This window comes from Pseudomonas sp. GW821-FHT02H09, assembly GCF_059421425.1.
In genome coordinates, this window is record NZ_JBWKVA010000016.1 from 1 (window position 1) to 57671 (window position 57671).

Sequence of the window (57671 nt, forward strand, 5' to 3'; positions counted from 1 at the left end):
GCTGTGTGATCCCCCGCCGGCCAATGCAGAGATTTTGCCGCAGGCCAGACAGGGGAGCTACTTTTTCAACAGAATCGACCCATTGCAGCCTCTCAGGCTCCGCAAAGGTCGGCCAAAAGCGGCCCATAACCAGGGTTCGCTTTGGGCCGATACGCAAGCGGTAGGTACGGGTCGAGCCATGGCCCTGGTCGCATATATTTGAAATGTACGGCGTTGCTCGACAGAATCGCGCCCCGATCCGGCCATAGGTGCCGGACGTTCGTGGTGAAAAGGGGCTGCAGTTGAACGAACAGACATTGTCCATGCGCCTGGAGCGCGTGGCGGGGCATGTGCCAGCAGGTGCGCGCCTGGCCGATATCGGCTCGGATCACGGCTACCTGCCGGTGGCGTTGATGCGCCGTGGTGCCATCGCGGCGGCGGTGGCCGGCGAGGTGGCATTGACGCCGTTCCGCTCGGCCGAACGCACCGTGCGCGAGAGCGGCCAAGACCTGCGGATCACTGTGCGCCTGGCCAATGGCCTGGCGGCGATCGAGCCTGGAGACGGGATCACGGCGATCAGCATCTGCGGCATGGGCGGCGAGACGATCCGCGACATCCTCGACAGCGGCAAGGCGCGCCTGAACGGACAGGAGCGCCTGATTTTGCAGCCCAACGGCGGCGAGCAGCCACTGCGCCAATGGCTGATGGAAAATGGTTACCGCATCCTCTGCGAGGAAGTGCTGCGGGAAAACCGCTTCGACTACGAAATCATCGTCGCCGAGCGCGCCGGGCCGGTGATGTACACCGCCGAGGAGTTGTACTTCGGCCCGCTGCAGATGCAGGCACGCAGCCCGGCGTTCCTGGTCAAGTGGCAGCGGATGCTGAGCCAGAAACAGCAGACCCTGGCAAACTTCGCCCGGGCGCGGCAGGCCGTGCCCGAGGAGAAGGTTCAGGACGTCGCTCGGCAGGCCCGATGGATCACCGAGCTGCTGGCTTGAGCCCGGTCCAGGGTTTGTATGAAAAGTCGCCGAGCGGCGATCAGGCAAGGCGAAGACAGGCGAGGAACGGCCGGGGTCGCGCTCGACTTTACTGGTTGTAAATGAGCATTCCGATCGGACTCGCGCACGAGCCTGTTTTCAACGCAGCATGATCGCTCGAATAAGTGTGCTGGTGGTCGAAGACAGGCACGAAGTTCGGGCATCAACCATGCTGTTCAGTCTATGAACGTCGTTTCTGACATCTAAACGTCATCTACTCATCGCGGGAATGCCATGTTTCCTGAGTACTGTTCTCGCAAATGAGATCGATCTCAAGCGAGTGACAATGACTGATTTGAAAGAGGTTGCGCGGCTGGCAGGTGTTTCGCGGGCGACCGCCGCGCGCACCTTTGCCTCCCCCGAAGTGGTGCGTCCGGCCACCCGAGAGCAAGTATTCGCCGCTGCGCGTCAGCTGGGTTTTCGGCCTAATCGCCTCGGCCGCCAACTACGCTTGCAAACCACCAACCTGATCGGTGTGGTGGTGCCCAATCTGCTCAACCCGGTGTTCGCCGAGCAATTTCAGGCGATGGAGCAGGCTGCACGCTTACACGGTTACAACCTGTTGCTGGCAACTACCGACTACAGCAGCGAGCGCGAAAGCGCGGTGGTTGAGGAGTTGTTGCGGCAGAGGGTCGATGGTCTGGTCCTCACCGTGACCGACGCCGAGAGCAGCCGCGTGCTGCAAAGCCTTGCCAGCGAAGACACGCCTTTTGTGCTGGCCTATCACCAGCCCGACAATCCTGACTACAGCGCCGTATCGGTGGATAACCGCGCAGGCATGGCGCTCGCCACCCGTTATCTGCTGGAAACAGGACACTTGCAGATCGGCATGGTCGCCGGTCCAGCCTTGCAGTCCGACCGCTCTCGCCTGCGTTACGCCGGTTATTGCGACGCTATGCGTGAGGCCGGCCTCGACAGCCTGCCGGTGATCGAAATGCCCGCCCATACCCAGGCTGACTTCGCCGCCATCGAGCCGTTACTGCACGGCCCGCAGGCACCCAGTGCGCTGGTCTGCTCCAACGACTTGCTGGCGATCAGTCTGATCGCGGAACTGCGGCGCAACGGCTGGAACGTGCCTGGGCAGCTCTCGGTCATTGGCTTTGACGGCATCGCCCTCGGCACTCAGATGCACCCGACGCTGTGCAGCGTCGTTCAACCCATCGAGGCGCTGGCTTGCACCGTGATCGATCAATTACTGGCGCAGATCGCTGGCGCCGCACCGGTTTCCCATTGCCTGCCTTGCCTTATCCGGCCGGGCGAAAGTACTCAACCCTACGAGGAGACGCTTGATGATCCGCTTCAGTAAAACCCTGGCGGCGTTGTTGCTATACGGCGTGGCCAGCCTGGCCCAAGCCGCCGAAACGGCGATTTGCTACAACTGCCCTCCAGAATGGGCGGACTGGGGCGCACAGCTCAAGGCGATTGCCGACACCACCGGCGTGCAGGTCCCGCTGGACAATAAGAATTCCGGCCAGTCATTGGCGCAACTGGTAGCCGAACAAGCCGCACCGGTGGCTGACGTGGTGTATTACGGCGTGACGTTCGGTTTGCAGGCGCAAAAAGCCGGGGTGGTCGGCACTTATAAGCCAAAGGGTTGGGACCAGATTCCAGCGGGCTTGAAGGACCCTGAGGGGCACTGGTTTGCGATTCACTCCGGCACCCTGGGCATCATGGTCAACGTCGATGCGCTGGGTGGCCTGCCGGTTCCACAAAGCTGGGCCGACCTGCTCAAACCCCAATACAAAGGCATGGTTGGTTATCTTGATCCGTCCAGCGCCTTCGTGGGTTACGTCTCTGCCGTGGCCATCAACCAGGCCATGGGTGGCACCCTGGATAACTTCGCACCCGCCATTGATTACTTCCAAAAACTGGCGAAAAACTCGCCCATCGTGCCCAAGCAGACGGCTTATGCGCGGGTGCTGTCCGGCGAGTTGCCGATTCTGGTCGATTACGACTTCAACGCTTATCGCGCTCGCTACAAGGACAACGCCAACGTCGCGTTCGTGATTCCCAAGGAAGGCAGCATCAGCGTGCCGTACGTGATGAGCATGGTCGGCAACGCCCCGCATCGGGCCAACGCCGAGAGGGTGTTGGATTTTGTCTTGTCCGATCAAGGCCAGGCGCTGTGGGCCAAAGCGTACCTGCGACCAGTGCGGGCGATGAAGATGCCTGCCGACGTCGCCGCGCAGTTCCTGCCGGACAGCGACTATGCCCGGGCCGGCGTAGTCAATTACGAACACATGGCGGCGGTGCAGGAAGCCTTCTCCGCGCGTTATCTGAGTGAGGTCAAGTAAGTGACGGCTTCGCAAGTAAAAGCTCAGGAAGGCAGGTCGGGTCGGGCCATCGTGCCGCGCTTGCGGCCGACCGCTGCCTGGGCGCTGGCGCCGGCAGCAGCGGTGCTGTTCGCGTTCTGGTTATTGCCGCTGGCGCACCTGATCGTGCTGGGTGGACAAAGCCGCGACGGCAGCGACAGCGGTTATTGGCAGGTGCTGACCAGCGCGCAATATCTGGGCAGTCTGGCGCAGACCTGCATTCTTGCCCTCGTGGTGACCCTTGCGGCGCTGCTGGTGGGCGGCATCAGTGGTGTGTTTCTGGCTCGCCAGCGCTTCTTCGGCCGCTCGGCACTGGTCGCCTTGTTGACCTTCCCACTGGCGTTTCCCGGCGTGGTGGTCGGCTTTCTGGTGATTCTGCTGGCCGGTCGTCAGGGGTTGTTCGCCACGCTTGGCCTCGAGCTGGCGGGGGAGCGCTGGATTTTTGCCTACTCGTTGACAGGGTTGTTCATCGGCTATCTGTACTTCTCGATTCCGCGGGTGATCCTCACGGTGATGGCGGCTTGCGAAAGCCTGGATCGTAGCCTGGAAGAAGCAGCCCATTCACTGGGGGCGGGTCATTGGCGAGTGGTCTGCGATGTCATAGTGCCCGGCCTGGCGCCGGCATTGGTCTCATGTGGGGCTATCTGTTTCGCGACCTCCATGGGCGCATTCGGTACGGCCTTCACCTTGGGCACTCGGCTGAACGTGACCCCGGTGGCGATCTACAACGTGTTCACCAATTACGCCAACTTCGCCGTGGCCGCTGCACTGTCGGTGGTGTTGGGTGCGGTGACCTGGGCCGTACTGTTGCTGGCCCGGCGGCTGGTCAAACAATCGGGGACTGTCTTGTGAAACGCTCAACGCTGTTTGTCGGGCAACTGGCTTTTACCTTGCTGGTTTGCGCCTTCATGTTGGTGCCCGTGCTGATGTCGCTGCTGGCCGGGCTGACGCGCAATTATTTCGTGGGCCTGTCCAGCGGACTTACATTCGACTGGCTGATACAGGTTTGGCAGACCTACTCACCAACCGTCTGGCTATCTCTGCAACTGGCAGCGGCCTGCGCGCTATGTGTCTGCGTGATTGGTGTACCGGCGGCTTACGCGCTGGTGCGGATGAACAATCGCTTCAGCCGCGCGTTCGAAGAGCTGATGGTACTGCCCGTGGCGATGCCAGGTCTGGCCAGCGCTTTGGCGTTGCTGCTGACCTATGGTCAGTTCGGTGAGTTTCGTAGCAGCTGGGTGTTCATTCTCGTCGGCCATGTGCTGTTCACGCTGCCATTTCTGGTGCGCCCGGTGATGGCAGTGATGCAACGTCAGCACCTGCCAACGCTGGAGGAAGCGGCGGCCAGCCTTGGCGCCGGGCCGATCCGGCGTTTCTTCAGCGTGGTGGTGCCCAACTGCCGGGCGGGGATTCTCGCCGGGGCGTTGATGGTCGTCACCCTGTCGTTGGGCGAGTTCAACCTGACCTGGATGCTTCACACCCCGATGACCAAGACATTGCCGGTAGGCTTGGCCGACAGCTATGCCTCGGCCAGGCTGGAAGTCGCCAGCGCCTATACCCTCATATTCCTGTTGATGATCGTGCCGCTGCTTATTGCGTTGCAGGCCATCAGCGCCCGTCTTTCCCGTGGAGAGAGTCGATGACCGGAACCACCATTCGCCTGGAGGGTTGCCGCAAGGCGTTCTCTGACGGCACCGTTGCTGTGCATGATCTGAATCTGACCATCGAAGCCGGGGAAACCTTGGCGATTCTCGGCCCGTCCGGTTGCGGCAAAACCACCACCTTGCGCCTGATCGCCGGTCTGGAACGCCCGGACGCGGGTCATATATTTTTTGGCGACCGCGAGGTCACACGTCTGCCCATCGAGCGTCGCGACGTGGGCATGGTGTTCCAGAACTACGCGCTGTTTCCAAATCTGGATGTGGCCGACAACATCGTTTATGGCCTGAAAATTCGCGGCCTGTCGCCCGCTGAACGCAACAAGCGTTGCTCGGAGTTGCTCGAGCTGGTCGGCCTGCACGATCACGGCAAGCGCAGCATTCACGAGTTGTCCGGCGGCCAGCGCCAGCGTGTCGCACTGGCCCGCGCGCTGGCACCCCGGCCGCGGGTGTTGCTGCTCGACGAACCGCTGGCGGCGCTGGACGCACAGTTGCGTGAACGCTTGCGCAGCGAGCTGGATCAGTTGCTACGCGGTTTGGGAATCACCGCGGTGTTCGTCACCCACGACCAGGGAGAAGCCATGGCGCTGGGGAATCGCATCTTGGTCATGGAGCACGGCCGCATCGCGCAATTGGCCAGCCCGCGGGAAATCTATCAGCAGCCGGCCAACGCTTTCGTCGCCAGTTTCGTTGGCAACCTCAATGCTTTTTCGGTGATCGAGCGCACGCCCCATGGCTTGAAAGTCAGCGGCGGCGAACTCCCATGGCATGGCGCCAGTCTGCCCGCCACAGTGTATTGCCGCCCCGAACATTTGCGGGTGATGGACAGTCAAGGCCATCTGCGCGGGCGTCTGGTGGGTCAGTTTTTCCAGGGCGCCCAAAGCCGCCTGTTGGTGGACGTCGACGCCGCACAGCCGTTGTTGGTGGACAGCACCGACGACGTCATTCACGCGCCCGGCGCCCTGATTGCCCTGGCCATAGAGCCGCAAGCCCTGTTCACCCTGCATTCGTGATGCTGTTGTTTTCAGAGAACTTATTTTGAACTGTCCGTTTCTCATTGCGCAGATCAGCGATCTGCACCTTAAAGCCGGTCAAAGACTGACTTATGGCGTCGTCGATACCCTTGGCGCGTTGCGTCGTGCTGTCGATCATTTGAATGCCAGCCATCCGCGTCCCGACATCGTGGTGATCAGTGGCGACCTGGTGGACTTCGGTCGTCCTGCTGAATATGCCGTGCTGCATCCCGAACTGGCGCGCCTGCACATGCCTTGCTACCTCGTGCCCGGCAACCACGACAATCGCGAGCATTTGCTGGCGGCATTTGCCGATCATGCTTACTTGCCGATGTCGGCCAGCGCACCACTGGATTGGGTGGTTGAGGAGTATCCGGTGCGCCTGATCGGTCTGGACACGACGATCCCTGGCGCCCATGGCGGTCAGTTGCTGGACAGCCAGTTGCTCTGGCTCGATGAACAACTGGCATGTCGTCCCGATGTACCGACGCTATTGGTTCTGCATCACCCGCCGTTTATCAGCGGTATCGGCCATATGGACCGCGAGCCGTTCATCAATGCGTCGGCGCTGGAGCAGCTCATCGCCCGTCACCCGCAGGTGGAGCGCTTGCTGTGCGGGCATTTGCACCGGCCGATGCAACGGCGTTTCGGTGGCAGCCTGAGTTGTGTGTGCCCCGGTACCTCCCATCAAATCGTGCTGGATCTACAGCAAACCGCCCCGGCGCATTTCAATCTGGAACCGGCCGGGTATCTCTTGCATCGCTGGCATGCGCAACAGGGGTTGATCACCCATAACGCGGTGTTCGGTGAATATCCGGGGCCGTATCCGTTTTATGACGCTCATGGATTGATCGACTGATCACACAGGGACTTTCCAGGCGCTTTTCCAACGAGGCTCTTCGGAGGTTTTAACCGATATCACTCTCTGCGTAGGGTTGAAGTTTTTCTTGATGCTTAATTAATCCATTGGCCAATCGCCTGATTGGCTGAGTGCTTCCTCTTACCTTTTCAATGTGCCCGGAACATAGGTCCCGCGCTGGAGTTCGTCCCGATGAAAGCCACGTTTCAAGTATTAAGTTTTTTGACCGGCAGCCTAGGTATTGCCATGAGCCCGTTGGCCTCTGCTGATTTCATTAAAGACAGCAAAGCCCAGTTGGGCTTGCGCAACTTCTACTTCAACAACGATAACCGCGACGGTGCCGCCGCGCCTTCGAAGACCGAAGAGTGGGGGCAGGCCTTCATGCTCAATTATCAATCCGGGTTTACCGACGGCACCGTGGGGTTCGGCGTGGATGCTATTGGCCTGCTGGGATTGAAGCTCGACAGCGGCACGGGTCGTCATGTCGGCGGCTCGATGTTTCCCAGCGACGGCGACAAGGCCGTGGACCAATGGGGCCGTGTCGGTGCGACCGCCAAGATGCGTTTCTCGAAGACCGAACTGCGTTACGGCACCTTACAACCGAAATTGCCGATTCTGGTCTCCAACGATGGCCGTCTGTTGCCTCAAACCTTCGAGGGCGGGCAAGTCACCAGCAATGAAATCGATAACCTGACCTTCACCGCCGGCCAACTTGAACACGCCACCGGGCGTGCTTCCAGCGATAGTGCAGGTCTGGCCGTTGCGGGCGGCACGCAGGAAAGCAATAAATTTACCTTTGCCGGTGGCGATTACAAACTAACGAAGGATCTGACCGCTCAGTATTACTACGCCAATCTCGAAGACTATTACCAACAGCACTTCGCTGGTTTGCTGCATGTGTTGCCGCTCGGTGAATACGGTTCGCTGAAAACCGACCTGCGTTATTTCAAGACCACGTCCGATGGCAAAAACAGCAGTGCGGCCGGTCGTGCCAGTGGTTTTAAGTTCAGCGGTTTCACCAAAGACGGTACCGGTGAAATCGACAACGATACCTGGAGCGCGGCGTTCATTTATTCGTTGGGCGGCCATGCGATTACGGCGGGCTATCAGAGCGTTTCCGATAACAGCAACTTTGCGCAACTCAATCAGGGTGGCCTGGTCGATAAAGGAGAGGCAGGTGCCAGTCTTTATCTTTACACCGACCGCACCATTCAGACCTTCATCCAGGCGGGTGAGCGGACCGCGTTCGCGCAGTATGCCTACGACTTCGCTGCTCTGGGTGCTCCAGGCTTGAAGGCATCGGTGATGTACCTCAAGGGCGACAATATTCAGACTGCCAGCGGCAAGGACGCAAGCGAATGGGAGCGCGATATCTCTCTGGACTATGTGATCCAGAGCGGTGCGTTGAAGAACGTCGGTTTCGGCTGGCGGAACGCGATGTCCCGAAGTGATATCGCCCGCGACCAGGACCAGAATCGCCTGATCGTGAGCTATACAATTCCATTGATGTAAGGCGTAAAAGTTATTTACGAAACCCAGGAGCGCGAATTTATCTGACAGGCGTTGATTTGCCCTTAAAGCGAGCGACTGCTTTTGGGTCGATAGCTGCCTGTCGCGATGGGCTGCAACCGACCCATTGCGGACGATGGCAAAGGGCTGCGATAGACCCGGAGCAGTCCGCTAAGGCCGCACGGCTCGGCCTATGGGGGTTATCAAAGGCTAAAGTAATGCCGCCATGGGAATGGCGAAAAGCAGGTAAAACAAATACAGGCCACCTTCGGGTGGTCTTTTAGCATTAGCGGGTAATACTTCTCTGTATAGGCGGGCGTGTTGCTGGTGGCGCGAGCCGCTGGGAGGTGTGAGGTGAACAAGCTATCAATTGTGGGTGCCGGTATGGTGGGTGAGGCGGCGGCTCAGATCATCGCCCGGGAAGAGTTCTGTCGTGAGTTGATGTTGATTGATGTGCAGGGTGAGTTGGCACAGGGCAAGGCGCTGGACGTCTGGCAGGCGGCAGTTGAGTCAGGTTCTGATACCAGGGTTTACGGCGGGTCCAATGCCGAATTGCTGCAGGATTCTGACCTAGTGGTGATTACGGCGGGTGTGCCCCGCAAGCCTGGTCAGTCGCGTCAGGATGTATTGAGTATCAATCTGCCAATTCTCGATAGCATCATGCTGGATATTAATCGTCATGCTCCGGCGGCGACGGTGTTGGTGGTGTCGAACCCGGTCGACGTGCTGACCTATCGGGCTTGGTGTCTCAGTGGGCTGGGACGCAACAGGGTGTTCGGGCAGGCGGGGGTACTGGATACAGCGCGCATGAAGTGTTTCATTGCCGAGGAGACAGGGTTTTCTGCTCGGGATATCACGGCGCTGGTGCTGGGAGGGCATGGCGATAGCATGGTGCCGCTGATGCGATACTGTGCGGTCGGTTCGGTGCCGCTGTCTCACTTCCTGTCCAATCAGCAGATAGAGCAGATTGTGGAGCGCACACGTCAGGGCGGCGGCGAGATTTTGGGTTTGAAGAAGGTGGGGAGCGCCTGCGATGCGCCGGGCGTGGCAATTGCACAGATGGTGGATGCTATCGCCAATGGGCGAAACCGCATTTTGCCGACGGTCGCGATTCTCGAGGGCGAGTACGGGCGAACTGGTATTGCCATGGGTGTCCCCTGTGTGCTGGCGGAGGATGGGGTTGCGCGGGTGATCGAGTTGTCTCTGGATGCGCAGGAGCAGGCGATGTTCGACCGCTCTGCAGATCAGGTGGTGCGCGATATTGCTGAAATGAATGCTTTGTGAGCGGGGTTATATGAGGTGGGGCGCAACGGGGGAGTGGAGCGCCGGTCCCTGGCGCTCGGGGTCATGGTGTTACCTGGTGTAAGGCAGTGGCACTATGATCTTTTATGGGGCTGAACAGGCCGGATAGTTGCATTTCTTCAAACCGGTATACAGCTGGCGCGGACGACCGATGCATGTTTCGACTGTCCCCATACCCTATCAGGCCAATCCTGTTTGTGAATCGCCCCTGAATAAGTAGACATTCGATGGCCGCTTCTGGCCCAGAGTGTGTAAAAACACCTCCGCGAACCCTTGCTATGATTTCTGAGGATTTCATCGCAGGGATCGCCCATGAAGCGCTTCATCCAAGGTGAACATCGAGGCCAAGGCACCTTACTTCCCGAAAGCCTCGACGATTACGTCAGCGATACCAATCCGGTGCGCGTAGTCGACGTCTTTGTCGATGAACTCGACCTGGTCAATCTGGGTTTTGACGGTGCCATCCCAGCCGATACTGGCCGGCCTGCTTACCATCCCTCGGTCTTGTTGAAGATCTACATTTACGGTTATCTCAACCGCATCCAGTCGAGCCGACGTTTGGAGCGAGAAGCTCAACGCAACGTCGAACTGATGTGGTTGACCGGGCGTTTGATGCCGGACTTCAAGACCATCGCCAACTTCCGAAAAGACAACAGCAAGGCCATCCGAGGCGTCTGTCGCCAGTTCGTTGTGCTGTGTCAGCAGTTGGGACTGTTTGGAGAAAATCTGGTCGCCATCGATGGCAGTAAATTCAAAGCCGTCAACAACCGCGACCGCAATTTCACCAGCGCCAAACTGAAGCGGCGGATGGAAAAAATTGAATCGAGCATCAACCGTTACCTGACGGTACTCGATGCTGCCGATCGGCAAGAACCAACTGCTACCGAGCCCAACACCGTGCGGCTGGAAGAGAAAATCGCCATGCTCAAAACGCAAATGAAGGAGCTTCAGGCGATCGAAATCCAGCTCAATGAATCGCCGGATAAACAGGTCTCACTGACCGATCCAGACGCCCGCTCCATGATGACGCGTGGCACGGGAATCGTCGGCTACAACGTGCAAACAGCGGTCGATACTCAGCACCATTTGATCGTTGCGCATGAGGTGACCAACGTCGGTTCCGACCGAGATCAACTCAGCTCGATGGCCAAGCAGGCCCGCGAGGCGATGGCGTCAGATACGTTGTCGGTGGTGGCTGACCGAGGTTACTTCAAAAGTGAACAAATCCTCGCTTGTCACGATGCAGGCATCACCGCCTACGTGCCCAAGCCGATGACCTCTGGAGCCAAGGCTGACGGGCGTTTCAATAACGATGCCTTCATCTATGACGCGGCAAAAAACGAATACATTTGCCCGGCTGGAGAGGCGCTGATCTGGCACTATTCCTACGTTGAAAAAGGCCTGAAGTTGCATCGTTACTGGAGTTCGAATTGCCAGGGCTGCGCGTTGAAATCGCGATGCACACCGAGCACGGAGCGACGAATTCGACGCTGGGAACATGAAGCTGTATTGGAGGAAATGCAGCTTCGGTTGAGCAAAGTGCCGGAGATGATGCGAGTCCGAAAACGAACGGTTGAGCATCCCTTCGGGACGCTCAAACAATGGATGGATGCGACGCACTTCCTGACGCGAAAGCTGGCCGGGGTGGGTGCGGAGATGAGTTTAAATGTGCTCGCCTACAACAAGAGGGTGATTGCTACAGTCGCGTGACTCCCGCCTCTACCTTCAAGATCGCGATAAGCCTGATGGGCTTTGACGCGGCTTTTTTGCAAGACGAACATTTTCCGACTTTGCCATACCATCCCGGTGATCCGGATTGGGGAGGAGCTGCTTGGCTGGAGCCTACAGATGCAGTTCGATGGTTTCAGTATTCTGTGGTGTGGTTCTCTCAACGCGTCACTCATACGCTTGGAGAGGCCACGGTCAAGCGATATGCCGAGGCATTCGATTACGGGAATGCCGACTTGTCCGGTGACCCCAAAAAAAATAATGGCCTTGATCGTGCCTGGATCAGTTCCTCTTTGAAGATATCCCCCACACGAGCAAATTACTTTTTTGAAGAGGTTGGTGAATCGCCAATTGCCAGTGAGCCCACATGCCTTTGATATGAGGAGTCGGATTTCGCAAATCGCCCAACGGCCCGATGGTTGGGATGTTCACGGCAAAACAGGCACGGCCTTCCCTCGAATGGAGGACGGGAGCAGCGATGAAGCCCACGGATACGGCTGGTTTGTCGGCTGGGCGACAAAGGATGAGCACTCGCTGGTTTTCGCCCGTCTAGTTCAAGACGACCATGCGCAACCCGTACCCGCAGGACTACGAGTACGCGATGCATTGATGGAGCAATGGCCTCAGCTAGCGAACTCGCTGGTGAAATGAGATGACTGAAACGTGGCGGGGAGCAGCAATGTCCGATTTTGGCCGAACGCAGCCCGTAGAGAAGATCTCGCACATCACAGAAATTTGTCACATTACACTGTGGTCAACTTACTGAGCTTGCTCTGGTGAATGGCATGAAAGTTGGCGTTATTTCCGATACTCATGGATTGCTTCGCCCTGAAGCCCTTGCTGCCCTGGCGGGATGTGAGCAGATCATTCATGCCGGGGACATCGGTAGCCCCGAGATTCTTGGTCAACTGGCGTCTATAGCGTCATTACACGTCGTGCGTGGGAACAATGATCAAGAGGCTCCGTGGGCAGCCAATCTCCCTGATCTTCTGCGTTTCGACGTCAACGGATGGCCAGCGCTGTTGGTACATGACATTGCCGATCTCCCGATCGAACTGGATACAGGCATCAAGCTGGTGATCACCGGCCACTCCCACAAGCCACGGATAGAATGGCGTGGGGAACAGCTATTTCTCAATCCTGGTAGCGCGGGACGGCGACGCTTCAAGTTGCCAGTGACCCTGGCTCTGCTTGAGATAACTCCAACCTCAGTTGAGCCTCTACTGATCCACTTATTGGAGTGAAGAGCGAGGGGTTGCTATCGAACCCACGCGGACGTGATCTATTCCATGACCGGTGCGGGTTCTTCATTCGCCTGAATTTTTGGGGCTTTGATAATCAGCAGCAGCGGCATGACCGCCAGTGACAGCACCATCAGCAGCTTGAAGTCATCCACGTAAGCAATCCAACTGGCCTGCACTGTGACCATTGTGTCCAGTGTTGCGCGCCCGGAAGCGACCATCGGGTCCAGAAAGTGCTTGATCGGCCAGGCGTCGAAGGCCCGGTTGAAGGGCGTGACGTAGGCCCCTATTTCCGCGTGGTTGGCCTGGATGTTCTGCGTGAGCAGCACCGTCACGATGGAGATCCCGACGCTGGAGCCGACATTTCGCGACAGGCTGTAAAGCCCCGTGCCTTCTGCCCGCAAGGACGTTGGTAAGGTCGCGAAGGCAACCGTGGTCAAGGGCACAAACAGCATGCCCAGGCTGGTGCCTTGAATGAAGCCGACAACGATGATGGTTTGTATCGAGACATTGGGCGTCCAGCCCGTCATCAGCCACATCGACAGCGCTGACAAACCCAACCCCGTCAGCAGTAACAGGCGGGTATCGACTTTACCCAGCAGTTGGCCGGCGAGGAACATGGTCAGCATCGTGCCCAACCCGCGTGGGCCCATCACCATGCCGGCAGTCAGCACCGGATAGCCCATCAGGGTTTGCAGGTAAGGGGTCATCAGCGCCAGCGAGGCCAGGTAGGTAATGCCGACGATAAAAATGAAAATGACGCTGATCGAAAAATTACGGTCCTTGAACAGCTTCGGGCTGATGAAGGGCGAATCAGTGGTGAAGGTATGGACCAGAAACACGTACGCGGCGACAGCGGCCACCACCGCTTCGATCAGGATTTCACCGGAAGAGAACCAGCCCAGTTGTTCACCTCGGTCCAGAAACAGTTGCAGGGTCATGATCGCTACGCTCAACGAACCAAAGCCGAGCCAGTCCAGCCGTGACGAGGTGTCGGTCGACGTTTCGCTGACGTAATAGATGATCCCGGCCAGCGCCAGCAGACCAATGGGCAAATTGATGAAAAACACCCACCGCCAGCTGAAGTTCTCCGTCAGCCAGCCGCCGAGCATCGGGCCCAGCACTGGGCCGACCATGACCGACACACCAAACAGGGCCATGGCTGAACCGCGCTCTTTGAGGCTGTAGATATCCAGCAGAATGCCTTGGGACAACGGCACTAGCGCCGCACCCGCAAGCCCCTGCAGCAGACGGGCCAGGATGATTTCCTCCAGCGACTGCGCCAGGCCGCAAAGGATCGACGAGACGACGAAGCCGACAATCGCCCACAGCAGCACGCGTTTGCGCCCGAAGCGTCTGGCCAGGAAGGCAGAGGGCGGCGTCATGACGGCAGCGGCGACGATATAGGAGGTCAGCACCCAGTTGATCTGGTCCGAACTGGCCGAGATGCTGCCTTGCATGTAGGGCAGGGCGACGTTCGCAATGGTGGTGTCGAGCGCTTGCATGATCACGGCCAGCACAACGCAAGCGGTGATCATCCCGCGATGGGCCACCGGTTGCGTCGTTGCCGGATTACTCATGGGCGGGGGCCTTGCTCGCAAACAGCCCCGAGAACATGGACGGAAGGCCGCGCGCCGAACCTGTATCAATCTGCGCTTCCACACTCATGCCGGTGCGTAGTGGCGGTTTTTGTCCGGCATCATCGATGCTGATGCGCACGGGGATCCGTTGCACGACCTTGACCCAGTTGCCCGTGGTGTTTTGCGCAGGCAGCAACGAGAAGCTTGAACCCGACGCCGGGCTGATGCTTTCGACGGTGCCGTGCCACCGGACGCCGGGGTAACTGTCGACACTGATATCCACGGGTTGACCGGGCTTCATGTGGGTCAGTTCCGTTTCCTTGGGTGACGCGGCGACCCACAGGTGATCATCCGACACCAGGCTGATGCCTGATTGTGGTGGTTGTAGATAGGAACCGACTTGCAGCGAATCAACGTTGGTCACGACACCGTCGAACGACGCCCTGACGACTGAGTTGTTCAGGTTGCGCTGAGCTTCGTCGACGGCGGCCTGGGCCTGTAGAAACGTGGATTGTTGTTCGACGGGCGTCTCGATATGCCCACCCAATTGGGCCAGCACCATTTGTGCGGTGGCCTTGGCAACGGCGATTTTTTGCCGGGTGCTGTCCAGTGCGTGCTTGGCATCGTCGTAGTTGGTTTTGGACACCGCAGAAACGCTGACCAGGGTTTGCTGACGCTGGAAGCTGGCCTGGTAGTACGCGAGGTCGATTTGTGCCTGATCGATTTCGGCCAGCGCCTGGTTGTAGTTGGCCTTGAGGTTGAGGATCTGATTGCGCACGTTGTCCCGTTGCGCCTTGGCACTCGCCAACGCTATCTGAAACGGCTCCGGTTTCAGGGTGAACAGTATTTGACCTTTGACGACCCGCTGATTGTCTTTGACATCCACCGAGGCGACCAGGCCCGAGACATCCGTGGAAACGCCGACATGATCAGCCTGTATGTAGGCATTGTCGGTGGAAATGATCTGCCCGCCTGTCACATACAGGTAACCGGCGACCAGAAGCGCCACGGGCAACAATGTAAAGAGAGCTTTGCGTACAAGCTGCCGTTTTGGACGGGCAGGGGAAGCACTGCTCTGGCTGCCGTCGGTTTGCCCAAGGTCTGGTTTGCGCGCCTCGGTTGAAGCGGGGCCTTCCAGTCGTGAGGTCACGGGCAGCACAGGAGTCTGTGTAGGTGACTTCAGGCGTTGATCAGCCATGGCGGCGCGTCTCGTCGTCGATGGGAAGACTGCAGGCTTCGATCAGGTTGGACCTCATCCGCTTCATCATTTGCAGCAGCAGTTGTTCTTCCTCTTCAGAGAATCCGTTCGTGGCCTCCAGGCGTGTCGATCGGCCCATGTCACGCATGAGTTCCAGAAGCGGATGAGCCTGCTCCGTCAAAAAAAGCAGGGACAGGCGTCGGTCCGTAGGATGCCGGCGCCGTTCAAGCAGTCCGCGTTCCTCCATTTTGTCCAGCAGACGCACAAGGGTGATCGACTCCAGCTCCAGTAAATCCGCGAGGCCTTTTTGATGGATCCCCTCGTTCTTCGACAACATGGCCAGTACTTGCCACTGCGAGCGGGTGAGGCCGACATGCCGCGCCCGCTGCTCAAATCGCTTGCGCATCAACCGGGCGCTGTCATGCAGGGCAAAACCAAGTGTCAATGTGTCAGTCATGTCGAGGTCTGCGGCTAAGAAGTTACCTCATCATAGTTTAGCTTGTGATTAGCGTGCTATCTAAATGTGCGGATTGTTCGACAAGATCGGCCGAAATCAGTCATTCCGGCAGGTTGAGCCTCAGCAGTGCCAGCTGCCTGGCCCGTGCCTTTCGCCGATGGCAAAACAACCCCCCCGGGAATGATCGGCGGCAAATACTTGGCTGAAGGCTGAAACCGGGAATTGGGTTGCGCAATGGATGAGCAAGTGTCGGCGCAGATGTTCGTTTGGTGCCTGCTTCTGGTCGATAGTTGCCTTTCGCGAAGGGCTGCTATCGACCGATTCTGTTGAAAAAGTCGGCTTCAGTTTCCGCGACAGAAAAGTACGCGTCTGAGATTGAAATCCGAGTTTTGCGCAGAAGGTTCAGGACTCAGATTTTACGTAGCAGCGCGCTGAAAACGCGTTTTCACCGCTTAATACATGGGTAGCCAGGCCGGGTCGACTTTTTCAACACAATCGACCGATTGCTGTCTGTCGTGGAAGAGGTTCGGGGAGGAGTCCATACACGGACATTGAACTCACAGAGTTGCGTTTGGTGTTGTGCTACGCCTGTAAACGATCAGGCTGCTTGATGTAGCGATAATTAAGGTTTGGCCAGTATAGGAGAACCCGAAAGCTCTCAGCTCGATCTCGATCGCCAGTTTGTGAAAGGCGCTGGCCTGTTTATATCGGGCGCCATGCAGCCATGAACCCGGCTCGATCAGAAGTAAATGATGGCACGGCCAATTCAAGGGAACGTTCTCGATCACCCAACCGTCGAAAGCACCCACAGGCAGGCTGCCTCCATTGATACCGGCCATGGGGATAGTCCTGCCTGCCAGCGGCCCGATACCTTCAGCCTCCAGGTACTGGTTACTTTCGACATCCTCCGTATAGTCTCTTGCGATCTTCTGAGCGGTCAGGCAATCGATAACGCTACGTCCTGCGCTGGAGTTCACCAGTAACAGTTCGGAGTCGCGGTCGAAACCAACTTCAAGAAGTCCTCCCACGGCAAACTGAGCGGCGATTTCCCAAGGGGACGGTGGTGGGGAGATGGGAAGCTGACCGATAGTCTGACGCAGTGGATCAAGGTATGAAGTATTCATGTCGGTCGAACGAGCCTGAAAATTTCGTTGTACGTTAGCACAGGTGATGTGAGCGTCCGCTTTCGACCTAGGCTGTGTGAAAACGCATGCGCCGTTTTGAAGTCTGCGTTGCTACGTAAAATCTGCCAGCGTTTGGTTGATTAGCAGGCCAGAAATTTGCTTAGGAACGCGATTTTCGTTCCAGTCCTGACTGTCAAACCTGCTCTAAAACGTTTTCACACAGCCTGGACCCATAGCTGCCGGTGGTGACATGCAGAAAACGGCCAATAGCTGCCTGTCGACTTCGCAAAGAAATCACAGGCGTTCCACCAGTTGCGGCGCGTTGTTGTTTGGCTTGGACTTGTCTACAAAACCATAGGCTATTCAGTCTGCTACTGTTGTATCGGGAAGCCCTATTGAAAATTGGATGAACCAGTCATGCGACGATGCCGAAATCTCCTCAATAGATTCTTATCAGGAAATGCAGTTAATGCTACTGCTGGTTTTGGGGAGGGCGTTCCTGAGTCGTGGTCATCAGGTAGTGGGCCTGCAATAGGAGTTGGATTGGTCACTCCACAACCAGGTGTTAGTGACAGTTATTCCTTCCGGGAGGCTGGGAAGGTTGGATCAGGATGGTGAGAATGAAAAGCGTTGGGTTGTTAGTCTTTATTGTTGCGCTGTGCTCACTGGGAGTAATGTGCTTGTTTTTTTCTGAGAAAACGCAAGGCATTATAATTAAGTTAGTTGGCTGGGCATCCACATCAAAAAACCACCCACTAAAGAGTCTGTTTAGGTCAAGCAGTTACTTGAATATTCTTAGGGCAGTGGGTGCATTAGCTCTTCTGATGTCTTTTTTCTTAATATGGGGACTCGTAAAATCAAAAATATAATAATTGGATTGGGTATTTTCATACCGTGCGCGATTTCCTACTACGCAGGTGTATTCATAACGTCTTTCGACACAAACATGTGTTACTCCGAATTAATTGGCAATCTTTCCGATCAAGCGCAAGTCGTGGCCATTTCCAAGGACCCTGCCGCGATGGAGAAATATGCAAAAATAATTAAGGATTTGCCAATACAAGGATATGAGTCAAACTGTTCGGTTATTCGTTCTTATGTCCAAAAAACATCAATTTTTCTGCCTGCAAAATAGAGTGTTTTAATACGCCGCGAGTATCCCCGCCGGGGCGGTCTCGGTCCATGGTGACAGGCAGAAATCGGCCAGAAGCTGCCATCTAGCAATTTCTCAGATAACTGCCGTTCGAGTTCTTCCAAATGCAGATTTGTTGCTGATGATGCAATCTTCACATACACCGTCGCGACATGGACTGGCACCAAAGGTGTCCGTCTTTCTCGGATTTTTATGTTTCCTGTTAAATCGGCCGATCTCCCGCACGCTAAGCCCCAAGCGGCTTGTCATCCGATCAGCGTCCGTGCATGGTGGACAGGTCAAGCCTGTGAAATGTACAGTTAAATTTCAATATGCCGCTCTACACATACATCGTCGCTTTTAAAGGCTCAACGTATGCTGCGCAGGGCAGCTACAGCAATTTCAAAGGGTTTGTTTCGAGTTGGTCTGGAAATTTGCCGCCAAATGCCTTGTCAGGTCTTACTCCGGCATTAAAAAGTGAACTGTCACAGAAAGCATATCGAGGCGAGTTTTCAGAAGTGCCGAATCGAAAGCACGTGTGGAAAAAGACTATCGACTTGAGTGGAGAAGAATTCGTCGTCTATGCAGTTCAGACCCAAATTTAACTTGTCACTCGACGCCGTCACGCAAGCGTGCCGGTCAGCTCGGCGTTAGACCTCAGAAACGTACCATAGGCCGCATACATGTCAACCGAACACCATCACGCAACATCTGTGTCGCTTCCTCCAGAGTCGGCGATTGCTAAAGCCTACGCATCGATGAATCTCGCCGACGCTTACTCGATCGAGCTTCCCACCGGAGCATCAACCAATCCCGAATTGTTGGCGAGGTTCATCTTCGCTCACCAAGCGCCTTGGGTCAGCAACCTCCTGACGGTTCGAGACGCGCTCGTAGCCGGTTTCGGCCTCAAGACAGCTAAGCATCTCGCATCACTGGATGCGGAGAGCGGAGCGGGCCGACTCGGCATCTTTAAGATCTACAGCACAAGTCCAACTGAAGTTGTTCTTGGAGAAGACGACAAGCACCTGGACTTCAGGCTCTCTGTTCTGTGTTCCGGTCAGTCGTCGCTGGGAGCTAAACGTCACTTGATTCTGTCGACCGTTGTTCATTGCCACAATCGCTTAGGTCGTCTCTATATTTTTCTCATTGCCCCGTTTCATCGCTTAGTCGTTCAGTCCAATCTTCGTAGTGCGGCACGGATCGGCTGGCCGTCGGCGACGGAGGCGTAAGCCAAAGTCCAAATCATCATGCGCGGCCAACTGAGGTCTAACCCTTCCCTCAACCCGGACCGCAACCGAAGACTGCCGCTGCGCGGCATAGGTTGCGGCCTGTTAGCTCGGCGTTGAACGACAGCTTCCGGGAAGCATGACCGACGGCAAAGGGTCGTTTTTTGCCTGTCACGACTGACCGAAATCGACCCATAGCTGCCCATCGCATGAGGCAGAAAACGGCCGATGGTGTTGAAAAAGTCGACCCGGCCCGGCTACCCATTCATTGAGCAGTGAAAGCGCCTTTTTTACACGCCGCTACGTCAAATCTGAGTCCTGAACCTTCTGCGCAAAACACAGATTTCAATCTGCGAAGGCAGCAGCGCGCACCTTGAGGAACTGATCAATGAAGGGCGCGTAGACATGGCGCTGCTTCTACGCGAAGCCGATGTGTAACCTGGAAGAGTCGGTGCTGGTACACCCCCAAACTCATGCTGGTCGGTCGCGCCCAGGATCCGGATGTCACGCAGCCAACCGTCGAGTTATCCAGCCTGCAGGGGCTGCCCCTGGTGCTTCCATCGCGGCCACATCCATTACGCGCGCGGCTTGAAAAGCTCTCCAAGTCGCACGGCATTCAATTCGATTGTGCCGTGGAGGCAGACTCGATCCGGCTGCAATGGGAAATCGTCGCTGCCGGTGGCGGCTACGCAATCACTTCGGGGTTGTTTGAACATGTCGACGACCCGCGCTTCTCGGGCGCCCGTATCGTCAAGCCGGAACTCATGCGCAGTGTGGTGCTGGCCAGCTCACTGCGTCGCCCAACACGCTGGCGGCCCGCACGGTTCAAAAGCTGCTGGAGCAGGAAGCCCCCCTGTTCTGCGAGTACCGGTAGACCTTTTTCCTGTCGAGCGCCAAAACGCTGATCATCGCTGGCTTCTTTGAACTAGCGCTCGATGTCATACAGTTTGTTGATCAGACTCAGCGCGATGTCGGCTCGCCCGGTCTTACCCTTGGGCTGCACTTTTTGCGCATCGACGAACTTACGTCGCGCATGTGCCCAGCAGCCCAAACGCTCGACACCGGGCTGCGCGCCCCCAAGGCGTTATAGCCGGCGTAATCGTCGGTCATCAGGTAGCCGCGATAATCGGCAAGCAGGCGCAGGGGCACCTCCTGCGCGTGGCTGGTGGTGTAGTCAAACAGGACAACTGGGCGCTCAGGCGGGCCGCTGGCTTGGACCCACATCCAGGGCTGGCTGGTCGGGTCTCGATCCGGCTCCCTCAACACTTGTACCCGCGTTTCGTCACAGTGGATCACCCAGCGCGCCAAGGTTTGACGGGGGATATCGACGCCGTGTCGACCAAGTAATTTTTCGAACCGATACAGTGGCAAACCATCGACGTATTTGGTGGTCAGCAGCATCGCCAACACGTGGTGGTGCGCCATGAGTAAAAAGCCCGCCTTCGTGATGAAGCGCGGGCTTTTTTATCCGTGTTGATGCGTGGTGGTTATGGGTGTTGCAGTCGCTGTGCTCGCTTGTCCGCCAGATGCTGCACCACCAAGCGGCCAATCAGCACCAGCAGCGTCAGGGAGATCAGTAACACCGAAATTGCTGCCACGCTCGGGTCGACGTTGTCGCGCAGGCCGCTCCAGATGCGTTTGGGCAGGGTGTCGACGTTGACGCTGGTGATGAACAGCGTCACTGCCACCTCTTCCCAAGACAGGGCAAAGCCCAGCAGGGCAGTGGAGGCCAGGCCCAGTTTCAGGTTTGGCAAAATCACCATGAACGTGGTCTGCATCAGGCTGGCACCGAGGTTGCGCGAGGCCAGTTCGATGCGCCGGTCAATCTGGCTCAACGCAACCAGCATGGTCACCACGCCGTACGGTACCACCATGATCACATGGGCAATCACCACGCCGGTCAGGGTGTCATAGCCCATGCCCGGCGCGAAGCGACCGAGCTTGGTTTCCATGAAGTACAGCACCAGCGCGGAAATCACCGGTGGAATCGCCATCGGCAACAACACCAGGCCAATCAACGCCGTGGCCAGTTTGGAGCGCATGTACCAGATGCCGAGGCTAAAACTCGCCGCCAGCAAGGTTGCGATGATGCTGGTGGTGAAGGCGATGGCCAGGCTCTGGCTGATGGCGTGGAACCAGTCAGGGTTGCTGACCAGCGCCTCATAGTGACGCAGCGACCAGTTGCCTTCGGGCATCGACAGGAAGCGTTTGCTGGTGAACGACACCGGGATGACCGTTAGCAGCGGGAACAGCATGAAGGCCATGGCGACCACGGCCAGCAGTCGGGTACTCAGGCTTGTGCGATGGGTGTTCATAGTGATCTCAGCCTACCAGTCGATTCACGCGGGTCATTTTCAACAGCACCCAGATCAATGCGCTGACCAAGGCCAGCAACACTACGCTCAGTGCCGCCCCCAGGCCCCAGTTACTGGTCTGGAACATTTGCAGGAACACGTACTCGGCGATCATCACCGTTTGCCCGCCACCCAACAGCACCGGGGTGATGAAGAAGCCCAGGCAGAACACGAAGACCATGATGAAGGCGCCCAGGATGCCCGGCAGGGTCTGCGGCAGCAGCACTTGCCAGAAGGTGCGCAAGGCACCAGCACCGAGGCCGCGCGAGGCCATGAGCACACGCTGATCCAGTTGGCGCATGGTCGACAGCAACGGGAATACCGCGTACGGGATCATCACGTGGAGCATGCCGATGACTACCCCGATTTCATTGCGGCTCAGTTGCAGCGGCTGATCGATCAGGCCCATGTCCATCAAACCGTTATTGAGCACACCGTTGCTGCGCAGGGCGATCAACCATCCAAAGGCCCGTACCAGCACCGAAATCCAGAACGGGATGAAGATGCAGATCTCCACCACCCGCTGCCAGAACGGCGGGCTGAATACCCAGCAGTACGCCAGCAGATAGCCGATCACTAGGGCCAGGCAACTGACCGTCATACACAGGCGCAAGGTGCGCCAGAGCATCTCTTGGATCGCCGGGTCCGTGGCGATGCGCTGGTACTGTTCGATGCCCGGCGTGGGCAGCGAGAAGCTCCAACCGACCACGCCGACAAACGGAAGCACATAGAAGACCAGCAGCAACACCGGCAGCGGGAACAGCAGCAAGCTGCGCTCCAGCCCCGGCGAACTGAAGCGGGGCTTGGGAGGGGTCAGGGTTGAGGTCAGGGTCGTAGTCATGGTCAATGGCTCACTTGGACAACCGCGTCAGATACTCTTCCAGTGCTTTGGAGTAGTTGTCGGCGTACCACTGGGCATTGAGAGCGATCTGCTTTTTCAGGTTCTCTTCGGACGCGCAGTTGGCTTCCAGTTGCTTGGCCGACATCATTTTTTCCGTGGCGCTGTTCGATGGCCCGTTGCCCAGCAATTCAAACAGTTTGAGCTGGCCTTCAGGCTGCAAGGCTTGCTGGATGAACTGCATGGCCGGTTGCGTGCCGCCCGGATTGCCGTTCAGGACTGCCCAACTGCTGGAGTTGATGAAACCGTTGTCGAAGGTCCAGCGCACGCGATTGTCGGTGTCTTCGCTGAGCAGCTTGGCGCGGGTGTGCCAGATCGCGCCCACCGACACTTCACCGTCGACCATCAATTGCTGGCTCTCGGCACCCGAGCTCCAGAACGACAATACGTGAGGCTTGATCTCATCGATCTTCTTCATCGCCCTCGGCACGTCCAGCGGGTACAACTGATCTGCCGGAACGCCGTCGGCCAGGAGTGCCGCTTCGAGCATCCCGTTCATCCATTTGTACAGCGTGCGCTTGCCGGGGAATTTCTTCACGTCCCAGAAATCGGCCCAGGTCTTCGGCCCGTTGTCGCCGAATTTTGCGCTGTCCCAGGCCATGACATAGCTGAACTGGTAGCTGGCGATACCGAAATCGGAGGCGAGCGCCGGGGCCACGTTATCGCGCTTGATTACGTTGTAGTCCAGCGGTTGCAGTATCTTGTCTCGGCCCAGCACGATGGCGCTGTAGCTCTCGACGTCGACCAAGTCCCAGCTCGGTTGACCGCTGGCCAGTTGCGAGCGGATTGCGCCCTCGGTCGGGCCGGCGCCGTCGATGCGCACCTGGATGCCGGTGTTCTTGGTGAAGGTGTCGGTCCACGCCGAACGGAACGCGTTGAGGGCATCACCGCCCCAGTTGACCACCACCAGCGGCTTGTCCGCCGACCAGCTGATGCCGCTGCGCAGCGCCAGCGGCACTGCGGCCAGCAGGCCCATAGCCTGGATAAAGGTGCGACGGTTGATCTGACCGTCGCGGGCCTTTTCGATAAGCACTTCGATGCAGTCTTGTTGGTGATCCTGGCGCATGGGCAAGTCCTCAGGCGGCGGGTGTCTGCGTGGACACCGGCCTTTTTGTTGTCATTGGAAGAGAGCTTTGTGACGCAGTTTTTTTGGGGGTCAGGCTTGTAGCAGGAAGCTTTGCTGCACCGGCCAGCTCAGCCACACTGGAGCACCGCTGGTCATCGACGCGCCCGGGTGATTGCCGGGTACGGACAGGTTGATCGGTAATGTATCGCCGCCGACCTTGAGCGCCAGATGGGTACTGGAGCCTTGATAGACCTTGTCGGTGAGTTGTGCGGGCATCACGTTGTAGCCGTCCCGGGTCGGGCACTCGCTGTGCAGTTCCATGTGCTCGGGGCGCACGGCCAGCACAATCGGCGCCTGGCTCAGTGCGCTCGGGACCTGGGCGTGCAATACGCTGGTGCCGCAACGGCCGCTGGCGGTCTGGCCATTGCGGGTCAGGTTGTCCAGCGGGAACAGGTTCATCTTGCCCAGGAACTCGGCGACGAAACGACTCTCGGGGCGGTTGTAGATGTTTTCCGGGGTGTCGACCTGAGTCAGCTTGCCGTGGTTGAAAATCGCGATGCGCGATGACAGCGCCAGGGCTTCGTTCTGATCGTGGGTGACGAACACGAAACTGGTACCGACCTGACGGTGGATGCGTTGCAGCTCGGTTTGCAGCTGTTCGCGCAGGTTCTTGTCCAGGGCCGACAATGGCTCGTCGAGCAACAGCAGTTCCGGCTCGAACACCAGCGCCCGGGCAATCGCCACACGCTGCTGCTGACCACCGGACATCTCGGCGGGCTTCTTGTGCATGTGCGCACCGAGGCCGACCACTTCAAGAATATGCTTGACCCGGCGATTGCGCTCTTCGGCGGGGACCTTGCGGATGCGTAGCGGGTAGGCCACGTTGTCGGCCACGCTCATGTGCGGGAACAGCGCGTAACCCTGGAACACCATGCCGTAGTTCCGCTTCTCGGCGGAGCGCTTGATGATGTCGACGCCTTGTTCCATCAATTTGCCCGACGTCGGGCTGAGGAAACCGGCAAGGATCATCAGCATGGTGGTCTTGCCCGAGCCGGACGGCCCCAGCAGGGTAAGAAATTCGCCCTGGCGAACGTCGAGATCGACGTTATCCAGCGCCGCGAAACGACCGTAATACTGGCTGATACCTTGAGCGCTGAGCTGAATCGCTGAACGGCTGGACACTATGGAGTTCCTCTTTTTATTGCCCATATGACGTACGAGGACGGATGCAAATCCGAAATGGGCTTTGGGCCTATTATTGTTAAAAATATCGCTACATCAATGGAATTATTTTGCCGATATTGGTTAGTTTTATTGAACAAATAAGCTGTGTATTTCGCCTCGGCCAGAGGCCCCGAAATAGAGCTTCTACCCTGTGGGAGCGAGCTTGCTCGCGATAGCGATTTATCAGGCGACATCAATAGTGACTGTGGTGGCCTCATCGCGAGCAAGCTCGCTCCCACAGGGGGAATGTGATGTGCTTTTACAGCGTGTCCTGCCAGGTCTGATGGGATGACTGAAGCTGCGTTTTGACCCAGCTACTGAAGGCCTGGACCACCGCGCGCTCGGCTTTTTGTGGGTCGGCGACCAGGTAATAGCCACGGTGCAGGTCGATGCTGATGTCGAACGGACGCACCAGCAAACCCTTGGACAAGGCATCGCCGCTGATCAGGTTGTCGCCGATGGCGATGCCCTGGCCGGCAATGCAGGCGGACTGCGCGCAGTGCGCATCGGAAAACAGAATGCCGCTCGTCGCTTTGACCCCTGAAGCACCGGCAGCGGTCAGCCACACGCGCCAGTCCGAGTAGTCGGTCATGTGCAGCAGCGGGTAGGCACTGAGTTCCTGCGGGTTTTTCAGCCCGCTCAAGGCGTTGATCAGACGCGGGCTGCACACCGGGAAAAAACGCAGCGCCACAATCTCTTCAACGACCATTTCCGGCCAGTCGCCGATGCCGTAGGCAATGAACAGATCGGTGTTGGGGTTGTTGGTGTCGTCCGGTGTCCGCGGCGAGATCAGCTGCAATTGCACTTGCGGGTACTGCCGCAAGAAGGCGCCGATGTGATGGCACAACCAATAGGTGGCGAACCCCGGCGCGCAACTGACACACAGCCGTCCGGAAATCTTCTGGTCATCGACCAACTGCCCGGCATCCAGCAGGTTCAACAGAATCCCGTGCACTTCCCGCGCATAGCGTTCGCCCTGATACGTCAGGCCGATGCCCCGGCCAATGCGCTCGGTCAGGGCGAAACCGACACATTCCTCAAGCTTGCTGATCTGGTGGCTGATGGCGCTGCGGGTCAGGTTCAGTTCACGGGCTGCGATCGACACGCTGCCTGTGCGGGCAACCGCATCCAGCGCGCGAAGGGCTGTCATCGAAGGAAAACGCATAAATCATCCCGTTATTGTTTTGAGTGGCTCATATGGTGACGTAAATCGAACAGTCAGGCCAAAAAAAATCGATTGTTGTATTGGTTGATTCAACAATACTAGCCCCATTCGTCGTTGGGCCACTGTGGCCCTTTATCCAGGAGGTGCTGCATGCCCCGTTGTGCCCAGGCGCTTGTTCAGTTGCTGGAAGGCTATGGCGTTGAAACTGTCTTCGGTATTCCCGGCGTGCACACTGTCGAGTTGTATCGCGGCTTGCACGGCAGCCGCCTGAAGCACGTCAGCCCGCGCCACGAGCAGGGTGCCGGGTTCATGGCTGACGGTTATGCCCGGGCCAGCGGCAAGCCCGGGGTGTGCTTCATCATCAGCGGTCCCGGCATGACCAACATCATCACCGCCATGGGCCAGGCCTATGCGGATTCGGTGCCGATGCTGGTGATTTCCACCTGCAACCGTCGCGAACACCTGCGCCTGGGGCATGGTCACTTGCATGAACTGCCGGATCAGCGCGCGCTGGTCGCCGGGGTCTGCGCCTTCAGCCATACGTTGCAGCACCCGGCGCAATTGCCGGAAGTGCTGGCGCGGGCGTTTGCCTTGTTTGGCTGTACGCGGCCGCGGCCGGTGCACATCGAGATTCCGCTGGATGTGCTGGAAATGTCTGCCGGAGGTCTGGACCTGCGCCCGCGTCCGTTACCGGCAGCGCCTGCCCCGGCGCCGGAAGCCATCGATGCTGCGGTGGCCCTGATCGGCAACGCGAAGCGTCCATTGATCCTCGCCGGTGGCGGCGCGCGCCGTGCCGCTGAAGTCCTGGCCGCGCTCGCCGAACGTCTTCAGGCCCCCGTGGCATTGACCACCAACGCCCGTGGTCTGCTGGCTCCCGAACATCCTTTGCTGCTCGACGGTGTGCAGTCGTCGACCCATGGTCGCGAACTGTTCGCCGAGGCCGACGTGGTATTGGCAATCGGCACCGAACTGGGGGAAACCGACTATGACTTTTTCGGCCTCGGTCCACTGGCGTTCAAGGCGCCGCTGATTCGTCTGGACATCGACCCGATGCAAGTGCTCGGCGTGCAAACAGCTACGGTCGGATTGCTTGGCGATGCCGGACAGGGCTTACGTTCGCTGCTGGCGCGACTGCCACAACGTCAGGCTGTTGCCGGTTGGGCGGGCGAGCGGGTGAGCCGGGTCAACGCCATCGAACGGGCGGGCTGGAACGCGCAGCAGAACCGCATGCAAGCCTTGCTCGATACGGTCCGTGATCACTTGCCGCAGCCACTGATCGTCGGTGATTCGACTCAACCGGTTTACCAGGGCGCCCTCGGCTACCGTGCGCCAACCCCCGACAGTTGGTTCAACGCCGGCAGCGGCTACGGAACCCTCGGCTACGGTTTGCCCGCCGCCATTGGCGCTAAACTGGCCCGACCACTGCGACCGGTGGTGGCGTTGGTTGGCGATGGTGGCTTGCAGTTTTCCTGCGCCGAACTGATCGCTGCCAAAGAGGCGGGTGTCGGCGTGATCCTGCTGCTGTGGAACAACAGCAGCTACGGCGAAATCCGCGACTACATGAATGCCAAGGCGGTGCCGTTGCTGGGGGTGGACATCCTCACGCCGGACTTCGCTGCGCTGGCGCAGAGCTGCCACGTCGCCCATCACCGGGTGAGCCATCTGCACGGCTTGCGCGAGCTGCTCGGGCAACTCGGCAATCGCCATGAACCGGTGATGATCGAGGTCGACGCCACAACGTTTCTGGCTGAGTAAAACAACAACAATTTTTTCAGGTCGCCGACATGCACAACGCCCGGTGGACCTTCCAATCTCCCTGAACTCAAAGGTGGCTACCATGGCTGAGTCCGATAACTTTTCTTCTACCCATTCCGTGCAGGGGACCTACGCCGACCTGATCCTCGCCAACGGTCGTATCTACACCCAGGACCCGGCCAACCCGTGGGCCGAGGCCGTGGCCATCCGCGACGGCAAGTTGATCGGGGTCGCCAGCCTCGGCCAGATCGAGATGTACAAGGGGCCGAACACTCGCGTGCATGACCTGCAAGGCGCGTTCTGCATGCCGGGCCTGCACGACATGCACACTCACCCCGACCTTGCGTTGGCACCACGCTACGCCGATGACCTCGATGTCGGCATCGAAGACCCGACCCCGGAACAGCTGCGTGAAAGCATTCTCGCCTACGCCGACAGCCATCCCGGCGACGGCTGGATCTACGGTCAGTACTGGGTGCGCTACACCTTCCGCGAAGCCGGTTTGACCCCGGGCCGCGAGTGGCTCGACAGCGTCATGCCGGACCGTCCGGTGGCGCTGCTCGACCGCATGTGGGGCACCATGATGGTCAACTCCAAGGCCCTGGAACTGGCGGGCATCGACCGTCACACGTCCGACCCGCGCAACGGTTATTTCGAGCGTGACGAAGTGACCGGCGAACCCACTGGCCTGATGATTGACGGCGCCTACGCGATGATCCACGCCGCCATGCCACCGACGCCGGTCAGCGTGTTGCGCCGCGCCTATCGCGATGGCGTGCACTTCCAAAGCTCGCGCGGCGTCACGGCGAGCAAATACGTGCACGTCTGCGAACAACGTTTGCAAGCCTTGAAGGAACTGGACGACAGCGGCGAACTGACGGTGCGCATCGAAGCAGCGATCAGTTGGCAGGACGACATCTTCCCGGTGCGTCGTCGCTGGGAACTGCTGGCCGGCGAGCGTCACTACTACCGCAGCGCGCGCTTGAGCGCCAACGCGGTGAAGTTCCATTTTGACGGTACGGTCGAGCCGAAGTCTTCATACCTGCTGACGCCATGGCCGCAGGAATCGAGCTGGCGCGGCAAGCTCAATCTGACCCCGGAACACATCACCGACATGGTGGTGGACATGGACCGAAAGGGCATTCGCGTGATCGCCCACTGCACCGGTGACGGCGCCTCCGACGTGTTCCTCGACGCCGTGGCCGAGGCCCGTCGTCGCAATGGTTTCAGCGGTGTGCGCCACCAGTGCGCCCACAGCACCTTGCTGCATCCCGGCAACCTGCCGCGCTTCAAGGAACTGAATGTCATCGCCGAGTTTTCCCCGGCCGCCTGGTACCCGACACCGTTCGCCAGCGGCGCGCGTTCCGGTTACGGTCAGGAGCGACTCAAGCGCATTTACGACTTCAAAGGCGTACTCGCCGCGGGCGGCACAGCGGTAATGGGCACCGACTGGCCGGTGGCATCCATCGACCCGTGGCTGGCGCTGGAAACCATGATCACCCGGCAGAACCCGTGGAACGACGACCCGGCCTGCTTCGGTGACCCGATCAGCCTCGAACAGGCGGTGACCGTGATCACCAGCAACGGCGCCGTGGCCATGGGCCTGGAGCACAGCACCGGCAGCCTGCAAGTGGGCAAGTCGGCGGATCTGATCGTCATCGACCGCGATTTGTTCGCCGCACCGGCGCGCAACTACATCCACAAGACCCAGGTGCTGCTGACCTTCGTTGAAGGGCAATTGGTTTACGACCGCCATTCGACACTGGAAAAAGTCGGCCTCAAGGCCGTCTGGCAGGGCGAACCACCGGTGTTGGAGGGCAAGGCAGAATGACTTCCCCACGTATCTCCGTGACCGTCGTTTCGGGGTTTCTCGGCGCAGGTAAAACCACGCTACTCAACCGCATGGTGCGCCGTGCCAAAGGTAGTCGGCTGGCGGTGATCGTCAACGATTTCGGCGAGCTGAACATCGATGCGGCCATCGTTTCCGAAGTCACCGACGCCGTATACAGCCTGCAAAACGGCTGCATCTGCTGCACCGTGCAGGAAGACCTGCTGGCGCAACTCGGCAGTCTGGCGCAATTGCAGCCACGACTGGAGCGCATCGTCATCGAGTGCAGCGGTGTGTCCGACCCGCAGCGCATCGTGCAAACCCTGGCCTACCCGCAACTGCGCAGCCAGATGCAACTGGACATGGTCATCACCGTGGTCGACGCCACCCGTCATCTGCAACTCGATGGTGAGTACGCACGCCTGGCTCGGGCACAAGTGGCCGCTGCCGACTTGCTGTTGCTGAACAAGACCGATCTGGTCGACGAATCACAGCTGCAGGCGCTGCGCGATGCATTGGGCGCCAGGACCCGCGTGCATGAAAGTGTACAGGCCGAGTTGCCCGATGCACTGTGGCTGGATACCGACCTGGACCTTGAGCCCCGGGCGCTGAAACCGCTGACGCGGGTTTCCGACGGCGATCATGGCGAGATGTTCAGCAGCTGGTTGTGGCAGAGCAATGCTGCCCTCGACATCGAATGCTTGCGTGGTTGGTTGAAGGCACTGCCCAGCGATGTATTCCGGGTCAAAGGCTTGGTGCTGCTGACGCCGGGCAGCACCGCGCACTGGCTGCAACATGTCGGTGCGCGCAGCCAGTTTCTGCCGATGGTGGATGACACCCAGGCCAGCTCTACACGCCTGGTGTTTATCGCTCGCCGCGGCTTCGATGGCTGGGAGGCATTGGGACAAGGGCTGGAAGATTGCACCGTTAAAGAGGTTACCGAGGTATGACATTGACAGAGCAACGTCTGCGTGAAGAGTTGGCGGCCTGCTACCGCTTGATTGCGCACTTTCGCATGACCGACCTGATTTTTACCCACATCTCGGTGCGCATTCCGGGGCCGGAGCATCACTTTCTGATCAACCCTTACGGGCTGATGTTCGACGAGATCACCGCGTCCAATCTGGTGAAAATCGACCTCAATGGCCACGCTGTGGAACCGTCGCCATACCCGGTCAATCCGGCCGGTTTTGTGATTCACAGCGCCATTCACGGCGCCCGTGAAGATGCGCAATGTGTGTTGCACACCCACACCCGATCCGGTTGCGCGGTGGCGGCGCTGAAATGCGGGTTGTTGCCGGTGAACCAGATTTCCATGGAGTTCTACGGTCGCGTCGCCTACCACGACTACGAAGGCGTGGCGCTGGACCTGAGCGAGCAACAACGGCTGGTGGCGGACCTGGGCGACAAGCCGGTACTGATGCTGCGCAACCACGGATTGCTGACGGTGGGTGAGACGGTAGGACAGGCGTTCATGCGCATGTACTACCTGGAAAAAGCCTGTGACATCCAGTTGGCCGCGCAAGCCGCCGGTGAGCTGGTACTACCTTCGGCCGAGGTGTGCGCGCACACCGAGCGGCAGTTCAACGATCCGGGGCGGCCGCTGGATGAGGGGGAGTTCGATGACCCGGATGCCATGCAACTGGCCTGGGCGGCGTTGTTGAGAATGCTGGATCGAGTGGCGCCGGGGTATCGGGACTGATCGCGGCGGGGGTATTCAGATTCATCGACCGCACCGCTAAGGAAGGTCTGAAGTAGTCAGCGATTTTTGATGCCCTCCTTGGTTGAGGTTTTCCCCTTCTTCGTCTGATGCATTTCGGGGGCGCGTTTGCCGTCTTTATTCTTGGTCGAACTCGGCGCGTGAATGATCGTCGCATCGACCACCGTACCGTGGCGCAATATCAGGCCACGGTCGTCCAGATAACCATTGATGACCTGCAAAGTCCCTCCGGCCAATTCATGTTTTTCCAACAAGCGTCGGAAGTTGAGGGTCGTGGATTCATCGGGAGTCCGATCCAGATGCAGCCCCAAAAACTGGCACAGGATAGTGGTCTTGTACAGTGCTTCTTCCATCGCCAGATCGCTGTAGCCGAACCAGTTCTGCAGTAGATGGACCCGCAACATCGCCATCAACGGATACGCCGGACAGCCACCGTCGCCTTTCGGATAATGCGTGCTGGCGCCGACACCGAATTGACCTAGTTGCCGAGATGTCAGTGACCCAGTCTGATACCTCGATAACTATTACCTTTTGCTGGATTTGTGCGGATTTGGAGATGGGTCAGTCTTGCATCAGCACGTGGTTCAATTCGGCGTGAGCGCCAACACAAGTGCACCACGGGCAAGCCAAGGCGCATGCCGAGGGCGCGGGCGAAGGTAGATTTGCCGCTACCGGCATTGCCCAGAATTACAATCCGTTGCACGGCCGGACTTCCTGTCGCGAAAAAAGCCGGCAATTGTGCAGGTTTCGGGGCATCAGTTAAAGGCTGATGTAGGGCGACCACGCCACAGGAATGAATTTTTTGTTGTCTGCTGCGCTATATGCAGATGAGAGCAAGATACTGCCCCCTCTTTGTCACATTGAACGTCTGCTTCTGGCCCAGAGTGTGCAAAAACACTCTGACCTCATCGTCTTGGATTATCGACCTTCGTTGGCTGAGCGATCGCACGGTCAATGCTGCGGGTCGCATCGGTCGCGACCTGGAACACGTCAGCGCTGTTTTTACAGCCTCTGGGATGGGCCAAAATCAGCCTTTTTCAGGCCGTCAGCGCTTTCATCAAACCGTTGGCACCGATGATTTTCATAACCCGTTTCAAGTTGTAGGCGAGCACATTCAAACTCATCTCCGCACCCACCCCGGCCAGTTTTCGCGTCAGGAAGTGCGTCGCACCCATCCATTGTTTGAGCGTCCCGAAGAGATGCTCAACCGTCCGTTTTCGGACTCGCATCATCTCCGGTGCTTTGCTCAGCCGAAGCTGCATTTCCTCCAATACGGCGTCATGCTCCCAGCGTCGAACTCGTCGAACTCGTCGTTCCGTGCTCGGTGTGCATTGCGACTTCAACGTGCAGCCTTGGCATTTCGAACTCCAGTAACGGTGCAACTTCAGGCCTTTTTCAACGTAGGAATAGTGCCAGATCAACGCCTCTCCAGCGGGGCAAATGTATTCGTTTTTTGCCGCGTCATAGATGAAGGCATCGTTATTGAAACGCCCGTCAGCCTTGGCTCCAGAGGTCATCGGCTTGGGCACATAGGCGGTGATGCCTGCATCGTGACAAGCGAGGATTTGTTCGCTTTTGAAGTTACCTCGGTCAGCCACTACCGACAACGTATCTGACGCCATCGCCTCGCGGGCTTGCTTGGCCATCGAGCTGAGTTGATCGCGGTCGGAACCGACGTTGGTCACCTCATGCGCAACGATCAAATGGTGCTGGGTATCGACCGCTGTTTGCACGTTGTAGCCGACGATTCCCGTGCCCCGCGTCATCATGGAACGGGCGTCTGGATCGGTCAGGGAGACCTGTTTATCCGGGGATTCGTTGAGCTGGATTTCGATCGCTTGAAGCTCCTTCATTTGCGTCTTGAGCTTGGCGATTTTCTCTTCCAGCCGCACGGCGCTGGGCTCGGTAGCTGTGGGTTCTTGCCGATCGGCAGCATCGAGTGCCGCCAGGTAACGGCTGATGCTCGATTCAATTTCTTCCATGCGCCGCTTCAGTTTGGCGCTGGTGAAATTGCGGTCGCGGTTGTTGACTGCTTTGAATTTGCTGCCATCGATGGCTACCAGATGTTCTCCGAACAGTCCCAACTGCTGACACAGCACGACGAACTGGCGACAGACGCCTCGGATGGCCTTGCTGTTGTCTTTTCGGAAGTTGGCGATGGTCTTGAAGTCCGGCATCAAACGCCCGGTCAACCACATCAGCTCGACGTTACGTTGAGCTTTTCGCTCCAAACGTCGGCTCGACTGGATGCGGTTGAGATAGCGGTAGATGTAGATCTTCAGCAAGATCGCGGGGTGGTAAGCAGGCTGGCCAGTATCGGCGGGAATGGCACCGTCAAAACCCAGATTGACCAGGTCGAGTTCGTCGACAAAGACGTCGACTACGCGCACCGGATTGGTATCGCTGACGTAGTCGTCGAGGCTCTCGGGAAGTAAGGTGCCTTGGCCTCGATGTTCACCTTGGATAAAGCGCTTCATGGGCGATCCCTGCGATGAAATCCTCAGAATTCATAGCAAGTGTTCGCGAAGGCGTTTTTACACACTCTGGGCCGTTAACTGCCTGCTAAGAACTGCCATAAGCGCCCATTCATGGCTTGAAGGTCGCCTGTTGCTCACGTCCCCAGGGCCTGATCCGCACTTTTTCGCCTCACCTGCCACTTTCGCCACAATCGGCGTGGATCTAAAGTCAGGGGCGCACCTTCAGGGGACTTCCAGTCATGTACAGCTCGCTTGCCATACCGAGCACCGCTCGCCAATTGCATGACCGGATCTATGCTGGCGAGATCATTCGCTTCACTGACCTGCAGCCCATGACGGCGCTGGTGGAATATACGCGTGCGCTCCTCGAAGACGCGCTGCATCCCTGGTCGCCGCAACAGATCCATCGCCATTTGAGCCACCCTGAGCAGACTGAGCGCTTTGCGAAAATTCAGAACGACTTCGCAGGCTCGGCTGAGGTCCAGCAGCGCTGGCAGGACGTCGTGCAAAGCCTTGGCATCGCCCCCGATACCCTGGCGTGCGATCGCCTGCATTTGCGTTTTCAGCCGCATTGCGAGCCAGGGCAGTCGACGCCGCGTGCCCGCACGACGGCCACCATCGCGTTTCACCGCGATACCTGGGGGTCGAATATCTATGCACAAACCAACTGGTGGGCGCCCATCTATCCCATCGCGGCAGGGCGTACCGTCGCCTTGTATCCAGGCCTCTGGCAACGACCGCTGGGTAATTCGAGCGCAGATTTCGATATGCGCGCCATTTTGCAGCGATCCCATCGAGACGGCCGCAATGCCGTGGATGCCGACGAAGCCATTCCGCATCTGCTGGAAGCGATCGACCCGCAGGAGGGGATTGCCGTCGATATCGCTCCGGGGAGCCTGATCGCCTTTTCCGGGGCTCATGCCCATGCCGGCGTCGGCAATAGCACCGGGCTGACACGCATCTCCTTCGAGACCCGATCAATACTGATCGCCGACCTGTTGGCCGGATTGGGAGCGCCCAATGTCGATGGTCACGCGCCGTGGAAGACTATTGGACTTTTTCGCCGAATGAACGATGCGCAACGCCTGAACGAGATCCTTGGCTGCGGCTTTATCGAGCCCTATCTGCGGCCAGCAGAGCCCTAACGCTGGCGCCGGTAGTCGCTTGGGGAAAGACCGGTGTGCTTGCGAAATACATGGGCGAAGTGACTGGGGTTGGAGTAGTCGACTTCATTGGCGACAGTGACCACGCTCAGTTGTGTTTCGCGCAATAAGCGCCCCAACGCCTTGAACGAACAGGCGGCTGGCCACGGGCCGTTCGGCTTCTTCGCGCAGGCATTGCAGCAATTCGACCAGCTGCGGATCCTCGAAGCCGGACACATCCCGAAGCGTGGCGTGTGCGGCGTTTGCCCCCGAAGACGTCCTGCAGTGCCTCGTCGAATAGTGACAGGCCCTGCAGCACCATGACCACTTCGAAAGGTTCGGGGCTTAACCGTCTCCAGCGAAAGTCATAGGGCGCATTGGCGGCGGTGAGGAAAAGCGAGAGTCCGCTCCCACAGAACTGCGGTGCTATTCCAACGACAGCTTCTGGCCGATTTCTGCCTGTCACCAATGGCCGCAGTCGGCTGTGGATTCAACCGGTCGATGCAACACTCCTTCTGCGTACACAGAATTTAGTTGTGTTGCATCGACCGGTTGAATCCACAACCCAAAGCTGCCGGTGGGAACCGGCAGAAACCGGCCAGGAGCGGAAGCGCGGGAAGTTGCATTGCATTTGAGTATCTACGGACTAACCTCAGTGCATCATGCCACCGCGCGCAGGGGGACTTGCCGCCAAGGTGTCATTTCCCAACTGACCTCCATTTCACGTTGGCCAAGGAGCCTTATGAAGACCTTCTTGCTAAGGACGGCCCTGTTCGTTGTTTTATTTTTCTTTGCCTTGCTCTGCCTTCTCGTGTCTCTTTCCTCGTACAAGGAGGTGGACGAGACGAAGACTTGGCAGAAGTTGAATGCCACTGTCGCCACTGTCTCCATTTCTGAGGAGATGCGCAGTAAGGGTATGACCTATTGCCCTCTGGTTAACGTGACCTTTGAGTTGAACGGACAGCAATACACTTATCCGCTCGAAATATCGCTGCGGCCCTGCAGGACCAGCCTGGAGTCGGTCGAAAGATCAGTTGCAACATTCAGGGAAGGAAAAGTGATCGAAATTCTTGTCGACCCTGCAAAGCAGGGTAGAGTGAAGCCAGGTACTTACTCACTAGGTGGGGGGTTTTACATCGGCGTTTTCTTGGGCGCGCTAACCTTTATCGGGGCCGTAGCTGTCCTGGTGTTTCCTGCTAAGAAATCTGTCAAGTTGACGCAAAGAGAAAGCATTTCACATTCAACTTTGAGCAAGAAAGAAGTTCAGGAAAAAGTTCGCGAGCTACTCGCCGCCGGCACTGCAAAGTCGGAAGTGTTTTCACAACTCTCCGGGCGGGGTGTAAAAGACAGTCAACTTGCTTACTTTATAGCCTCGTATGCAGATCCAATTCGTTGTGACGAGCACGATCGCAAGGTCAACATTCTCATCACGATAATGCTCGCTCAGGCTTTGATTGCATTCATTCTGGGATTGGATATCGGCGCCAGGATGGGACCAACGGCCAAATGGGTTATGGGTGTTTCAATGACCTTGATTCCCTTGTTTTTGGTATGGGGCTTCTACAACCATCGCGTCGGCGCCTACAACGCGTACATACTCCTTGCGCTTCCCCAATTCCCAAGATCGCTTGCGGGGTTTACATCGAGTCCGGCAACAACCGCTATCGCATTAGCTATAAGTATCGCTATCCTGGCTTTTGTTTGGTACGTCCGAGGAAAAATCTTTCCAGACTTCGTCTTCGTCACCCCCAGGAAAATCAAAGGCAAGTACTTATTTTCGGGCTGACCCATCATGCCGCCGGACCTGCCCGAACGGCTGTTCAGGCCTGTGAGTTCAATCGTTAGCGAAGACTGCTTCGGGTCGATTTCAGCCGGTTCCAGCAGGCAGCTTTTGGCCGATTTCTGCCTGTCACCAAGGGCCGCAGTCGACCCTTAGCTGCCCTTCGCAGAGGGCAGATAAGGGCCATAAGCAGACATTACCGATGTACGATGGTTACTTTCTGGCAAAAGGACTTTTCCCTCATGATGCGTCGTGTCGGCTTTTTGCTCATCGGAATTCTCGGACTCGCGCTCATCCTGCCTTGGGGTGCCTATTGGGTCGGTCTGTATAGAATTTCGCAGTACCCTTTGCCCCCATCTCAGGCTATATCCGCCCCGCAGCGTGAGTGGGTATGGAGCCTCGCCAAAGTCTCAGGCGAGCCGGTAATAGTGCCGTTAAGTCCGTATTCGTATCTGTACGACCTTTTCATTTTGAAAGGGAAAACCGATAGGAATATGCGGGTCGCCTGGTGGGTGGCTTCTGATCACCTGATCAAACAGAACACAAGTCAACGAATGCTGTGGTGGCACCTATCCGGCGCGTCTCTGACCATATGGTTAACCAGGAACTGGACAGATCAACAGATAACAGCAGCCGCTTTCGTCGCCCTTCAGCACCGGGGTGAGGTATATGGCGGTAACTAGCTGAACTTAACAAATGCGAAGTCCTTGATAGCTCCGCATGTGGAATGGCACGTTTGCCAACGTTTGCTTCTGGCCGATACCTGCCGGTTCGGATGCCCTGCGCGGCGTCCGGTTTGATCTGCATTGAGTAGTTGGCCACCGCAAACCTGTGCGGGCGGGTCAAAATGGCTGTGGTTATTTCACCGAGCCTCCTTGCCTGATATCCCCGCAAAAAATATCTACGTTGCCATCTGTTGGTGCAGTTCGCACAACAATGGAGTACTCACCGGAAAGCAGGACTGGCATTGCGACAGGTGCGCCTCTTGAAAAACTCCAGCCGCGTATAGCTTGGCGTTTGGTGTTGACCTGATCATTCATTGCGTAGGCGACTGGCCCGGGTTGCTGGCAGCTGCCTTTATTGATGAAAGTGTAGAGGCGCAAGGGCAGCGAGGCTCCGCTTGGAACACCACTGATGAAGAAACTGAATCCGGTTTGTTTGTCCCAGCTTGTCAAAGTTGCATTGCCGATCTGACCGAGGTTGCGGTGGGTGGCTACCAAAGGAACGCTCACTCCATGGTCTGATGAAGTGGTGCAGCCGAAGAGGCTTGCGGTGACCATTAGCGCTGCAAGTGAGTTTCTGAGCTTCATTACCAACCTCCTGCGTTGAAGAACGGTAGCGGGTATAGCTCATTAATCGCCTTCCAGCCGACAGCTACCGGTCTCGAAAGGCTGCTAACGACCCAAGCTGTGTGAAAACGCATGCACCGTTTTGGGTGGCAGCTGTGCGCGGGTTCGCAGACCGAGGAGTTAAGACCCGGCGATACCCCAAACTACCCGCAACGAGCCAGTGAAACAGGAGGGGATTAGTCTTGTGCCTGCGGATACGAAAAAGCCCGCACAGGGCGGGCTTTGAAAATCAAGTAGGTGGCCGGTGCTGGTCTCCGGCTTACAAGGTTTATCAGGCGTCTCACAGAACAGTTTTGTGCTCTTCTGCTTCACACGGCATAAGGGCTGGATCTCATCACGGAGATCTTTCTAACCGTGTACCCTTGGGAACGCGCCCCACGTTTCCTTGCTATCCTCTTGTTGCGCATCAGTCTGCGTCTTCACCTACATCTTCAGAATAGCAAAAAGTCTGAAGCGCTGGCCGGGCTTTTTAGACCGATTTTATTCAAGGGGAAGAGCGGCAGGATGGAAAAATGCTATCGCCAGCCGGACATTTCTGGTGCCGTTCGAGTGGGGTACCGACATCGCCTGGAAAAATGCTCGCTGTGCCGGCAGGGGGTAGACAAGTGGTCCCCTGAGCTTGCTGTTATCTACCTGGAGTCGGTGAGAATTTACCGGGTTTCACGGGCAAGCTGAATGCACTTCATTGCCAGAATGGTTGTCGGGTCGATCAACGCCACTGTTTGGCCTTTGATCATGAAAGCATCGCTGTGCTCCAGAACCAGAGGCAACTCTGTACATCCCAGGATCAGCACATCGGCGCCCAGTTCACACAGGTGCTCTGCGGCGGTGAGGAGCTGGTCCTTACAAATGCCCTCGGTGAATCCAGCCTTGATACCACGCTCCCCATAAATGGCATCCATGACCAACGCTTGGTAATCCACACCCGGTGCGATTATTTGCAGCCCGGCTCGCCGGGCTGCCTCGTGGTAGACCAGACTTTTTATGGTGCCCGACGTCGCCAGCAGCCCAACTGTTTTGCCCGCACCGTACTGTTGAACGATAGCCTCTACCGTCTCGGTAAGCATGTTCACAATGGGTACACGCAAGTGTGCCTGGATACGCTCAACGAACGCGTGAGCGGTATTGCATGGAATCGCAATAGCATTGGCTCCAGCGCTTTCAAGCCGTTTGCAGGTTGCATACATCGCCATCGTCGGATCCGTCTCGTCATACAGCAGGTTGGCTGTGCGATCAGGAATCTGGGGGTTTTGTTCGACCACCATTTTGATGTGTTCCTGATCGCGGCCGGCCGGGGTATGCGCAACGACCTTACCCATGAAGTCGACCGTTGCGGCAGGCCCCACCCCACCGACAATCCCGAGTTTGAATGGAGGTCGACTCGATTGACCTTTTTCCAGGGTGGCGAAGCCAGCATAAATCTCGTTGATATCCAGTACAGTGACACCCCGACGCTGCAGGTCGCCACAGACCAGCGAGAGCTCGGTCATGCCAGGCAAGACGATCGTGGCGCCTTGCTCCTGAAGCGAAAGGCAAGCCTGATACACACACTCCAGCGGTACTCCGTCAAGGTACCCATCTTTGATACCGTTGACCCCATACATCGCCTCCATCAACCCTGACTGCTCGTCATCACCTGGATAAACCAGCTTGAAGTCAGTGCCGAAATAACGCTCGAACAAACCGGAGTGGCAAACATAGTCTGAAGCGATAATGCCCAATGTAGCGCCTGGTTCGCAGACATGGTCAATGTGCTTGCGTAACGCTGCCATCATGTCCAGAACAGGTATGCCAATCTCCTCCTGGATCTCCTCCCGGAAGGTATGGCTGGCAAAACAAGGCAGTACGACCGCAGTGACTGCGCTTTCCTCGAATGACTGACAAACCTGAAAAACATAGAACTTTCTGGAGGTCATGCTTGCGCCCTGGTCCAAGGGCATCAAGACATCCTTGAAGGGGTGTTGCTCAAACAGAAAGTGATAGCGGCCTTGATCCTCCAGTACAGTCCTGGACTTCACCAACTTGTAGAAAAGATCGCCGCCGGCCAGCGAGCCAAGCCCACCCACAATGCCTAGCTTGCGTACAAACGATGACCCACGAGACGGCTTCGATTTAACTTTCATCGTAATAGCTCTCAGGCGTTGGCTACAGTTCGATTCGCAAGTGTGGAGGCCTCGGTTTCAGGTGCGTCGTCCGGCTCCTCATGAGGCTCTGATTTGGCGACTACAGCCGTTGCGATGCTATTGCCAACGACGTTGGTGGCGGTCCTGGCCATATCCAGGAACTGATCAATGCCAAGGATCAGCAAAATCCCCGCTTCTGGCAGATTGAACATGGGTAGCGTCGCTGCTACGACAACCACCGAAGCTCGGGCTACACCTGCCATTCCCTTGCTGGTGATCATCAGCGTCAGCAAGATCAGAAGCTGCTGTGTGAAGCTCAAGTCAACATTGTAAGCCTGAGCAATGAACATGATCGCGAACGCTTGATACATCATCGAACCGTCGAGGTTGAATGAGTACCCCAATGGAAGTACGAAGCTGGATATGCGCTTCGGTGCGCCAAATTTCTCCAGGGCCTCCATGGTTTTTGGATACGCGGCCTCACTGCTGGCAGTCGAGAACGCCAACAGAACAGGCTCACGAATGAGCTTGCCAAGGGTGAAGACTGAACGACCCAGGAACAGGTACCCGGCAGCAAACAAGACCGCCCACAGGATCAGAATACCCAGGTAGAACTGGGCAATCAGTTTGCCGAAGTCGACTAACAGGCCCAGACCCTGGGTGGTGATAGCGGCAGCGATTGCAGCGAAGACGCCGATAGGTGCAAGCGCCATGACATAGTCGGTGATCTTGAACATCACCTTCGCCAACTCTTCAATACTGTCGGTGATCCTGGTGTAGCCGGCGCGCTTGACGCCTGCCAACGCGAATCCGAAGAACAGCGAGAACACTACAATTTGCAGGATCTCGTTGTTTGCCATGGCTTCAGCAATGCTGCGAGGGAACACATGGCTGATAAACACCTTGAGGCTGAAGTCACCCGTGTTTACGGCTATAGGCGCCGCTGCGGCCTGAGTCACTTGCAGATCCAGACCTGCGCCTGGCTGGAAAAGATTCACTAGCATCATGCCAATAAACAACGAAATCAGTGAAGCGCAGACGAACCAGGCCATGGCTCTTGTGCCGATCCGTCCTACCGACCTGGAATTTCCCAGGCTGGCAATGCCTGCGACGAGGGTGGCGAAAACCAAAGGAGCGATGATCATCTTGATCAGACGCAGGAAAATGTCTGTCACCATTGAGAAGTAGGATGCGATCTCTTTTGCAGCTTTTTCATCAGCTGAAAAATGATGGCAAGCCCAACCTGCAAAGATGCCCATGGCGATGCCGAGAGCGATCTGGCGGGGTAAGTTATTTTTTTTCACGGTGCTTTCCTCAAGTGGTGTTGTTGCTTTTCTACTTGGCAGGAGACAAGACAGGAATGACCCAATGCTCTACGGCAGCGGGGCTACGGCACCGATTCTAAGGACGCTGTTTGCGCAGGATGATGAGTAATCACCATAGGGTGATGCGTTTTTGGAATAGTTTTTGAAATACCCTCAATGGCGCCACTGCACCGCAGTAAACTCTTCGTCAGAGGCTGAATGAGGAGCCAGCATGCAAACCAAATGGTTGGACGATCTTCTGGCGATTGCCGAATGGAAGAACTTTTCTCGAGCCGCAGAAGTACGCTGCGTCACTCAGTCCGCGCTGTCTCGCCGCATTCGCTCACTTGAAGAATGGGTGGGGGCCGAACTGGTCGATCGCGGCACTTATCCTGTTCAGCTGACTCAAGCGGGTCGTAGTTTTTGCGAAGAGGGTCGCGAGGCGCTGGCTGCCTTGCTTCAATTGCGATTGGCCCTTCGTGAGGGAGAAAGAATGCCTGGCCGCTCCATTCAGGTTACCGCCGGGCACAGTCTTTCCATGACATTTCTGCCTAAATGGCTTACCCAATTTCAAAAGCAGAATGAGCACTTCAATGCTCGCGTTGTGGCCGCGAATATCCACGATGCGGTCATAGCGCTAGAGGAAGGCAGCTGCGACTTGATGATCGTTTACCATCATCCCCTCGCTCCGATCCAGCTCGACCCAGAGAAGTTCGGCAGTTTGATCCTGGGGCATGATTCGTTTGTTCCACTTTGCGCACCTGACAAAAACGGCAAACCGATGCATCGGTTACCGGGGGCGGCAGGTAAGCCGGTGCCGTACCTCGCTTATACGGCGACGACTTTCCTGGGGCGCGTGGCCGATATCGTCATCAAGAATGCGTCTACCACTTGCGTTCTTGATCGTTGCTATGAGGCGGATATGGCGATGCTGCTGATGAGGATGGCTATAGAGGGATATGGCGTTGCCTGGTTGCCTCTGAGCGCCGTGACTGATGAGCTGGCGCGAGGGCAATTGGTGATGGCAGGCGCTGATGAGTGGAGGACTCGACTGGAGATACGCTCGTATTGTTCTATCGCCAATCAAAACCCCACGATGCGAGACCTTTGGAAGACGCTTGAAGCCGCATCGCGAGGCCTCCCAAAGCTTCAATAAGAGTGACGTACGACGTTGCTTCTTCTTTAAAAATGAGCCGCCCAATCATCTGATGAGAGTCACGCATAGGCCCATGCCAAATTCGCATCAGCCATTTTTTTTAGCGTGATAGAAAAACGTGTACGTTGCGCTGACCGGTTGAGCCCGCCACGGATTTTTAAGCGGAGATCTTTTGGGTGTCGAAAAAACGGAGGAGGAACAGGCAATAAAAAACCCGCGACAATGCGGGTTTTTTCGACTGAAATGCGGTCACTGACCCTTGGGCGTATCGAAACCACGCTGTTCAATCACCCCAAACACATCAGCCACATCCTGAACCATGACCCGCGCGATGTTGGTGACAGTGTTGATGTCGGTCTCGGCGTAGTCGGGCAGGTTGGTGCAGGCCATCAGGTTCAGGTATTTGAGGACGGCGCTGAGGCGTTCGCTGACGCAGGCGTGAAGGTCGCGTAGCGGGGCGTCGCTGTCGATGTGCAGGATGGGGTGGTCGGTGGCGAAATGGGAGCAGGGGGTGAAGCGGTGGGGCGGGTGATTCATTGTCATAAGGATAGATTCTTTTTTATGGGAAAGAACTGCCACCTTTTTGCTGCGAAACAAAATGGGTGGCAACTGTGCGCGGGTTCGCAGACCAGGAAGAATCAAACCCGGCAGACCCGAAGGTCTCCCACGCACAGCCGCCATAAAGTGAAACGCAGGCGTAGCTCGCCTGGGTGTCTTATGACGGTGCAGGATGATTCTATTCTGTAGGGCTGCGAAACCCTGTCGCCGACCAGTGTCAGCGACGGGGCGAACTATAAGCGGCGACTTTGGCGACTGCAACCGGGGTGTAGGACGGTTGCGTGGTCATTGTGGCGGGGGGGGCAAGCCCTCATGCCGGTCAGTTAAGTGAATGCAGCCTTTGTAGGAGCGAGCTTGCTCCGGGCGGCGTTCCGACGATGGACTCAAGGGCAACGCGTTTATTCAGAAAACACTCGTTATCGTTAACGTCCATCGCGAGCAAGCTCGCTCCTACAGAGACCTCATTTCCTTAACTGACCGGCATGAGGGCTTGCTCCCTCGCCATAATGGGGGGATTCCTACGGGTTTTGCAGACGTCAGGATCAAGTGGTCGCAACCTTCTATCGTTCAGTGGAAGTCCGTCGCGGGTTGGCTCAAGCTCAACATCAACGTGAGCAACCACTACGGCCTGCAAGCCAAGGACAACCGAGATGACTCAAACACTGGAACGTGCCATCGCCATCGCTGCTGCCGCTCACGAAGGGCAGGTCGACAAGGGCGGTTCGCCGTACATACTGCACCCGCTGAAAGTGATGCTGAAGGTCAGCACCCTGGAAGAACGGATCGTGGCGGTTCTGCATGACGTGGTCGAGGACTCCGGCATCAGCCTCGATGATCTGCGTAAAGAAGGTTTCAGCGAAACGGTACTGGCGGCCATTGAGTCTGTCACCAGGGTGCCTGGAGAGTCCTACGAGCTGTTCGTCGAACGAGCGGCGCAGAACCCGATAGGCCGGGTGGTCAAACTGGCTGACCTTGAAGAGAACAGCGACTTGTCCCGAATTGCCCAGCCGTCCTGGGAAGACCTGGAGCGAATTGAAAAGTATCGGCGGGCGATTGGCCTGCTGCGCTCCTAATAAGCCAAAAGCCCGGCACTGGGCCGTAATGTTGTTCAGTTAAGGAAGTTGTAGGAGCAAGCTCGCTCCTACAGTGGACCACATTCGCTTAACTGAACGGCATTAGGCACTGGGCCGGGCTCTATTAGCGTTTGAACGTTGTTTAGCTCAAAAGCCCGGTACTGACCGCGACAATCAGGAAAATACCCAGTGCCGCCCGGTAGATAACGAAGGGCCAGGTGGAAAACCTTTCCAGGAACTTCATCAGGCCCCAGATGGCGCAAAATGCCGACACACTGGCGATCACCAGCCCGAAAATCAGGTGCGACCATGCTTCGGCCGGGATGTGTGCATGAAACAGCACCCACAGCTCTTTCAGGCCGGCCAACGCGATAGCGGGCAGCCCGAGCAGGAATGAGAAGCGCGCGGCTTCTTCGCGTTTGAAGTTAAGAAAGAGCGCTGCGGTGAGGGTTGAGCCGGAGCGGGAAACACCGGGTATCAGCGCACCAACCTGGGCAATGCCGACGATCAACGCATCGCGCAGGCGCATCTCGCCCACTGTGCGGCGATGGCGGCAACTGAGTTCGGCCGCAGCCAGCAGAACGGCCATCACCACGCATGAGATACCAATCACCATCAGGCCTCTTAATGGTGAGTCGCACGCATTGAGTATCGAGGACAAGGCCAGGCCTGCGATGCCGATCGGGATGGTCGCAAGCACAATGGCAACGGCCAGCTTGAACGACTGGTTGTTGAAGTCACGTTGTCGCACGGCGCCGATGCTTCCAGTGACGACTTCCCGTACGTCACGCCAGAAATAGCTGACTACCGCGGCCAATGCGGCCAACTGCATGGCGGCGGAAAACGCCGAGCCGGGATCGCGCCAGCCGAGAAGGGCCGGTACGATTCGCATGTGCGCAGTGGATGAAATGGGTAGTAACTCGGTGATGCCTTGAATGATGCCCAGGATGCCAATTTGCATGTAATCCAGAGAAGCAAAGCCAATATCAAGGCCGCTGGAGCAGACGTTTGTCAAAATTTTATTCCTAGAGAATAAGGCTTATCCACTACCCTCGAAAACACCAAGCGAGGCTCGGAAAAACCAGGTAGTGGACAAATGTTCCTGAACTGAACCGCTATATGAGGCGGTCGTGTGTGGTGACTGCGGGCTGAATGATGGCCCTATTTCTGATGATTTTCTACCTGCTGTCGAGATCATTATTGTTCGCCTGGAGCACCAGCGAAACCCATCTGTATACGGCGCCGATCACCTGGTGGTCAGGCTGCGCCTCGCGACTACGGCGGGTTCAGGATGCACGTCGGATCGATAACCTCGGTATCAACGTACACCCCCACGACCGGATTGTAGGAGCGGATGAATACGCGGGGTTTGGCGTCAACGACCGTGGGCCACCTGGAGTTGTGGAAGTCATGCCGATCGGTGATCAACACAAAACTCTGGGGTGAAGTCGATAGATAAGGCTGGGGGGGTGTCGAGTGAAACTCCTCCGGCTCGGGATTGGCGTAACGCTGGCCTTGCCCATAGTCGACAGCGAAATCGCCACCCAGCATCAGGTTGCCGGCACGGGATTGGACGCTAGCGGGGACTATCGTGCAGCAGACGAGGATCAGCAGCATCTTGTTGAGGTTTCGCATGGCAGCACCTGCGAATCGAATCCCCCGTGTGCCCCCAAGACTTTTAATTATAGCACTACCGAACTTCGGCTCGGTGAAGGCTACCCGGTACCCGGCATCCTTCGCCTCGAAGGGCATTTCACAGAGCCTCCAGGTAAAAGAACTTCAGTGATGACGAATGGTTGCGCGATGAGCACTCTGACCTAAGCTTCAGAGCAACACAACGGATGCGGCCCTGAGCTTGAACTCTCACGGATGAAACTTTCAATGAACGATGCATGGACATGAAAAGGTGGTACACATGCTCATTCGGTCACTGACCCTCGTCACCTTGCTTGCTGTGATCAACCCCTTGTTGGCCGCCGACAGCGATGCCCCTCTGGCTCAGGATCAGGGAAAACTACGCCCGCTGATCATCATCGCTCCCAGCGCCATGGATCCGACGCTGGTCAATCTGAAGAAGGCCCTGGAGGAGCCGGCCAACCACGCAGCGTTCGCCGAACGCAACATGGTGCTCTACACCGTGGTCAATACCATTGGCCAGCGCAACGGCAAAGACCTGGACGCGCAGACCACCATGGCGCTGATTCGCGAACTCAAACTGGGTGCCGGCGGCCAGGCCAAAGTCATCCTGGTGGGCAAGGACGGCGAGAAGAAACTCGAACACTCCGGCCCCATCGAAGCCAAGGAAATCTTCAGCACCATCGACCAGCTCCCCCAACAGGAAAAAGAGACTGTAGCGCCACCTCCACCAGAGCCCGAGGCCACGCCGGGCCCTGCGGGCAAAGCAGGCAAAAAAGGCAAAAAAGGCAAAGGAGGCGAAACCAGGCCGGAGATGCCACCCAAACCGCTGGAAGACTGACAAGGGATATTGGGCCGTTGGAGTCGTGCCGGTATTGCAAGCAATGGGCACGACTCGTTTTCAAATCCACACCGACGACACCTTTGGCATAGACCCGGGCACTGCACCGCACTCATTTTTTTGGCGAATGTCATCGCCCAATTCTTCGGCAAACAGTCAGTGCATCGCCGTATCAGGGTTTTCGGACGATGCCGAGCACGTTTTGGGTGCGCGCCATTCAAGGCGATGGCGCGTAGAATCGCGCAGTGAAAGGCAGGTTCTTGAGGTTGCAGTGGTGGATTTACAGCAGGGTTTTGTCCTGACCCGGCATTGGCGCGATACGCCCGCGGGTACGCAAGTCGAGTTTTGGCTGGCGACCGACGACGGTCCCCGGTATATCCGTCTGCCTTACCAGCCCTCGGTGGCCTTCATTCCTGCGCAGCAACGCGAGCAGGCCGAGTTGCTGCTGCGCGGCGAACGCGATGTCGAACTTCGTCCGTTGGGTCTGTGCGACTTCCAGAGTCGTCCCGTGCTCGGTCTGTATTGCCAGCAGCACCGTCAGTTAATGCACCTCGACAAGCTGCTGCGCACCGCCGGTGTCGACGTCTTCGAAGCCGATATCCGCCCGCCGGAACGCTACCTGATGGAACGCTTCATTACCGCGCCGGTATGGTTCGACGGCAGGCCGGATGGCAGCGGTATGCTGCTCGAGGCGCAGATGAAGCCCGCGCCGGACTATCGCCCGCCACTCAAGCTGGTCTCTCTGGATATCGAAACCACCGCCCAGGGCGAGTTGTACTCCATTGCGCTTGAAGGCTGTGGCGAGCGTCAGGTGTACATGCTTGGGCCCGCAAACGGCGACGGCAGCACGCTCGATTTTCAGCTCGAGTATTGTGATTCCCGGACGCTGCTGCTCAAAAAACTGAACGAGTGGTTCGCCCTCCATGACCCCGACGCCATCATTGGCTGGAACCTCGTGCAGTTCGACCTGCGGGTGTTGCACGAGCATGCTCGACGCCTGGCCGTACCGTTGCGCCTCGGGCGCGGTGGCGAGGAGATGCAGTGGCGCGAGCACGGCACGAGCAAGAATCACTTTTTCGCCACCGCTGCCGGACGTCTGATCATCGACGGCATCGAGGCGCTGCGCTCGGCAACCTGGAGTTTCCCCTCATTCAGTCTCGAAAACGTCGCGCAGACATTGCTCGGCGAAGGCAAGTCCATCGATAACCCGTACCAGCGCATGGACGAAATCGACCGCATGTTCGCCGAGGACAAACCCGCGCTGGCGCGTTACAACCTCAAGGACTGCGAACTGGTGACGCGGATCTTCGCGAAGACCGAGCTGCTGACGTTCCTGCTCGAACGCGCCACGGTGACAGGTCAGCCCGCCGACCGCAGCGGTGGCTCGGTCGCGGCCTTTTCGCACCTCTACATACCGCAGATGCATCGCCAGGGTTTTGTCGCGCCGAACCTCGGGGAACGGCCGCCAGAGGCAAGCCCGGGGGGCTTCGTGATGGACTCGCGGCCCGGGCTTTACGAGTCCGTGCTGGTGCTCGACTACAAGAGCCTGTACCCCTCGATCATCCGCACGTTCCTGATCGATCCGGTGGGTTTGGTGGAGGGCATGCGACATCCCGAGGACAGTGAATCAGTACCGGGTTTTCGCGGTGCGCGCTTCTCGCGGACCCGGCATTGTCTGCCCGCCATCGTCGAACGTGTCTCGCAAGGTCGCGAAGTGGCCAAGCGTGAGCACAACGGGCCGCTCTCACAGGCGCTGAAGATCATCATGAACGCGTTCTATGGCGTGCTGGGTTCCAGCGGCTGCCGCTTCTTCGATCCACGCCTGGCATCCTCGATCACCCTGCGCGGCCACGAGATCATGCGCAAGACCCGCGAGCTGATCGAAGCAGAAGGTTATGCGGTGATTTACGGTGACACCGACTCCACTTTCGTCTGGCTCGGGCGCACGCATTCAGAGGACGATGCGACGCGTATCGGACGGGCGCTGGTGCAGCACGTCAACCAGTGGTGGCGCGACCATCTGCTCAAAGCGTTCGGCCTGGAAAGCGCGCTTGAGTTGCAGTTCGAGACGCATTTCAGCCGTTTTTTGATGCCGACTATTCGCGGTGCCGAGGAGGGCAGCAAGAAGCGCTACGCCGGGCTGGTCACGCGCGCCGACGGTAGTCGCGAGATGGTCTACAAGGGGCTGGAAACGGTGCGCAGCGACTGGTCGCCACTGGCCCAACAGTTCCAGCAGGAACTCTACCTGCGTATCTTCAATCGGCAACCGCATCAGGATTACGTGCGCGACTATGTGCGCCGCACATTGGCCGGTGAGCTCGACAATCTACTGATCTACCGCAAACGCCTGCGCCGGACACTGGATGACTACCAACGCAACGTGCCGCCGCATGTGCGCGCGGCGCGTATCGCCGATGAATACAACGATAGCCAGGGCCGGCCGCGTCAGTACCAGAACGGTGGCTGGATCAGCTATGTCATCACCACCGCAGGTCCCGAGCCGCTGGAAACCCGGCATGCGCCAATCGACTACGACCACTACGTCACGCGCCAGCTACAACCGGTTGCGGACGCCATCCTGCCGTTCGTGCACGACGACTTCAGCACATTGATCGGCGGCCAGCTCGGCTTGTTCTGAGCCGGGCACATGTTGTGCGTAGGTTTACATGGGCACGGCGATGAGCACTATCGCGGTGCCGTGTGCGGCCGTGGCAGCGATCACGCCGTAGCGCATGCGGACCAAGGCGCAAGCCAGTCCTTCGAACAGTGTGAACGCCAGGATTGGCCATCCGATCCGGGTGACGGTCAACGCCAGGAACGAATGGCAGGCGGCAAAGGCGACAGCGCTGATCAGGGCGGCGCGAAGCGCGGTTGTGTGGTGTTCAAGATGACCTTGCAGGAACCCGCGAAACAGCAACTCTTCCAGTGCATTTCCTCCATAGGCAAGTACCACCATTGCTGCCAGCCAGGACCAGTAGCTGACTGTTTCACCAGCATCGATGCCCTGATAGAGCCGCAGCGGAATGCCGATTGCACATCCGGCAGCGACACCTAGCGCTAGCCCGACGGCCGGATTGCCCTTTGTCCAGACGACGAGTTTCCACAGCTGCGGGGCGATCCATGCCAGCGCGGCGATGATCGCCACTGACAGAATGCCTAACGAGGCCACGACAAACGGATTCGAAGTAAAGCCGATCTGCACGTCGTCGCTCAGGGACCATAAACCCAGCGGGGTCATCACATCGCGCATCAGCACAAACGTGAGCAGCAGGATCATGATGCGCAAGCCAGGCTGCGTTTTGGGCGTCAGCCAGAACCAAAGGGAACACAGGCTCAGGCCAGGCAGCAGATAAACACCGTAGTCGATGAGATGGGAAAGTCCTTCTGTGAGCATTGGCTACCTGCCGGTGTTCTGGTTTTCATAAAAAGATCCGGGAGGCGTCAGCACACTGCCTTTGTGTCATTCCCATATCCTGCGCGTGCCGATTCGAACGCTCGTCGACAGCCGCGGCGATAATAAGCGGATTCTGGTTGAGTGTGTAATGACTCAGAATATCGGCGGGAAGAACCCGGCCTTTGAAACGACGGCAAGAACCGATTGCGCCGTCTCGACCGAGGAGTAATCCCGGTTAGTCAAGCGAACGCCGCCCTCTGTAGGAGCGCAGCTTGCTCGCGATGGACTCAAGGGCGGCGCGTTTATTCAGAAAACACGCGTTATCGTTAACGTCCATCGCGAGCAAGCTGCGCTCCTACAGAGGGCAGCGTTGGGCTTGCCCCCGTTGCTCGCCACAGGTCCTGCGCCTGACGCTCAGTCTGGCGTTGACGCTGCTGACACGAGTGTTATGCGGTCGGACTCGTCGCTTTCGCATCGCTCGACTGATGAGAGGGGTGTGCCTCCACTGCGTCGCTCACCAGCGCAATCTCCTTGCCTTCGGCGTCGAAGAGTTTGCCGCCGCTGAAATAATCGCCTTCACGCAGCGCCGCGATATCCTGAAAGTGCAGGCTACGCTCGGTGCCGGCGACGAACACCGACTGTTGATCCGAGTTGCCTGTGGTGAAGTGATTGAATGTCAGGTTCAGGACAATCGCCATGATTGCCGAAGAACTGATGCCGGAGTGGAAGATCGTGGCGAACCAGCTTGGGAAGTGGTCGTAGAAGTTCGGTGCCGCGATGGGAATCATGCCAAAACCAATCGAGGTAGCGACAATGATCAGGTTCATGTTGTTGCGGTAATCGACCTTCGACAGCGTGCGGATGCCGCTGGCAGCGACGGTGCCAAACAGCACGATACCGGCACCACCCAGCACGGACGTCGGTACGGCGGCAATCACCCGACCCATCACCGGCAGCAGCCCGAGAATCACCAGAAACAGCCCGCCGGTGGCCACCACATAGCGGCTCTTGACCCCCGTGACGGCGACCAGGCCAACGTTCTGCGCGAAAGCACTCTGGGTGAAGGAGCCGAAGATCGGCGCGATCATGCTCGACAGCATGTCGGCGCGCAGGCCGTTGCCCAGACGCCTGGAGTCGACCTTGGTATTGATGATTTCACCGACCGCAAGGATATCTGCGGAAGTTTCGACCAACGTCACCATAATCACGATGCACATCGAAATGATTGCGGCCACGTGAAAGGTCGGTACACCGAAATGCAGGGGGGTAGGGAAGCCCAGCATCGGCCCTTCGCTGACCATCGAGAAGTCAGCCATGCCCAGGAAAACGGCAATGACAGTGCCGATGACCATTGCCAGCAGAATCGACAATCGCGAAATCGTCGCACTGCCAATCTTGCTTAGCAATAACACCAGCACCAGGGTTATCGCGGCCAGACCGATGTTCGACATGCTGCCGAAGTTCTCTGCATGGCTGTTGCCACCCATCGCCCAGCGTGCCGCAACGGGCATCAGTGTCAGGCCGATCGTGGTAATCACAATCCCCGTCACCAGGGGCGGAAAGAACCGGGTGATCCTGGAGAAAACCGGCGTGATCAACAACCCGATCAACGACGCTGCGATGACCGCCCCCAATATCGACTGAAAACCCCCGCTGCCGTCGCTGCTGACAATCGCCACCATGGTGGCGACACCGGAGAAGGACACCCCCTGCACCAACGGCAACTGGCAACCGAAAAATGGCAAGCCGAGGGTTTGCAGCAATGTCGCCAGACCACCCGCGAACAGTGACGCGGCGATCAACAGACCAATGTCGGCAGGGGACAGCCCGGCCGCTTGCCCGACGATCAGCGGTACCGCGACGATGCCGCCATACATGGTCAGCACATGTTGAAGGCCATAAGCCATATTCGCGCCGATCCCGAGATTTTCATCCTCAGGCCGTTGTTGTGAAACAAGAGGCGTTTTCATGGTGAAGGGTTCTCTGTTTTTATTGTTGGCGACACTGTATTCAATAAAACAAAGAGTTGTCCATGAAATTGTATACAAGTTTTTACTTGAAACTCGTCAAAGGTTGCTTCGGCCATGAGCCGACGGTCTGCACCCCGACATGACGCCAAGTGTCGTCAGCGCCATGCCCAAGGTGTGGATCTTCCGGTTACTTGCGCGCCTCGAGGATCAGGTTGAACGGCGTTTGTGCAGCGCGGCGCAAATGTGTGAACCCAGAGTCGTCTCAAACCAGCAGACGCAATGTTTCAAAGAGTTGTCGATCTTCTTTTTTGGCTGAGCGGGCGTGACGCCGAATGACCTCCAGCAGGCAATCGGTAAAACAGTTCGCCGCATTGCTGAGCGCGCCATTGCGGCGTGTGACGATGCTCAGTTGCCTGGGTTCGAACTGCTCGATCAGGGACAAGGGAACCACTCGACCCAGAAAAGGCGGGGCGATACTCAAAATGGATGGCCCCCAGGTGCACATGTCGGCGCGCTCGACCATCATCTGCAATATCGCCAGTGAATGGGCTTGAACGATTCGTTCCTCGTTGATCTGCGCGCCATGCTTCCAGAACAGCTCGCGCATGAGCGCATCGTGTCCATCCGGCGCGTAGTTCAGTGTCCAGTTCTGGTCGAGCAGATCAAGGATGGTTCGAGCCCCCTGTCGTGCATGGCCCTGGCGGACCAGAACCGAGGTCTGGTAATCGAGCAATGTTTCGCAGGCAAACTCTTGGGTCGCTTGCGAAGGATGAAGCTGGCCAATCGCAAAATCCATGCTGCCATCGCGCAGAAGAGGCTGGGCGACCGCCATCAGGCTCTCGAACAGTTCCAGTTTGACTTCCGGCATTCGCTCTCGAAATGCCAGGACCACTTCGGGCAGGAAGGTCAACGCGATCCATGGCGTTATCCCGACGCAGAGTCGCCCCTTGGCTTTTCCACGCAAGTGATCGAGTTCTGTTTGGGCATGTTCCAGTTGCTTGAGCACCAGTCTGGCGTGAGTCAGCAACACCTTGCCATATTCAGTGAAGCTCAGGCCGCTGGGGGTTCTCACGAACAGCGGCAGCTGTTGAGACGTCTCCAGTTCGCGCAGCGCTTTGGTCACGGCAGCCTGAGAAATGTCGAGCGAACGGGCGGCGGCCCGGATGCTGCCCGTTTCGGCGCAGGCAATCAGCGCTTTTAATTGATGCAGTTTCATCAGCTTACCTTGATGACAACAATTGGTTGTCATCATAACCAAATTGAGCCTCCCCGGCACCGCGTCGGGTCCCTAAGATCAGCCCCAAGCAGCGCCTCGAAGATTCGCCTCATGGATCCGGGTGCCTGATGGATCTTATTGAGGAGCAGCGCCATGAATGTCGGCCACGTACTACCAGCCATTGCCGAGATGCAGGATGAGATGATCGCGCTGCGTCACAGTATCCATGCTCACCCCGAGCTTGGGTTTGAGGAATTCATCACCAGTGAACTCGTTGCGCAGCGGCTGACCGAGTGGGGGTTTGAGGTCAGTAAAGGGGTGGGCAAGACCGGCGTGGTCGCTACCCTGAAAAATGGCGAGGGGCGCTCGCTTGGATTGCGCGCAGATATGGATGCGCTGCCGATACAGGAAGCCACCGGGTTGCCCTACGCCAGTCATATTGACGGCGTCATGCATGCCTGCGGCCACGATGGCCATACGGCAACCTTGCTTGCGGCGGGCAAATACCTTGCTCAATCGCGCGCCTTCAAAGGCACTCTTCATCTTGTTTTTCAACCCGCTGAAGAAGGCCTGGGCGGCGCCAGGAAAATGCTTGAGGATGGCCTGCTCGAACGATTCCCCTGCGACGCCATTTTCGCGATGCACAATATCCCGGGTTATCCGGCAGGGCATTTTGGATTCTACAGCGGACCGTTCATGGCCTCGGCCGACACCGTGACGATCAAGATCATCGGCACCGGTGGCCATGGTGCGGTGCCACATAAAGCGATCGATCCAGTCGTCGTCTGCTCGTCGATCGTGATTGCGCTGCAAAGTATTGTGTCGCGCAACGTCAACCCTCAAGAAACGGCAATCATCACGGTGGGTTCCATACACGCCGGGACCGTCTCGAATGTCATTCCCGCTTCTGCCGAAATGATCTTGAGCGTGCGCGCGTTGACCCCCGAAATTCGCCAACTGCTCGAACTCAGAATTACCGAGCTGGTACAGGGGCAGGCGGCGAGTTTTGGTGCCCATGCCCATATCGACTATAAGCACTGCCATCCGGTATTGATCAATCATCCCGAGGAAACCGCGTTAGCCCGTGAGGTCGCCCGAGAGTGGTTGGGAGAAGAGCAACTGATCAACGACCTGCGGCCGTTCACCGCAAGTGAGGACTTTGCCTTTTTCCTGGAAAAGTGCCCCGGGAGCTACCTGGTGATCGGCAATGGCCAAGGGGAGGGCGGTTGTCTGCTGCACAACCCCGGTTACGACTTCAATGATGCCTGCCTGCCGATTGGTGCGAGTTATTGGGTCAAATTGGCTGAACGTTTTCTGAGTTGAAGCAACACCCTTCGAGCGTCAGCGTCTGTACAAAAGTCGTCAGCAACCGGGCTCTGCGGGCCTATAGAGGAAAACAATAATGAATAAAATGATTGCGGCTGTTTCACTGGTGTTCTTGACTGTCTCCAGCATGGCCGGGGCGGCCGATTGGACTGGTAAGGAATTGAGGCTGGGCGTCGATCCGACGTATCCACCGCTGGAGTACAAAACACCGGATGGCAAGTTGACCGGCTTCGGTATCGATATCGCCGAAGCGCTTTGCGAAGAGCTGCACGCCCACTGCGTCTGGGTGGAAAGCAGCTGGGACGGGATGATTCCAGCGCTGCTGGCCCGCAAGTTCGACGCCGTTGCATCGTCGATGACCATCACCCCAAAACGCATGGAGCAGATTGCGTTCACCGACAAGGTTTCCAACGCGCCGGCACGATTGGTCGTCAAACGGGGATCGGATCTGTTGCCAGCGGTCGAATCGCTGAAAGGAAAACGCATCGGTGTGGAGCAGGGGTCTACCCAGGAAGCGTATGCGAAAGCCGTTTGGGGCTCCACAGGGGTCGATATTCTCTCTTATCAAAATCAGGATCAGGTTTACGCCGACCTGGTGGTGGGGCGGCTCGATGCCTCTTTGCAAGGCTCTATTCAAGCCAGCTACGGGTTTCTGAATAAACCGGTGGGTAAGGACTACGAGTTTGCGGGCGCCACGCTCAGTGACCCGAAATTCTTTGGCGTCGGTGACGGCATCGGCGTACGCAAGAGTGATGTGGCGCTGCGCGAAGACTTGAACAAAGCCCTCGCGACCATTCTCGCCAACGGCACTTACGCCCGCATCAACAAGAAGTACTTCGACTTTGACATCTACGGCGCTCAATAAAACGCACCTTGTCTTTTAAGCAAAGCAGTGGCTTGGACAGCACTGCTTCAGCATCACCTTTGCGGTGGTCAGCAACAGCGCGTCGCCATTGCTCGAGCGTAGGCCATGGAGCCGCAAGTGATGCTGTTTGCTGAGCAAGGGCCGCCCGGCAGCGTGCTCGACCATCCCCAAAGTGAGCGTCTGAAGCAGTTTTTGGCTGGCAGCCTCAAGTAACAATAAACACGAAGGCGTGGGCAGATTTCAGCTGGCAACGCAGACTTCAAAGAAGCCCGTCAGCCAGCCACCCTCAAAAAGGCCGCCTGAGTCGCAAATCCGTGTCCGGACTATCTGAGGCGGTACAAAACTTGACAGTCGATTGCTGTACCTGCGCCATGTTTGTGGTCTGCTATCATAAAAAAGTTGCCGAGGCGGATGGTTGATGTGTTGACCAAGAACAAGACGCGGTCTGGTCGATAGTGCAAAAAAAGCACCATACGCCGCAATGTTCGTAAGACACTACTTTGGGAAGATCGGGTCGCAATGGACATTAAAGCCGCCTTGCTCGGTACCATCTCGCTGTTGACCATCGTCGTGATCGCCCTTCTCATCGAGCGCGTCAATCCAGCCCAGGTGCAACCATTAAAGTCGGCTGGCTTTAATCTGGTCTACACGCTGTTGAACACCTTGGCGCAGGCCGCAATTATTCCGCTCGTCTCCGTTGCCACGGTTGTCGCCGTCAATGCTGCAGGCGGTGGCTGGATCGATCTGCCGAACACTGGATGGGGGCTACTGTTAGGTTTTCTGCTTTATGCTTTCACGCTCGATTTCATGGAGTACCTGTTCCATCGTGCGCAGCATCGCTTTGCGCTGATGTGGGCCATGCATTCGTTCCACCACAGCGATACGGCGCTAAACGCAACGACAACCAACCGGCATCATTGGGCTGAACACGGAATCAAGTTGCTGACGATCTACATGCTGGCTGGGGTGATCTTCAAAGCAAATTCCGCCATCGTCGGCCTATACGCGGCCATCAGTTTCTACAACGTGTTCTCCCACATGAATATCCGAATTGGCTTCGGCCGCATGTCGTTCGTTCTGAACTCGCCGCAATATCATCGCATTCACCACTCGGCGCTGCCTGAGCACCACGACTGCAATTTCGCAGGGCTGTTTCCGATCTTCGACGTGCTGTTCGGCACCTACCGCCAGCCGCGCGCGGGGGAGTTCCCACCCACCGGCCTCGACGACAGGAAACAACCGTCCGGCCTGATCGATGCAATCATCTGGCCCGCCCGGTCGAAGTAGCACGGATCAGGTGCGGGCGAACACGAAGGCGCGTGGACGGTTCGCGATCCAGCTGATGCATGTTGACCTCGCAAAGAAAAATCCGCCGAAGCGGGTAATGCCAGTCAGTTAAGGAATTTCAGGTTCAGCACTGTCCCCCGTAGCAGCTGCCGAAGGCTGCGTCCGGCGGCGAAGCCGTCGCAAATCCTGCTTCCACGATTTGTCTGGAGTACCGCAGTGACTGTTTTACGACTGCTACGCAGCCGGACGCAGGCTTCGCCAGCTGCTACGGTTCGCGTAATGTCTAAACTGACTGGCATTAGCCGAAGCGGGTTCATTAATTTATGGATTTGTAAAATCTTATGCGTATCCAAGCGCTCTCAAAAAGCTCACCTCGTTCGAGCTGGCTACCGGCCGGCACGCTTCTGCTCGTCGGTGCGGTGATTGCGTCAATAGCGGGTTTCGATATTGTCTTCAACGCCATCACTGGCGACATGCCGTGGATTCGCGTCGCGCTGTTTCTTGCACTCACTACCCTGGGGATTTTTTTTGCGCAGCGCACCGGCCTTCGACTGGCTTCCCATGATCTTGATCATCCTATTGCTGTCGCTTTTGGTATCGGGCTGCTCGTCGCAATATATATCGCAACCATGGACGTCGTAGTATTCAGGCACCTGCTACCGCTGCGCTAGTTGAACAGGCAGGCCGAGAACACGCGCCAGTATTGGGCTGCCTAAAACATCCATTTCAACGCTTTGTAACGCGTGCTGCCCTTTGCTCCGACCTGGCGGGTTTCCCCCTGGCTGACTCGTCAGTTTTTCCAGGCCCTCC

General features: G+C 57.6%; 49 protein-coding genes and 4 pseudogenes. 30 read left to right on the top strand and 23 right to left on the bottom strand.

Going from position 1 to position 57671, the window contains the following annotated elements; genetic code table 11:
- The first annotated feature begins 281 nt into the window (after positions 1-281).
- From AC07VR_RS20475 to AC07VR_RS20535, 13 genes are all read left to right on the top strand, one after another.
- Positions 282-977, top strand: a complete 696-nt coding sequence (locus AC07VR_RS20475; protein ID WP_495012363.1) for a tRNA (adenine(22)-N(1))-methyltransferase — start codon at positions 282-284, stop codon at positions 975-977.
- Between the two features lie 325 nt (positions 978-1302).
- Positions 1303-2322 (top strand): LacI family DNA-binding transcriptional regulator, encoded by a 1020-nt coding sequence (locus AC07VR_RS20480; RefSeq protein ID WP_495012364.1) that lies wholly within the window; start codon positions 1303-1305, stop codon positions 2320-2322.
- A complete protein-coding gene (locus AC07VR_RS20485) occupies positions 2306-3310 on the top strand; it encodes an ABC transporter substrate-binding protein (protein ID WP_495012365.1) in 1005 nt (334 codons plus the stop codon). Before AC07VR_RS20480 ends, AC07VR_RS20485 begins: the two co-directional genes overlap by 17 nt.
- A gap of 51 nt (positions 3311-3361) precedes the next feature.
- Positions 3362-4180 carry an ABC transporter permease gene (locus AC07VR_RS20490; RefSeq protein WP_494993101.1) on the top strand — a complete coding sequence of 273 codons (819 nt, stop codon included), beginning with the start codon at positions 3362-3364 and terminating at the stop codon, positions 4178-4180.
- Entirely contained in the window at positions 4177-4971 is a 795-nt protein-coding gene (locus tag AC07VR_RS20495) for an ABC transporter permease (protein ID WP_495012366.1), read from the top strand. The genes AC07VR_RS20490 and AC07VR_RS20495 overlap by 4 nt, the downstream gene beginning before the upstream one ends.
- The gene (locus tag AC07VR_RS20500; RefSeq protein WP_495012367.1) at positions 4968-5999 is read left to right on the top strand and encodes an ABC transporter ATP-binding protein; all 1032 of its coding nucleotides are present in this window, start codon (positions 4968-4970) and stop codon (positions 5997-5999) included. Before AC07VR_RS20495 ends, AC07VR_RS20500 begins: the two co-directional genes overlap by 4 nt.
- Before the next feature lie 25 nt (positions 6000-6024).
- The gene (locus AC07VR_RS20505; protein ID WP_495012368.1) at positions 6025-6858 is read left to right on the top strand and encodes a phosphodiesterase; all 834 of its coding nucleotides are present in this window, start codon (positions 6025-6027) and stop codon (positions 6856-6858) included.
- Positions 6859-7050: 192 nt separating this feature from the next.
- The gene (locus tag AC07VR_RS20510) at positions 7051-8370 is read left to right on the top strand and encodes an OprD family porin (RefSeq protein ID WP_495012369.1); all 1320 of its coding nucleotides are present in this window, start codon (positions 7051-7053) and stop codon (positions 8368-8370) included.
- Positions 8371-8721: 351 nt separating this feature from the next.
- Complete coding sequence (locus AC07VR_RS20515) at positions 8722-9651, top strand: malate dehydrogenase (RefSeq protein WP_495012370.1); 930 nt, start codon at positions 8722-8724, stop codon at positions 9649-9651.
- A 330-nt stretch (positions 9652-9981) separates the two neighbouring features.
- Positions 9982-11379 (top strand): IS1182 family transposase, encoded by a 1398-nt coding sequence (locus tag AC07VR_RS20520; RefSeq protein WP_495012371.1) that lies wholly within the window; start codon positions 9982-9984, stop codon positions 11377-11379.
- The gene (locus AC07VR_RS20525; protein ID WP_495012372.1) at positions 11376-11774 is read left to right on the top strand and encodes a penicillin-binding transpeptidase domain-containing protein; all 399 of its coding nucleotides are present in this window, start codon (positions 11376-11378) and stop codon (positions 11772-11774) included. Before AC07VR_RS20520 ends, AC07VR_RS20525 begins: the two co-directional genes overlap by 4 nt.
- Positions 11755-12048 carry a penicillin-binding transpeptidase domain-containing protein gene (locus tag AC07VR_RS20530; protein WP_495012460.1) on the top strand — a complete coding sequence of 98 codons (294 nt, stop codon included), beginning with the start codon at positions 11755-11757 and terminating at the stop codon, positions 12046-12048. Before AC07VR_RS20525 ends, AC07VR_RS20530 begins: the two co-directional genes overlap by 20 nt.
- Before the next feature lie 134 nt (positions 12049-12182).
- Complete coding sequence (locus tag AC07VR_RS20535) at positions 12183-12641, top strand: metallophosphoesterase family protein (RefSeq protein WP_494993075.1); 459 nt, start codon at positions 12183-12185, stop codon at positions 12639-12641.
- A 38-nt stretch (positions 12642-12679) separates the two neighbouring features.
- On the opposite strand, the gene AC07VR_RS20540 is transcribed toward AC07VR_RS20535, so the two are convergent.
- From AC07VR_RS20540 to AC07VR_RS20555, 4 genes are all read right to left on the bottom strand, one after another.
- Positions 12680-14218: an MDR family MFS transporter gene (locus AC07VR_RS20540; protein ID WP_495012373.1), complete on the bottom strand. Its 1539-nt coding sequence runs from the start codon at positions 14216-14218 to the stop codon at positions 12680-12682.
- Positions 14211-15416, bottom strand: a complete 1206-nt coding sequence (locus tag AC07VR_RS20545) for an HlyD family secretion protein (RefSeq protein ID WP_495012374.1) — start codon at positions 15414-15416, stop codon at positions 14211-14213. The genes AC07VR_RS20540 and AC07VR_RS20545 overlap by 8 nt, the downstream gene beginning before the upstream one ends.
- On the bottom strand, positions 15409-15873 hold the full coding sequence (locus AC07VR_RS20550; RefSeq protein WP_494993072.1) for a MarR family winged helix-turn-helix transcriptional regulator: 465 nt from the start codon (positions 15871-15873) through the stop codon (positions 15409-15411). The genes AC07VR_RS20545 and AC07VR_RS20550 overlap by 8 nt, the downstream gene beginning before the upstream one ends.
- Positions 15874-16430: 557 nt before the next feature.
- Entirely contained in the window at positions 16431-16997 is a 567-nt protein-coding gene (locus tag AC07VR_RS20555; protein WP_495012375.1) for a hypothetical protein, read from the bottom strand.
- A gap of 1815 nt (positions 16998-18812) precedes the next feature.
- On the opposite strand from AC07VR_RS20555, the gene AC07VR_RS20560 reads away from it, so the two are divergent.
- Both AC07VR_RS20560 and AC07VR_RS20565 read left to right on the top strand, forming a co-directional pair.
- Positions 18813-19358: a DUF2867 domain-containing protein gene (locus AC07VR_RS20560; RefSeq protein ID WP_495012376.1), complete on the top strand. Its 546-nt coding sequence runs from the start codon at positions 18813-18815 to the stop codon at positions 19356-19358.
- A gap of 470 nt (positions 19359-19828) precedes the next feature.
- Entirely contained in the window at positions 19829-20260 is a 432-nt protein-coding gene (locus tag AC07VR_RS20565; protein WP_494993071.1) for a LysR substrate-binding domain-containing protein, read from the top strand.
- Here the strand turns inward: AC07VR_RS20565 and AC07VR_RS20570 are convergent.
- The 6 genes and pseudogenes from AC07VR_RS20570 to AC07VR_RS20595 form a co-directional block, all read right to left on the bottom strand.
- Positions 20212-20780 (bottom strand): annotated as a pseudogene (locus tag AC07VR_RS20570) (IS66 family transposase); the annotation flags it as partial. The gene AC07VR_RS20565 and the pseudogene AC07VR_RS20570 overlap by 49 nt on opposite strands.
- 62 nt (positions 20781-20842) lie before the next feature.
- Positions 20843-21670: an ABC transporter permease gene (locus tag AC07VR_RS20575; RefSeq protein ID WP_494993070.1), complete on the bottom strand. Its 828-nt coding sequence runs from the start codon at positions 21668-21670 to the stop codon at positions 20843-20845.
- A 7-nt stretch (positions 21671-21677) separates the two neighbouring features.
- Complete coding sequence (locus AC07VR_RS20580) at positions 21678-22550, bottom strand: ABC transporter permease (RefSeq protein WP_494993069.1); 873 nt, start codon at positions 22548-22550, stop codon at positions 21678-21680.
- Between the two features lie 10 nt (positions 22551-22560).
- Positions 22561-23673, bottom strand: a complete 1113-nt coding sequence (locus tag AC07VR_RS20585; protein ID WP_494993068.1) for an ABC transporter substrate-binding protein — start codon at positions 23671-23673, stop codon at positions 22561-22563.
- A 90-nt stretch (positions 23674-23763) separates the two neighbouring features.
- Positions 23764-24855: an ABC transporter ATP-binding protein gene (locus AC07VR_RS20590; protein ID WP_495012377.1), complete on the bottom strand. Its 1092-nt coding sequence runs from the start codon at positions 24853-24855 to the stop codon at positions 23764-23766.
- A 301-nt stretch (positions 24856-25156) separates the two neighbouring features.
- Positions 25157-26062 carry a LysR substrate-binding domain-containing protein gene (locus AC07VR_RS20595; RefSeq protein ID WP_495012378.1) on the bottom strand — a complete coding sequence of 302 codons (906 nt, stop codon included), beginning with the start codon at positions 26060-26062 and terminating at the stop codon, positions 25157-25159.
- 150 nt (positions 26063-26212) lie between these two features.
- Here AC07VR_RS20595 and AC07VR_RS20600 point away from each other — a divergent pair, with 150 nt between their 5' ends.
- The 4 genes from AC07VR_RS20600 to AC07VR_RS20615 all read left to right on the top strand — a co-directional run bounded on the left by AC07VR_RS20600 (position 26213) and on the right by AC07VR_RS20615 (position 31347).
- Positions 26213-27817 carry a 5-guanidino-2-oxopentanoate decarboxylase gene (locus AC07VR_RS20600; RefSeq protein ID WP_495012379.1) on the top strand — a complete coding sequence of 535 codons (1605 nt, stop codon included), beginning with the start codon at positions 26213-26215 and terminating at the stop codon, positions 27815-27817.
- 82 nt (positions 27818-27899) lie between these two features.
- Positions 27900-29648: an amidohydrolase gene (locus tag AC07VR_RS20605; RefSeq protein WP_494993065.1), complete on the top strand. Its 1749-nt coding sequence runs from the start codon at positions 27900-27902 to the stop codon at positions 29646-29648.
- Positions 29645-30595 (top strand): CobW family GTP-binding protein, encoded by a 951-nt coding sequence (locus tag AC07VR_RS20610; RefSeq protein ID WP_494993064.1) that lies wholly within the window; start codon positions 29645-29647, stop codon positions 30593-30595. Before AC07VR_RS20605 ends, AC07VR_RS20610 begins: the two co-directional genes overlap by 4 nt.
- The gene (locus AC07VR_RS20615; protein WP_495012380.1) at positions 30592-31347 is read left to right on the top strand and encodes a class II aldolase/adducin family protein; all 756 of its coding nucleotides are present in this window, start codon (positions 30592-30594) and stop codon (positions 31345-31347) included. Before AC07VR_RS20610 ends, AC07VR_RS20615 begins: the two co-directional genes overlap by 4 nt.
- Before the next feature lie 92 nt (positions 31348-31439).
- Here the strand turns inward: AC07VR_RS20615 and AC07VR_RS20620 are convergent.
- The 3 genes and pseudogenes from AC07VR_RS20620 to AC07VR_RS20630 all read right to left on the bottom strand — a co-directional run.
- Positions 31440-31817 (bottom strand): annotated as a pseudogene (locus tag AC07VR_RS20620) (transposase); the annotation flags it as partial.
- A gap of 119 nt (positions 31818-31936) precedes the next feature.
- Positions 31937-32068, bottom strand: a pseudogene (locus AC07VR_RS20625) (AAA family ATPase); the annotation flags it as partial.
- A 334-nt stretch (positions 32069-32402) separates the two neighbouring features.
- The gene (locus AC07VR_RS20630) at positions 32403-33842 is read right to left on the bottom strand and encodes an IS1182 family transposase (RefSeq protein ID WP_495012381.1); all 1440 of its coding nucleotides are present in this window, start codon (positions 33840-33842) and stop codon (positions 32403-32405) included.
- A gap of 239 nt (positions 33843-34081) precedes the next feature.
- Between AC07VR_RS20630 and AC07VR_RS20635 the strand changes: the two genes are divergently transcribed.
- Positions 34082-34987, top strand: a complete 906-nt coding sequence (locus AC07VR_RS20635) for a hypothetical protein (protein ID WP_495012382.1) — start codon at positions 34082-34084, stop codon at positions 34985-34987.
- On the opposite strand, the gene AC07VR_RS20640 is transcribed toward AC07VR_RS20635, so the two are convergent.
- Entirely contained in the window at positions 34984-35112 is a 129-nt protein-coding gene (locus AC07VR_RS20640) for a helix-turn-helix domain-containing protein (RefSeq protein WP_494993061.1), read from the bottom strand. The two genes, AC07VR_RS20635 and AC07VR_RS20640, sit on opposite strands and share 4 nt — an antisense overlap.
- A gap of 614 nt (positions 35113-35726) precedes the next feature.
- Between AC07VR_RS20640 and AC07VR_RS20645 the strand changes: the two genes are divergently transcribed.
- The gene (locus tag AC07VR_RS20645; protein ID WP_495012383.1) at positions 35727-36770 is read left to right on the top strand and encodes a DUF3592 domain-containing protein; all 1044 of its coding nucleotides are present in this window, start codon (positions 35727-35729) and stop codon (positions 36768-36770) included.
- An 851-nt stretch (positions 36771-37621) separates the two neighbouring features.
- Here the strand turns inward: AC07VR_RS20645 and AC07VR_RS20650 are convergent.
- From AC07VR_RS20650 to AC07VR_RS20660, 3 genes are all read right to left on the bottom strand, one after another.
- Positions 37622-38074, bottom strand: a complete 453-nt coding sequence (locus AC07VR_RS20650) for a hypothetical protein (RefSeq protein WP_494993060.1) — start codon at positions 38072-38074, stop codon at positions 37622-37624.
- Positions 38075-38763: 689 nt separating this feature from the next.
- The gene (cuyB, locus tag AC07VR_RS20655) at positions 38764-40236 is read right to left on the bottom strand and encodes a cysteate racemase (protein ID WP_495012384.1); all 1473 of its coding nucleotides are present in this window, start codon (positions 40234-40236) and stop codon (positions 38764-38766) included.
- Positions 40237-40247: 11 nt separating this feature from the next.
- Positions 40248-41540 (bottom strand): dicarboxylate/amino acid:cation symporter, encoded by a 1293-nt coding sequence (locus AC07VR_RS20660; RefSeq protein ID WP_495012385.1) that lies wholly within the window; start codon positions 41538-41540, stop codon positions 40248-40250.
- A gap of 232 nt (positions 41541-41772) precedes the next feature.
- On the opposite strand from AC07VR_RS20660, the gene AC07VR_RS20665 reads away from it, so the two are divergent.
- On the top strand, positions 41773-42696 hold the full coding sequence (locus AC07VR_RS20665; RefSeq protein WP_495012386.1) for a LysR substrate-binding domain-containing protein: 924 nt from the start codon (positions 41773-41775) through the stop codon (positions 42694-42696).
- Positions 42697-42945: 249 nt separating this feature from the next.
- Here AC07VR_RS20665 and AC07VR_RS20670 read toward each other — a convergent pair whose 3' ends face one another.
- Entirely contained in the window at positions 42946-43239 is a 294-nt protein-coding gene (locus AC07VR_RS20670; protein ID WP_495012387.1) for a fructose-bisphosphate aldolase, read from the bottom strand.
- A gap of 665 nt (positions 43240-43904) precedes the next feature.
- On the opposite strand from AC07VR_RS20670, the gene AC07VR_RS20675 reads away from it, so the two are divergent.
- Positions 43905-44327: an HD domain-containing protein gene (locus AC07VR_RS20675; protein ID WP_494993055.1), complete on the top strand. Its 423-nt coding sequence runs from the start codon at positions 43905-43907 to the stop codon at positions 44325-44327.
- Positions 44328-44469: 142 nt separating this feature from the next.
- On the opposite strand, the gene AC07VR_RS20680 is transcribed toward AC07VR_RS20675, so the two are convergent.
- Together AC07VR_RS20680 and AC07VR_RS20685 are read right to left on the bottom strand one after the other, a co-directional pair.
- On the bottom strand, positions 44470-45342 hold the full coding sequence (locus AC07VR_RS20680; RefSeq protein ID WP_495012388.1) for an undecaprenyl-diphosphate phosphatase: 873 nt from the start codon (positions 45340-45342) through the stop codon (positions 44470-44472).
- 260 nt (positions 45343-45602) lie between these two features.
- Positions 45603-45962 (bottom strand): hypothetical protein, encoded by a 360-nt coding sequence (locus AC07VR_RS20685; RefSeq protein ID WP_494993053.1) that lies wholly within the window; start codon positions 45960-45962, stop codon positions 45603-45605.
- 280 nt (positions 45963-46242) lie between these two features.
- Between AC07VR_RS20685 and AC07VR_RS20690 the strand changes: the two genes are divergently transcribed.
- Positions 46243-46803 (top strand): DUF4174 domain-containing protein, encoded by a 561-nt coding sequence (locus AC07VR_RS20690; RefSeq protein ID WP_495012389.1) that lies wholly within the window; start codon positions 46243-46245, stop codon positions 46801-46803.
- 274 nt (positions 46804-47077) lie between these two features.
- The gene (locus tag AC07VR_RS20695; protein WP_495012390.1) at positions 47078-49441 is read left to right on the top strand and encodes a DNA polymerase II; all 2364 of its coding nucleotides are present in this window, start codon (positions 47078-47080) and stop codon (positions 49439-49441) included.
- Between the two features lie 24 nt (positions 49442-49465).
- Here the strand turns inward: AC07VR_RS20695 and AC07VR_RS20700 are convergent, their stop codons facing one another.
- The 3 genes from AC07VR_RS20700 to AC07VR_RS20710 form a co-directional block, all read right to left on the bottom strand.
- Positions 49466-50197, bottom strand: a complete 732-nt coding sequence (locus AC07VR_RS20700; protein WP_495012391.1) for a CPBP family glutamic-type intramembrane protease — start codon at positions 50195-50197, stop codon at positions 49466-49468.
- Between the two features lie 446 nt (positions 50198-50643).
- Entirely contained in the window at positions 50644-52167 is a 1524-nt protein-coding gene (locus AC07VR_RS20705) for a nucleobase:cation symporter-2 family protein (RefSeq protein ID WP_494993048.1), read from the bottom strand.
- A 262-nt stretch (positions 52168-52429) separates the two neighbouring features.
- Positions 52430-53419: a LysR family transcriptional regulator gene (locus tag AC07VR_RS20710; RefSeq protein ID WP_494993047.1), complete on the bottom strand. Its 990-nt coding sequence runs from the start codon at positions 53417-53419 to the stop codon at positions 52430-52432.
- Between the two features lie 117 nt (positions 53420-53536).
- Here AC07VR_RS20710 and AC07VR_RS20715 point away from each other — a divergent pair, with 117 nt between their 5' ends.
- The 5 genes and pseudogenes from AC07VR_RS20715 to AC07VR_RS20735 all read left to right on the top strand — a co-directional run bounded on the left by AC07VR_RS20715 (position 53537) and on the right by AC07VR_RS20735 (position 57532).
- Positions 53537-54706 carry a M20 aminoacylase family protein gene (locus AC07VR_RS20715; protein ID WP_495012392.1) on the top strand — a complete coding sequence of 390 codons (1170 nt, stop codon included), beginning with the start codon at positions 53537-53539 and terminating at the stop codon, positions 54704-54706.
- A gap of 88 nt (positions 54707-54794) precedes the next feature.
- Complete coding sequence (locus AC07VR_RS20720) at positions 54795-55574, top strand: ABC transporter substrate-binding protein (protein ID WP_495012461.1); 780 nt, start codon at positions 54795-54797, stop codon at positions 55572-55574.
- Positions 55575-55631: 57 nt separating this feature from the next.
- Positions 55632-55787, top strand: a pseudogene (locus AC07VR_RS20725) (histidine/lysine/arginine/ornithine ABC transporter ATP-binding protein); the annotation flags it as partial.
- 306 nt (positions 55788-56093) lie between these two features.
- On the top strand, positions 56094-56861 hold the full coding sequence (locus AC07VR_RS20730) for a sterol desaturase family protein (protein WP_495012393.1): 768 nt from the start codon (positions 56094-56096) through the stop codon (positions 56859-56861).
- A 341-nt stretch (positions 56862-57202) separates the two neighbouring features.
- A complete protein-coding gene (locus tag AC07VR_RS20735) occupies positions 57203-57532 on the top strand; it encodes a hypothetical protein (protein ID WP_495012394.1) in 330 nt (109 codons plus the stop codon).
- The last annotated feature ends 139 nt before the right edge of the window (positions 57533-57671 follow it).

Coding starts and splice junctions, on each gene's coding strand:
- AC07VR_RS20480 (WP_495012364.1), top strand. CDS start 1,303: ATGACTGATTTGAAAGAGGTTGCGCGGCTGGCAGGTGTTTCGCGGGCG.
- AC07VR_RS20485 (WP_495012365.1), top strand. CDS start 2,306: ATGATCCGCTTCAGTAAAACCCTGGCGGCGTTGTTGCTATACGGCGTG.
- AC07VR_RS20500 (WP_495012367.1), top strand. CDS start 4,968: ATGACCGGAACCACCATTCGCCTGGAGGGTTGCCGCAAGGCGTTCTCT.
- AC07VR_RS20510 (WP_495012369.1), top strand. CDS start 7,051: ATGAAAGCCACGTTTCAAGTATTAAGTTTTTTGACCGGCAGCCTAGGT.
- AC07VR_RS20520 (WP_495012371.1), top strand. CDS start 9,982: ATGAAGCGCTTCATCCAAGGTGAACATCGAGGCCAAGGCACCTTACTT.
- AC07VR_RS20535 (WP_494993075.1), top strand. CDS start 12,183: ATGAAAGTTGGCGTTATTTCCGATACTCATGGATTGCTTCGCCCTGAA.
- AC07VR_RS20540 (WP_495012373.1), bottom strand. CDS start 14,218: ATGAGTAATCCGGCAACGACGCAACCGGTGGCCCATCGCGGGATGATC.
- AC07VR_RS20545 (WP_495012374.1), bottom strand. CDS start 15,416: ATGGCTGATCAACGCCTGAAGTCACCTACACAGACTCCTGTGCTGCCC.
- AC07VR_RS20550 (WP_494993072.1), bottom strand. CDS start 15,873: ATGACTGACACATTGACACTTGGTTTTGCCCTGCATGACAGCGCCCGG.
- AC07VR_RS20555 (WP_495012375.1), bottom strand. CDS start 16,997: ATGAATACTTCATACCTTGATCCACTGCGTCAGACTATCGGTCAGCTT.
- AC07VR_RS20560 (WP_495012376.1), top strand. CDS start 18,813: ATGTCAACCGAACACCATCACGCAACATCTGTGTCGCTTCCTCCAGAG.
- AC07VR_RS20565 (WP_494993071.1), top strand. CDS start 19,829: ATGCTGGTCGGTCGCGCCCAGGATCCGGATGTCACGCAGCCAACCGTC.
- AC07VR_RS20575 (WP_494993070.1), bottom strand. CDS start 21,670: ATGAACACCCATCGCACAAGCCTGAGTACCCGACTGCTGGCCGTGGTC.
- AC07VR_RS20580 (WP_494993069.1), bottom strand. CDS start 22,550: ATGACTACGACCCTGACCTCAACCCTGACCCCTCCCAAGCCCCGCTTC.
- AC07VR_RS20585 (WP_494993068.1), bottom strand. CDS start 23,673: ATGCGCCAGGATCACCAACAAGACTGCATCGAAGTGCTTATCGAAAAG.
- AC07VR_RS20595 (WP_495012378.1), bottom strand. CDS start 26,062: ATGCGTTTTCCTTCGATGACAGCCCTTCGCGCGCTGGATGCGGTTGCC.
- AC07VR_RS20600 (WP_495012379.1), top strand. CDS start 26,213: ATGCCCCGTTGTGCCCAGGCGCTTGTTCAGTTGCTGGAAGGCTATGGC.
- AC07VR_RS20605 (WP_494993065.1), top strand. CDS start 27,900: ATGGCTGAGTCCGATAACTTTTCTTCTACCCATTCCGTGCAGGGGACC.
- AC07VR_RS20610 (WP_494993064.1), top strand. CDS start 29,645: ATGACTTCCCCACGTATCTCCGTGACCGTCGTTTCGGGGTTTCTCGGC.
- AC07VR_RS20615 (WP_495012380.1), top strand. CDS start 30,592: ATGACATTGACAGAGCAACGTCTGCGTGAAGAGTTGGCGGCCTGCTAC.
- AC07VR_RS20630 (WP_495012381.1), bottom strand. CDS start 33,842: ATGAAGCGCTTTATCCAAGGTGAACATCGAGGCCAAGGCACCTTACTT.
- AC07VR_RS20635 (WP_495012382.1), top strand. CDS start 34,082: ATGTACAGCTCGCTTGCCATACCGAGCACCGCTCGCCAATTGCATGAC.
- AC07VR_RS20645 (WP_495012383.1), top strand. CDS start 35,727: ATGAAGACCTTCTTGCTAAGGACGGCCCTGTTCGTTGTTTTATTTTTC.
- AC07VR_RS20650 (WP_494993060.1), bottom strand. CDS start 38,074: ATGAAGCTCAGAAACTCACTTGCAGCGCTAATGGTCACCGCAAGCCTC.
- cuyB (WP_495012384.1), bottom strand. CDS start 40,236: ATGAAAGTTAAATCGAAGCCGTCTCGTGGGTCATCGTTTGTACGCAAG.
- AC07VR_RS20665 (WP_495012386.1), top strand. CDS start 41,773: ATGCAAACCAAATGGTTGGACGATCTTCTGGCGATTGCCGAATGGAAG.
- AC07VR_RS20670 (WP_495012387.1), bottom strand. CDS start 43,239: ATGACAATGAATCACCCGCCCCACCGCTTCACCCCCTGCTCCCATTTC.
- AC07VR_RS20675 (WP_494993055.1), top strand. CDS start 43,905: ATGACTCAAACACTGGAACGTGCCATCGCCATCGCTGCTGCCGCTCAC.
- AC07VR_RS20685 (WP_494993053.1), bottom strand. CDS start 45,962: ATGCGAAACCTCAACAAGATGCTGCTGATCCTCGTCTGCTGCACGATA.
- AC07VR_RS20690 (WP_495012389.1), top strand. CDS start 46,243: ATGCTCATTCGGTCACTGACCCTCGTCACCTTGCTTGCTGTGATCAAC.
- AC07VR_RS20700 (WP_495012391.1), bottom strand. CDS start 50,197: ATGCTCACAGAAGGACTTTCCCATCTCATCGACTACGGTGTTTATCTG.
- AC07VR_RS20705 (WP_494993048.1), bottom strand. CDS start 52,167: ATGAAAACGCCTCTTGTTTCACAACAACGGCCTGAGGATGAAAATCTC.
- AC07VR_RS20710 (WP_494993047.1), bottom strand. CDS start 53,419: ATGATGACAACCAATTGTTGTCATCAAGGTAAGCTGATGAAACTGCAT.
- AC07VR_RS20715 (WP_495012392.1), top strand. CDS start 53,537: ATGAATGTCGGCCACGTACTACCAGCCATTGCCGAGATGCAGGATGAG.
- AC07VR_RS20720 (WP_495012461.1), top strand. CDS start 54,795: ATGATTGCGGCTGTTTCACTGGTGTTCTTGACTGTCTCCAGCATGGCC.
- AC07VR_RS20730 (WP_495012393.1), top strand. CDS start 56,094: ATGGACATTAAAGCCGCCTTGCTCGGTACCATCTCGCTGTTGACCATC.
- AC07VR_RS20735 (WP_495012394.1), top strand. CDS start 57,203: ATGCGTATCCAAGCGCTCTCAAAAAGCTCACCTCGTTCGAGCTGGCTA.